Origin of the sequence: Akkermansia muciniphila (assembly GCF_018709685.1) — a bacterium.
GTDB classification, from domain to species: domain Bacteria; phylum Verrucomicrobiota; class Verrucomicrobiia; order Verrucomicrobiales; family Akkermansiaceae; genus Akkermansia; species Akkermansia muciniphila_E.
The window spans coordinates 229,291-286,961 of sequence record NZ_JABDHQ010000001.1; the positions used below are offsets into that span (position 1 = coordinate 229,291).

General features: G+C 55.7%; 46 protein-coding genes and 1 tRNA gene (2 of these 47 only partly in view). 14 read left to right on the forward strand and 33 right to left on the reverse strand.

The genetic code is table 11. From position 1 onward, the window contains the following. From leuC to HHJ06_RS01020, 18 genes are all read right to left on the reverse strand, one after another. Window positions 1-1,071: the 5' portion of a 3-isopropylmalate dehydratase large subunit gene (leuC, locus tag HHJ06_RS00935; RefSeq protein WP_215427030.1), read on the reverse strand. Its footprint begins 342 nt before the window's first position; only the first 1,071 of its 1,413 coding nucleotides appear in the window; the start codon lies at window positions 1,069-1,071; its stop codon lies off the left edge, out of view. A gap of 173 nt (window positions 1,072-1,244) precedes the next feature. Beyond that, window positions 1,245-1,901: a lipoyl(octanoyl) transferase LipB gene (gene lipB / locus HHJ06_RS00940; RefSeq protein ID WP_215426934.1), complete on the reverse strand. Its 657-nt coding sequence runs from the start codon at window positions 1,899-1,901 to the stop codon at window positions 1,245-1,247. A 32-nt stretch (window positions 1,902-1,933) separates the two neighbouring features. Beyond that, window positions 1,934-2,902 (reverse strand): N-acetylmuramoyl-L-alanine amidase family protein, encoded by a 969-nt coding sequence (locus HHJ06_RS00945; protein ID WP_215426935.1) that lies wholly within the window; start codon window positions 2,900-2,902, stop codon window positions 1,934-1,936. A gap of 205 nt (window positions 2,903-3,107) precedes the next feature. Then, the gene (gene recA / locus HHJ06_RS00950; protein ID WP_215426936.1) at window positions 3,108-4,148 is read right to left on the reverse strand and encodes a recombinase RecA; all 1,041 of its coding nucleotides are present in this window, start codon (window positions 4,146-4,148) and stop codon (window positions 3,108-3,110) included. Between the two features lie 224 nt (window positions 4,149-4,372). Beyond that, entirely contained in the window at window positions 4,373-5,323 is a 951-nt protein-coding gene (locus HHJ06_RS00955; RefSeq protein ID WP_215426937.1) for a cell division protein FtsQ/DivIB, read from the reverse strand. Between the two features lie 47 nt (window positions 5,324-5,370). Next, a complete protein-coding gene (locus tag HHJ06_RS00960; protein WP_215426938.1) occupies window positions 5,371-6,306 on the reverse strand; it encodes a D-alanine--D-alanine ligase in 936 nt (311 codons plus the stop codon). 23 nt (window positions 6,307-6,329) lie between these two features. Next, entirely contained in the window at window positions 6,330-8,627 is a 2,298-nt protein-coding gene (gene murC / locus HHJ06_RS00965; RefSeq protein WP_215426939.1) for a UDP-N-acetylmuramate--L-alanine ligase, read from the reverse strand. Beyond that, on the reverse strand, window positions 8,620-9,744 hold the full coding sequence (gene murG / locus HHJ06_RS00970; RefSeq protein WP_215426940.1) for an undecaprenyldiphospho-muramoylpentapeptide beta-N-acetylglucosaminyltransferase: 1,125 nt from the start codon (window positions 9,742-9,744) through the stop codon (window positions 8,620-8,622). Before murG ends, murC begins: the two co-directional genes overlap by 8 nt. After that, complete coding sequence (locus tag HHJ06_RS00975) at window positions 9,741-10,883, reverse strand: FtsW/RodA/SpoVE family cell cycle protein (RefSeq protein ID WP_215426941.1); 1,143 nt, start codon at window positions 10,881-10,883, stop codon at window positions 9,741-9,743. The genes murG and HHJ06_RS00975 overlap by 4 nt, the downstream gene beginning before the upstream one ends. A gap of 28 nt (window positions 10,884-10,911) precedes the next feature. Beyond that, window positions 10,912-11,718: a LysM peptidoglycan-binding domain-containing protein gene (locus HHJ06_RS00980; protein WP_215426942.1), complete on the reverse strand. Its 807-nt coding sequence runs from the start codon at window positions 11,716-11,718 to the stop codon at window positions 10,912-10,914. Window positions 11,719-11,741: 23 nt separating this feature from the next. After that, entirely contained in the window at window positions 11,742-13,052 is a 1,311-nt protein-coding gene (murD, locus tag HHJ06_RS00985; RefSeq protein ID WP_215426943.1) for a UDP-N-acetylmuramoyl-L-alanine--D-glutamate ligase, read from the reverse strand. Window positions 13,053-13,064: 12 nt separating this feature from the next. Beyond that, complete coding sequence (gene mraY, locus HHJ06_RS00990; protein ID WP_215426944.1) at window positions 13,065-14,168, reverse strand: phospho-N-acetylmuramoyl-pentapeptide-transferase; 1,104 nt, start codon at window positions 14,166-14,168, stop codon at window positions 13,065-13,067. Window positions 14,169-14,173: 5 nt separating this feature from the next. Continuing rightward, window positions 14,174-15,547, reverse strand: a complete 1,374-nt coding sequence (locus HHJ06_RS00995) for a UDP-N-acetylmuramoyl-tripeptide--D-alanyl-D-alanine ligase (protein WP_215426945.1) — start codon at window positions 15,545-15,547, stop codon at window positions 14,174-14,176. A 19-nt stretch (window positions 15,548-15,566) separates the two neighbouring features. Further along, window positions 15,567-17,072 (reverse strand): UDP-N-acetylmuramoyl-L-alanyl-D-glutamate--2,6-diaminopimelate ligase, encoded by a 1,506-nt coding sequence (locus tag HHJ06_RS01000; protein ID WP_215426946.1) that lies wholly within the window; start codon window positions 17,070-17,072, stop codon window positions 15,567-15,569. An 8-nt stretch (window positions 17,073-17,080) separates the two neighbouring features. Next, window positions 17,081-19,180: a peptidoglycan D,D-transpeptidase FtsI family protein gene (locus tag HHJ06_RS01005; protein WP_215426947.1), complete on the reverse strand. Its 2,100-nt coding sequence runs from the start codon at window positions 19,178-19,180 to the stop codon at window positions 17,081-17,083. Window positions 19,181-19,195: 15 nt separating this feature from the next. Continuing rightward, window positions 19,196-19,540, reverse strand: a complete 345-nt coding sequence (locus HHJ06_RS01010) for a hypothetical protein (RefSeq protein ID WP_102712671.1) — start codon at window positions 19,538-19,540, stop codon at window positions 19,196-19,198. A 22-nt stretch (window positions 19,541-19,562) separates the two neighbouring features. Beyond that, complete coding sequence (gene rsmH / locus HHJ06_RS01015; protein ID WP_251841350.1) at window positions 19,563-21,128, reverse strand: 16S rRNA (cytosine(1402)-N(4))-methyltransferase RsmH; 1,566 nt, start codon at window positions 21,126-21,128, stop codon at window positions 19,563-19,565. 9 nt (window positions 21,129-21,137) lie between these two features. Continuing rightward, entirely contained in the window at window positions 21,138-21,593 is a 456-nt protein-coding gene (locus tag HHJ06_RS01020) for a division/cell wall cluster transcriptional repressor MraZ (RefSeq protein ID WP_215426948.1), read from the reverse strand. Window positions 21,594-21,750: 157 nt separating this feature from the next. On the opposite strand from HHJ06_RS01020, the gene HHJ06_RS01025 reads away from it, so the two are divergent. Both HHJ06_RS01025 and HHJ06_RS01030 read left to right on the forward strand, forming a co-directional pair. Next, complete coding sequence (locus HHJ06_RS01025; RefSeq protein WP_215426949.1) at window positions 21,751-22,530, forward strand: MBL fold metallo-hydrolase; 780 nt, start codon at window positions 21,751-21,753, stop codon at window positions 22,528-22,530. 52 nt (window positions 22,531-22,582) lie between these two features. Then, window positions 22,583-23,212, forward strand: coding sequence for a trimeric intracellular cation channel family protein (locus HHJ06_RS01030; RefSeq protein ID WP_215426950.1), 630 nt, complete (start codon window positions 22,583-22,585; stop codon window positions 23,210-23,212). Here the strand turns inward: HHJ06_RS01030 and HHJ06_RS01035 are convergent. The 9 genes from HHJ06_RS01035 to HHJ06_RS01075 form a co-directional block, all read right to left on the reverse strand. Further along, window positions 23,155-23,949: a CBS domain-containing protein gene (locus HHJ06_RS01035; RefSeq protein WP_215426951.1), complete on the reverse strand. Its 795-nt coding sequence runs from the start codon at window positions 23,947-23,949 to the stop codon at window positions 23,155-23,157. The genes HHJ06_RS01030 and HHJ06_RS01035 overlap by 58 nt on opposite strands. A gap of 49 nt (window positions 23,950-23,998) precedes the next feature. Beyond that, entirely contained in the window at window positions 23,999-25,348 is a 1,350-nt protein-coding gene (gene mnmE, locus HHJ06_RS01040) for a tRNA uridine-5-carboxymethylaminomethyl(34) synthesis GTPase MnmE (protein WP_215426952.1), read from the reverse strand. After that, window positions 25,345-26,418: a tRNA 2-thiouridine(34) synthase MnmA gene (gene mnmA, locus HHJ06_RS01045; protein WP_215426953.1), complete on the reverse strand. Its 1,074-nt coding sequence runs from the start codon at window positions 26,416-26,418 to the stop codon at window positions 25,345-25,347. Before mnmA ends, mnmE begins: the two co-directional genes overlap by 4 nt. Before the next feature lie 220 nt (window positions 26,419-26,638). After that, a complete protein-coding gene (locus HHJ06_RS01050) occupies window positions 26,639-27,355 on the reverse strand; it encodes a hypothetical protein (RefSeq protein ID WP_215426954.1) in 717 nt (238 codons plus the stop codon). Between the two features lie 128 nt (window positions 27,356-27,483). Further along, window positions 27,484-28,473 carry a hypothetical protein gene (locus HHJ06_RS01055; RefSeq protein WP_215426955.1) on the reverse strand — a complete coding sequence of 330 codons (990 nt, stop codon included), beginning with the start codon at window positions 28,471-28,473 and terminating at the stop codon, window positions 27,484-27,486. A gap of 172 nt (window positions 28,474-28,645) precedes the next feature. After that, window positions 28,646-29,554 carry a tRNA (adenosine(37)-N6)-dimethylallyltransferase MiaA gene (gene miaA, locus HHJ06_RS01060; RefSeq protein WP_215426956.1) on the reverse strand — a complete coding sequence of 303 codons (909 nt, stop codon included), beginning with the start codon at window positions 29,552-29,554 and terminating at the stop codon, window positions 28,646-28,648. Between the two features lie 30 nt (window positions 29,555-29,584). Continuing rightward, window positions 29,585-30,406, reverse strand: coding sequence for a hypothetical protein (locus tag HHJ06_RS01065; RefSeq protein ID WP_215426957.1), 822 nt, complete (start codon window positions 30,404-30,406; stop codon window positions 29,585-29,587). A 58-nt stretch (window positions 30,407-30,464) separates the two neighbouring features. Next, window positions 30,465-31,634 (reverse strand): glycosyltransferase family 4 protein, encoded by a 1,170-nt coding sequence (locus HHJ06_RS01070; protein ID WP_215426958.1) that lies wholly within the window; start codon window positions 31,632-31,634, stop codon window positions 30,465-30,467. 29 nt (window positions 31,635-31,663) lie between these two features. Beyond that, window positions 31,664-32,785, reverse strand: a complete 1,122-nt coding sequence (locus HHJ06_RS01075; protein ID WP_215426959.1) for a glycosyltransferase family 4 protein — start codon at window positions 32,783-32,785, stop codon at window positions 31,664-31,666. A 332-nt stretch (window positions 32,786-33,117) separates the two neighbouring features. Here HHJ06_RS01075 and HHJ06_RS01080 point away from each other — a divergent pair, with 332 nt between their 5' ends. The 3 genes from HHJ06_RS01080 to HHJ06_RS01090 all read left to right on the forward strand — a co-directional run bounded on the left by HHJ06_RS01080 (window position 33,118) and on the right by HHJ06_RS01090 (window position 37,279). Continuing rightward, complete coding sequence (locus HHJ06_RS01080; protein WP_215426960.1) at window positions 33,118-34,677, forward strand: lipopolysaccharide biosynthesis protein; 1,560 nt, start codon at window positions 33,118-33,120, stop codon at window positions 34,675-34,677. 93 nt (window positions 34,678-34,770) lie between these two features. Next, a complete protein-coding gene (locus HHJ06_RS01085; protein ID WP_215426961.1) occupies window positions 34,771-35,823 on the forward strand; it encodes a glycosyltransferase family 2 protein in 1,053 nt (350 codons plus the stop codon). A gap of 250 nt (window positions 35,824-36,073) precedes the next feature. After that, entirely contained in the window at window positions 36,074-37,279 is a 1,206-nt protein-coding gene (locus HHJ06_RS01090; RefSeq protein ID WP_215426962.1) for a hypothetical protein, read from the forward strand. A gap of 255 nt (window positions 37,280-37,534) precedes the next feature. On the opposite strand, the gene HHJ06_RS01095 is transcribed toward HHJ06_RS01090, so the two are convergent. The 3 genes from HHJ06_RS01095 to ruvB all read right to left on the reverse strand — a co-directional run bounded on the left by HHJ06_RS01095 (window position 37,535) and on the right by ruvB (window position 40,859). Beyond that, window positions 37,535-38,665 (reverse strand): sulfite reductase subunit alpha, encoded by a 1,131-nt coding sequence (locus tag HHJ06_RS01095; protein ID WP_215426963.1) that lies wholly within the window; start codon window positions 38,663-38,665, stop codon window positions 37,535-37,537. Between the two features lie 33 nt (window positions 38,666-38,698). Beyond that, window positions 38,699-39,718 carry a beta-ketoacyl-ACP synthase III gene (locus tag HHJ06_RS01100; RefSeq protein WP_286010575.1) on the reverse strand — a complete coding sequence of 340 codons (1,020 nt, stop codon included), beginning with the start codon at window positions 39,716-39,718 and terminating at the stop codon, window positions 38,699-38,701. Between the two features lie 121 nt (window positions 39,719-39,839). Further along, window positions 39,840-40,859 carry a Holliday junction branch migration DNA helicase RuvB gene (gene ruvB / locus HHJ06_RS01105; RefSeq protein ID WP_215426964.1) on the reverse strand — a complete coding sequence of 340 codons (1,020 nt, stop codon included), beginning with the start codon at window positions 40,857-40,859 and terminating at the stop codon, window positions 39,840-39,842. A 140-nt stretch (window positions 40,860-40,999) separates the two neighbouring features. Here ruvB and HHJ06_RS01110 point away from each other — a divergent pair, with 140 nt between their 5' ends. The 4 genes from HHJ06_RS01110 to HHJ06_RS01125 all read left to right on the forward strand — a co-directional run bounded on the left by HHJ06_RS01110 (window position 41,000) and on the right by HHJ06_RS01125 (window position 46,595). After that, window positions 41,000-42,481 (forward strand): beta-N-acetylhexosaminidase, encoded by a 1,482-nt coding sequence (locus tag HHJ06_RS01110; protein ID WP_215426965.1) that lies wholly within the window; start codon window positions 41,000-41,002, stop codon window positions 42,479-42,481. Between the two features lie 359 nt (window positions 42,482-42,840). Next, window positions 42,841-42,930: transfer RNA gene (locus HHJ06_RS01115), tRNA-Ser, on the forward strand. Window positions 42,931-43,095: 165 nt separating this feature from the next. Further along, window positions 43,096-45,171 (forward strand): N-6 DNA methylase, encoded by a 2,076-nt coding sequence (locus tag HHJ06_RS01120; RefSeq protein WP_215426966.1) that lies wholly within the window; start codon window positions 43,096-43,098, stop codon window positions 45,169-45,171. Between the two features lie 35 nt (window positions 45,172-45,206). After that, entirely contained in the window at window positions 45,207-46,595 is a 1,389-nt protein-coding gene (locus HHJ06_RS01125; protein ID WP_215426967.1) for a restriction endonuclease subunit S, read from the forward strand. Window positions 46,596-46,951: 356 nt separating this feature from the next. Here HHJ06_RS01125 and HHJ06_RS01130 read toward each other — a convergent pair whose 3' ends face one another. Next, window positions 46,952-48,469, reverse strand: a complete 1,518-nt coding sequence (locus HHJ06_RS01130) for a M60 family metallopeptidase (RefSeq protein ID WP_215426968.1) — start codon at window positions 48,467-48,469, stop codon at window positions 46,952-46,954. Between the two features lie 13 nt (window positions 48,470-48,482). Between HHJ06_RS01130 and HHJ06_RS01135 the strand changes: the two genes are divergently transcribed. From HHJ06_RS01135 to HHJ06_RS01145, 3 genes are all read left to right on the forward strand, one after another. Further along, complete coding sequence (locus HHJ06_RS01135) at window positions 48,483-48,839, forward strand: hypothetical protein (RefSeq protein WP_215426969.1); 357 nt, start codon at window positions 48,483-48,485, stop codon at window positions 48,837-48,839. Window positions 48,840-48,989: 150 nt separating this feature from the next. Then, window positions 48,990-50,276 carry a DUF2254 domain-containing protein gene (locus HHJ06_RS01140; RefSeq protein WP_215426970.1) on the forward strand — a complete coding sequence of 429 codons (1,287 nt, stop codon included), beginning with the start codon at window positions 48,990-48,992 and terminating at the stop codon, window positions 50,274-50,276. Window positions 50,277-50,558: 282 nt separating this feature from the next. Beyond that, window positions 50,559-51,875 carry a sialate O-acetylesterase gene (locus HHJ06_RS01145; RefSeq protein ID WP_215426971.1) on the forward strand — a complete coding sequence of 439 codons (1,317 nt, stop codon included), beginning with the start codon at window positions 50,559-50,561 and terminating at the stop codon, window positions 51,873-51,875. A gap of 290 nt (window positions 51,876-52,165) precedes the next feature. Here the strand turns inward: HHJ06_RS01145 and HHJ06_RS01150 are convergent, their stop codons facing one another. Together HHJ06_RS01150 and HHJ06_RS01155 are read right to left on the reverse strand one after the other, a co-directional pair. Then, on the reverse strand, window positions 52,166-52,921 hold the full coding sequence (locus HHJ06_RS01150) for a hypothetical protein (RefSeq protein WP_215426972.1): 756 nt from the start codon (window positions 52,919-52,921) through the stop codon (window positions 52,166-52,168). 825 nt (window positions 52,922-53,746) lie between these two features. Continuing rightward, on the reverse strand, window positions 53,747-54,934 hold the full coding sequence (locus tag HHJ06_RS01155; RefSeq protein WP_215426973.1) for an AGE family epimerase/isomerase: 1,188 nt from the start codon (window positions 54,932-54,934) through the stop codon (window positions 53,747-53,749). An 810-nt stretch (window positions 54,935-55,744) separates the two neighbouring features. Here HHJ06_RS01155 and HHJ06_RS01160 point away from each other — a divergent pair. Further along, window positions 55,745-56,854 (forward strand): sialidase family protein, encoded by a 1,110-nt coding sequence (locus HHJ06_RS01160; RefSeq protein WP_215426974.1) that lies wholly within the window; start codon window positions 55,745-55,747, stop codon window positions 56,852-56,854. Between the two features lie 506 nt (window positions 56,855-57,360). Beyond that, window positions 57,361-57,671 carry the 5' end (the start) of a hypothetical protein gene (locus HHJ06_RS01165; RefSeq protein WP_215426975.1) on the forward strand. It continues 1,279 nt past the right edge of the window, so only the first 311 of its 1,590 coding nucleotides appear in the window; its start codon is at window positions 57,361-57,363; its stop codon lies beyond the right edge, outside the window.

Below are 57,671 nucleotides of genomic sequence, written 5' to 3' on the forward strand. Positions count from 1 at the left end.
TTCCCGGAAGTCGGAGATGCGGCCATTGGTGCAGGAGCCTACAAAGCACACCTGCACCGGCAGTCCTTTAAGGGGCATTCCAGCGGGGAATTTCATGTATTCCAGCGCTTCATGAATCATCTTGCGTTCGTCGTCATCTTTGGCGGAGGCGGGGCTGGGCGTGCTGCCGCTGATGCCCGTGTTCTGGTCCGGGGAAATGCCCCACGTTACCGTCGGTTCAATGGCGGCGCCGTCAATCTCCACAATCTCGTCGTATTCCGCGTCCGCATCGGAGGCGAAGCCCAGCCAGCGTTCCACGGCCTTGTCCCAGTCCGCGCCGGCGGGGGCGAACAGGCGCCCCTTGATGTATTCCACCGTAGTCTGGTCAGGATTCACGTAACCGCAGCGGGCCGCGCCTTCAATGGACATGTTGCAGAGGGTCATGCGTTCGTCCATGCTCATGGCGTCAATCACGCTGCCGCCGTATTCATAGGCGAAGCCCAGGCCGCCCTTGGCGCCCAGAAGGCCGATGATGTGCAGGGCCACGTCCTTGGCGCGCACGCCGGGGGCCAGTTTTCCGTTTACATTGATGCGGCGCACCTTGAGCGGGCTGAGCGCCATGGTCTGCGTAGCCAGCACGTCGCGCACCTGCGTGGTGCCGATGCCCATGGCAATGGAGCCGAAGGCGCCGTGAGTGGCCGTGTGGGAGTCACCGCACACGATGGTCATGCCCGGCTGGGTGATGCCGAGTTCCGGGCCCACCATATGAACGATGCCCTGGAGTCCGGTAGGGAGGTCAAAAAAGCGGATGCCGTTTTCCGCGCAGTTCCGGCGCAGTTCCTTGATCATGGCGTCAGCTGTGGCGTCCGCGAACGGTTCCTCCTGGTTGTCCGTGGGAATGATGTGGTCCACGGTGGCAAAGGTGCGTTCCGGATGGCGCACGGCAAGGCCCAGGTCCCGGACCATTCCGAAGGCCTGCGGAGAGGTGACTTCATGCAGCAGGTGAGTAGCGATGAACATTTGCGTTCTTCCGTCCGGCAGGGTGCCGACGGAATGAGCGTCCCAGATTTTTTGGAAAAGCGTTTTCCCCATAGCTGGCATAAGCATCCGTCCGTTCGGGAACCGCGTCAAGATGCAAGGGCGTATTGCTGACACGGTCTGTGTCTTACAAAGAGTGTTTTTTTGAACATTTCCTCCGCCTTCATGGTCTGAATTGGCCCTTCCCATTCTTTGCCTCATTTCCGTCTTCAAGGAAAGGCGGGCTTTCAGCGTTCTTCTGCATTGGAATTCCTGTGGAATTTTTCCTTCCACAGTTCTGCGAAAACATCCCCGAACCGGGTCAGCAGCGCGTCCCCCGGAGCAGGGTCCGGCATTTCGTTTTCCAGGCAGGTCATCTGCACGCCCTGAATGCCGCAGGGGGTGATGGCCTGGAAGGGAGGCAGGGATTCACGGGTTACGTTGAAGGCGAAGCCGTGCATGGCAATCCATTTTTTCACCCCCACGCCGATGGAGGCTATTTTGCGGTCCTCCACCCACACGCCCACCAGTCCTTCCCGGATGCGTGCCTGCACGCCGAACCGGGCGCAGGTTTCAATCAGGGCGTTTTCCAGGGCCGTAACGTAGTTGTGCAGGTCCCTTCCGCAGCGGTTCAGGTCCGTAATGGGGTACCCTACCAGCTGGCCGGGGCCGTGGTAGGTGGCCTGCCCTCCGCGGTTGATTTCATAAATGGGGTACGGGAGCACGGAACCGGGGTGCAGGCTGGCGTGGTCCCGCGTGCGGCCGATGGTGTAAACCCCGGCGTGTTCCAGCAGGAGCAGGTCGTCTTCACGCTCCGGGTCTTCCTGGTGGGCGCGGACCAGTTGTTCCTGGAGCTGTAGGGTTTCCTGATAGTCTGCCAGGCCGGGGATGCGGATGATGTTCATACGGCGGGTGGCGACGCCCGGTAAGGCCGGGGTTAACGCGTTCTGCGCGCCTGCTGGCCCAGGGCGGTGCGGTACTGGCGCACGGCGGCGGCCAGGGAGGAGGCCATGAAGTTCTGGTAGCGTTCCGTGGCGATGAGCAGGGCTTCCTGCGGGTTGGACATGAAACCGCCTTCCACCAGGATGGCCGGATGCTTGATGGTGCACAGCACGGAATACCGCGCGCGCTTGATGCCGCGGTCAACCATGGAGATGCCTTCCTTGATGGCGAGCGGCCCTTTCAGCATGTGCCCTTGCACGGCGGTAGCCAGGGCGATGTTCATGCTGTCCTGGGCGTTGCCCTGCAACGCGTCCTGCCGGATATTGCGGGACATGGAGGAGGAAGTCCCCGCGGGGGCCAGCGTGAAGGTTTCCACCCCGCGGGCGGAGGGGCCGCCGTCATTGAAGTGGATGCTGATGAAAATGGCGTTGTTGTGCCTGTTGGCGATGCGGACGCGGTCCTGAAGGGTGATGAAGTTGTCCGTGTCACGGGTCATCACCACCTGGTAGCCCATGCCCTTGAGGCGGTCGCGCAGTTTTTTGGCCACGGAAAGGTTGATGTCCGCCTCCCGGCTGATGCGGTTGCGCGTGCCGCTGTCGTGCCCGCCGTGGCCGGGGTCAATGACCACCGTGTTGAAGCTGCGGCGGTTGGCGATGTAAATGGGGCGCAGGACCGGATCAATGATTTTATGCAGGTCCATGTTGGAGACCATCAGCCCCTTGGAGGGATGGTCCGCCACGGGGTAGGAAAGCACGAACTTCATGTTGTTCATGAACATGTCCTGGCTGTGAGCCTGCATGCGGATCTGGATCTTTTCCGGCACTTCGTAAACTTTCTGCCGCCCTTCCGTACGCTCACGGGTCAGCTTGTAATGGGTGCGCACCTCGGACATCGGTATATACTGTATCCCGTTGATGGTTTCCGGGTTCCATCCGAAGGCCGTGGACAGCGTCAGCAGAAACATGCCCAAAACGCCAAGCATGGCTGCAAATGATGTGCGAGAGGTCGGATACATAGGACGATATCGCGTCCAGACTAACGGATTTTTCATGACGCACAAGAGAAAAATTCCCGTGAAAGATTCTTTTGTATCCGCGTCCGTAAAGGGGAAAGGCGGCTTCCGGAAACGGAAGCCGCCTTTGATAGGGGGGTGAAGGGAAGAAGCCGGATTATTTGGCCGCCTTCTCGTCCATCTTGGCCTTGACCAGTTCTTCGATTTCCTTGTACAGGTCGGGGTTGGACTTGAGGGCTTCCTTAGCGGCGTCCCGGCCCTGGGCAATCTGGCTGCCGTTGTAGCTGATCCAGGAGCCGCGCTTCTGGATAATGTCATATTCCATCGCCAGGTCCAGCAGGCTTCCCACGGAGGAGATGCCTTCATTGTACATGATGTCGAACTCGCATTCCGTAAAGGGCGGCGCCACCTTGTTCTTGACCACCTTGATCTTGGTGCGGTTCCCGGCCACGGTTCCGTCGCTGGCCTTGATCTGGCCGATGCGGCGGATGTCCACGCGCACGGAAGCGTAGAATTTCAGGGCGCGTCCGCCGGGAGTGGTTTCCGGGTTGCCGAACATGACGCCGATTTTTTCACGGATCTGGTTGGTGAAGACGCACACGGTGCGCGCCTTGGAGATGAAGCTGGTAAGCTTGCGGAGGGCTGCGGACATCAGGCGCGCCTGGGCGCCCACCGTGGAGTCCCCGATTTCGCCGTCCAGCTCCTGCTTGGTGACCAGGGCGGCTACGGAATCCAGCACGATGACGTCAATGGAGTTGGAGCGCACCAGGGCTTCGCAGATTTGCAGGGCTTCTTCACCGGAGCTCGGCTGGGAGACCAGCAGGTCGTCCAGGTTCACGCCCAGGCGTGCGGCGTACTGGGGGTCCAGCGCGTGTTCCACGTCAATGAACGCGGCCAGGCCGCCGGCCTTCTGGGCCTGGGCGATGGCCGTCAGGGTCAGCGTGGTCTTGCCGGAGGACTCCGGTCCGTAGATTTCCACGATGCGGCCGCGGGCGAAGCCGCCCACGCCCAGCGCGCGGTCAATGAGAAGGTTGCCGGTGGGGATGACGTCCACTTCCATTTTTGCGTTGTCGCCAAGACGCATGATGGCATTTTCACCGAAGTCTTTCTGGATCTGGGAGAGGGCCAGGTCAAGGTTGCGCTTGCGGGCCGCTGCCAGTTTTTCAGCTTCGGGGGATAAAGATGTTTCGTTACTCATAATATCGCGGAAAGTATAGCTGACGCGGCCCTGATGGCAAGTGTTCAGTAGGTCTTCACGGCCTCATTTCCCGTTGAGGAAGAACAGAATTCTGACATGGGGGAAATCCTGTGAAAACCGGGTATTCCCTCCGTTGGGGATTGAGGAAAAATGGAGAATTCTCCGTGGGCGGGAAGGGGGAGAACGGGTGAGGCCGCGCCATCGGGAAGGAGCGCGCGGGGGCGTCACTCCTCAATCGGTTCCGCCAGGGGGATATCCTCGTAGGCATCGTCAAAGATGACGGGGATGTTATGTTCCGGAATCAGGTTGATGGCGCTGATTTTGCGGTGCGTCTGGCGCGCGTGCTGAAGCGCCTTGGAGAGTTTTTCCACCTGGTGCTCCAGGCCGTAATGGCTGAAAGTGGCCTGGCAGTCATTGGAGAAGCGCACGCAGAAAGACCAGTCATTGGGCGTGGTGATGGAGACGATGCTGGGCAGGAATTCCGTCACGCTGCCGGACAGCAGCTCAATAAGCTGCATGGGCGCTTCCAGCTCACGGATGCTGATGCCGTAAGTGAGCTGGCCGGAGCTGGGCGGCCTGAGGGTCACGGAAGGCATGTGCCTGCCCTGGATGTAGGGCAGGTGGACCTGCTCCATGCAGGGGAAGATGACGCCCTCCTTGTCCGCCAGAACGCCGTACCTGGCGTCACCGGGGCGGATGCCGAGCTCCGGGCAGTCAATCCATGCTACGGGGATGCGCGCGTCAATGTCCACCAGCAGGGTGGGATCAGAGGATATCTGGCGTTTGACGGACGCCCGGCGGATGGCCGGGCATTTCAGCAGGCGTTGTTCCAGCTCTGCGGCGTCCATGGCAAAGATGTTGTCTGCGGGCCCCACGCCCATGAGGGAGAAGGCCTGCTCCGCGTTGAAGATGCCGTTGCTTTTCAGCGTAACGGTATCAATGGAGAGCCAGTCGTATTTAAGGATGTAGTCCTTCCACAGGAAGACAATGGCCCCGATGAGGCCAAAGATGAGCGTGTAAACGGTGAGGATGTGGAACAGCCTGCGCCGGAAGAGCCAGAAACGGTAGTTCCTGCCCTTGCGCTCAATGGTTTCTTTTCTCGCCTCCCGTTCCAGCAGGAGCAGTTCCGGCCTCTTGGCGGAACGGGGGACTGGCGTTGTGGCTTTGTGCGACATCGGGGGGTGTGGGAGGGGCAGCTCCCCGCCCTCTGTCAGATATTACGCTATTTCCGGGGGGTGGCTAGCGATAATTCCGCTATTTTTTCGCAAAGGGAGCCGTAGGGCCATCCTGCAGCCGCGGCGGCCTTGGGCAGCAGGCTGGAGGGGGTCATGCCGGGAATGGTGTTGATTTCCAGCACAAAAGGCTCGCCGTCCTGTTCACGCAGCAGCACGTCCACGCGGCCGTACACTTCCACGCCGGCGGCGCGGTAGGCCTTCAGGGCGGCATCCTGCACCTTTTGGGCGGTATCCTCCGGCAGGTCCGCGGGGCAGATGTAGTCCGTGCCGCCGCCCATGTTCATCCACGGGTACTTGTTGCTCAGGTCGTAGAACCCGGAGCGGGGGCAGATATGGATGACGGGGAGGGCCTCCCCGTCCAGAACGCCCACCGTAAGTTCACGGCCCTGAATGAATTCCTCCACCAGCACGGTGGAACCGTGGGTAACGGCTTCCTCCATGGCGGGGAGAATGTCTTCCTGCCTGTGGACAATGTGGACGCCCACGCTGGAACCCTCGCAGGGGGGCTTGATGACGAAGGGGAGGGGGAGGGAAGGCATCACGATGCCGCCGGAACAGTCCAGAATTTCCGCGCGCGGGGTGGGCACTCCGGCGTCCAGGAACACTTTCTTGGATTTGGCCTTGTCAAAGCACAGGGCGCTGGAACGGGAGCCGGCACCCGTGTACGGAATGCCGCGTTCCTCCAGAATGGTTTGAAGGGCTCCGTCCTCGCCGAAGGTGCCGTGGATGATGTTGTAGGCCAGTTCCGTGCCTTCCGGCAGGAGGAAGTCCGGGCCGTGCACGTCCACCTGCGTTACGTTGGTGAATCCGGCCTGGCACAGGGCGTCGTAAACGGATTTGCCGGAGACGAGGGATACTTCCCGTTCAGCTCCGGGACCGCCCAGAAGAAGGGCGATCCTGAGGTCGCGCTTGAGAGTGCTCATGTTGGAATAAAATAATGAATAGGTTAAAATTGAGGTTCCCGGTCACCGATGACCTGGGCTTCCGATTTCAGGTCAATGCCGCGGTTTTCCATGGCTTCTTTCCGGATCATGTCAATCAGGATGGTGATGTCCCGCGCCCTGGCGTGGCCGCGGTTGATGATGAAGTTGGCATGCACGTCGGACACGCAGGCATCCCCCACGCAGGCGTTTTTGAGGCCCAGCTCGTCAATGAGCCTGCCCGCCGGGATTTCCGGCGGGTTCTTGAAGATACATCCTGAGCTGGCTCCTACGGGCTGGGTGAGCTTGCGCTTGGCGCGGGCTTCTTCCAGGCGCTGCTCCATTTCCCGGGTAGAAGCGGGTTGCGTCTCAAACACGGCCTGAAGAACAAAGTTGTGGGCCAGGTCCGGAATGGAACGGTACTGGGCGTTCAGTTCCTCCTTCGTATGGCTGCGGATTTCCCCGTCTTCATCCAGGCAGACGACGGAGACCAGGTTTTGAATCATGTCCATGCCCATGGCTCCGGCGTTCATGCGGAGGCTTCCCCCCACGTTGCCGGGAATGCCGTCCATCCATTCCAGGCCGCCAAGGCCGTTCTGGACGGAGGCGGAGACCAGCTTTTTCAGGCGCACGCCCGCACCGGCGGAGATATGGCTGCCCTGGATGTCCAGCTCGTCGAATTCGCCGCCGGAGGGGTGGATGACGGCGCCGCGCAGGCCGCCGTCCCTGACGATGATGTTGGAGCCGCGGCCAATGACGTGCACGGGGATGTTCCGGTCCCGGCAGTAGTTGACCGCCGTCCGCATCCCGGAAAAGGTGGAGGGCTCCAGCCAGTACTGGGCGCAGCCGCCCACGCCCATGGTGGTGTGGCGTGACATGGGCTCGTACAGCCTGCCTTTCAAATCTTCCCCCGCGGTGCGTTCCAGGTCTTCCAGCAGGGCCAGGTCATGGGCAATGCGCATGCCGCATTCATGGACGTTCCCGGCTCCCAGCGTCAGGAACAGGTCTCCGGGGTTCAGCGCGTTGCCGATGGCGTGGTGCGCCGTGGCGAGGTTGGGGAGGTAGTGGGTTTCCACCGGGCCGTGCTTGTGCATGGCGTCAATGATGGTCTGCCCGCTCACTCCCTTGATGGGCAGTTCGCTGGCGGGATAAACGTCCGCCACAAAGACGAGGTCCGCCGCCTGGAGCACCTTGCCGAAGTCGTCCGCCAGCATCTGCGTGCGCGTGTAGCGGTGCGGCTGGAAGTACACTACCAGGCGGTTCGGCTGGAGGGAACGGGCGGTTTGGAGGGTGGCGGCTATCTCCGTGGGATGGTGGCCGTAATCGTCCACAATCCGGATGGAGGGGGAAAGGTATTTGGTTTCAAAGCGGCGCTTGGCTCCGGCAAAGGAGGCCAGCCCGCGCGTCACCGCCGGGAAATCCACGCCCAGTTCCGTTGCCAGCGCGATGGCCGCCAGGGAGTTCAGCACGTTGTGGCGGCCGGGAATGCCCAGCTCCACGCGGCCCAGTTCCTCCCCCCCCTTCAGCACGGTGAACAGGGTGCGGCCGCGGCGTTCCAGAACGTCCGTGGCGGTATAGTCCGCATCGGACCAGCCGTAGGAAACGGAATTGGGGTATGCGGCGCATACGTCCGCAGCGCCAGGATGGGCGCGGCAGTAGATGATGCTGCCCCGCGTCTGGGAGCACAGCTGGTTGAACACGGCCTTGATTTCATCCAGGTCCTTGTAATGGTCCAGGTGTTCCGGCTCAATGTTGAGGACGATGCTGTGCTCCGGGATGTAGTTCACCAGCGTGCCGTCGCTTTCGTCCCCTTCCGCCACCAGGTACTCGCTGTCCTCGTTCCAGTGGGCGTTGGTGCCCAGCACGGGGATTTCCGCTCCCACGTAGTGGCACGGGCGCATGCGGCCTTCCCGCATCAGGTGCGCGCAGAGGGCTGAAGTGGTGGTTTTCCCGTGCGTGCCGGAGACCACCACGCCCTTCTTCCCGTTCAGGATGGCCGCCAGGCATTCCGCGCGGCGCATGCAGGGGATGTCCAGCTTGCGCGCGGCGGCCAGGGCCGGATTGTCCTCCCGGATGGCGCTGGAATAAATGACGATTTCCGCGTCCGAGACGGCGTCCGCGGAGTGGGGGCATGAGAAGGACAGGCCCAGGCTCTGGAGCCGTTCCGTTTCCGTGCTCGTAACCCGGTCGCAGCCGCTTACCCGGTGGCCCATCTCCATCAGCATGAGCGCCAGGCCGGACATGCCGGAACCCGCTACGCCGATGAGGTGCAGGCGTGCCGGGTGTTCCCTGTCCATCAGGCGTTTGCGTAAAATATCAATCATGGATGGCTGCATGGTCCGTGTTTTCAATGACGTTGGCGATGCGGGATACTGCATCAGGCGTATCCAGACGTAAAGCACATTCATTCATGGAGGCCAGCAGGGAGGAATCCTTGAAGACTTCATTCAGAAAAGCCGTAATATCGTCCGGCGTGAGGGTGTTTTCACGCATCATGCGCGCCGCGCCGTGGGCGGCGAAGACGCGCGCGTTATGCGCCTGGTGGTCGTCCGCGGCAAAGGGGTAGGGAACCAGCAGGGCCGCCTTCCCCATGTGGGCCAGCTCCGTCAGGCTGGACGCCCCGGAGCGGGAAATGACCACGTCCGCCGCGGCGTACGCGGTAGCCATGGCGGAACAGAATTCAATGACGTGCACATGGGGCATGTCCGCCGTGAGCTGGCTCACGCGCGCAAAATCCGCGGAGCCGGTGATGATGAGGAAGTCGCACAGGTCCGCGCATTGCCGGGCCGCTTCAATGACCAGGGAATTGAGGTTCCTGGCCCCCTGGGAGCCGCCCATCACCAGGGCCACGCGGCGGTCCTTGGGCAGGTTGAGCTCCGCCCTGGATTCATCCTTGTCCCTGCGCTCCTCCATCTCCTGGCGCACCGGGGTGCCGGTGACGATGCACTTGGCGGGGTTGAAGTAGTGCCTGGCTTCCTCAATGCCCAGCAGCACGTTCGTGCAGCACTTGGCGGTCATGCGGTTGGCCTTGCCGGGCAGGGCGTTGGAGTCATGCACGTAAGTGCGGATGCCCTTGCGGTGGGCGGCGTACACGGGCGGGAAGGAGGTGAACCCTCCCATGCCGATGACGACGTCCGCGTTCACCTCGTCCAGCAGGCTGCGGCTGAAACGGATGGCCTTGTACAGCTTGATCCCGAACCCCAGCAGGGACATGGACGGGATTTTAGGCATGGCAATGGCCTCAATGGTGCGGAAGTTGAGATCGCCGTAATTCCGGCTGGCCTGGGCGTCCACCTTCTTCTGGGAGATGAGCAGGGTAACGTTGTGGCCGCGCTTTTTAAGTTCCTGGGCCACGGCGATGCCGGGAAAAAGGTGCCCCCCCGTGCCGCCGCAGGCAATCACGATGTTCAGGGGGGGGCGTGTGGAAGAGGGTTCAGTCATAATCTTACATCAATGGAGCGTTCGTCTTTGCGGGTAATTTCACAGTTGGGCTGTGCCCCGGTGGAAAATCTCTGGATGCTGGTGAGCATGCCCAGGGCGGCCAGCGTGAAGACCAGGTTGGTCCCCCCGAAGCTGATGAAGGGCAGGGGCAGGCCGGAGTTGGGAACGGCGTTGGTCACCACCGCAATGTTCAGGATGGCGGGGCAGAAGATGATGGCGACAATCCCCACGGCCAGGAACCGCCCGTAGGCGTCCCGGCACTGCATGGCCACGCCGATGCCGGCGTACGTCATCAGGAAGTAGCAGAGCAGGACGAACATGGTTCCGTAAAAGCCGAATTCCTCGCCCAGCGGAGCGAAGATAAAGTCCGTATGGGCAAAGGGCAGCGTGCCGTGCTTCTCCGCGCTGTTGCCCAGGCCCACCCCGTCCAGTCCCCCGCGGGACAGGGCGATGGAGGCGCGGTACTGCTGGAGCCCCGCGCCCAGGCGGTGGGCGTCCAGGTCCTTCCAGGCCAGGAAGCGTTCCAGGCGGTTGGCGTTGCTCTGCACCAGAACGTAGAGGGCTCCCCCCGCCAGGGCCAGGGCGCCGCCCAGGTAAATTTTACGCGTGCCCGCCACGAACATCACGCAGAACGCGGCCAGGGCCAGCGCTACGGAGGTGCCCATGTCCTTTTCAAAAAGAATCAGCGCCAGCGGAACGCCGAAGATGATGCCGGGCATGGCGAACCCCCACCAGAAGGAGGTGGTGCGGTCCCGGTACAGGGCCAGCCAGTGGGCCAGCGCCATCATCATGCAGAGCTTGGCGCATTCACTGGGCTGGAACTGCATGCCGATGGTGATCCAGCGGCGTTCCCCGTTGATTTCCTTGCCGATGCCCGGCACGTAGCACAGCACCAGCAGGAAGGAGGCGAACCCCAGGATCCACCAGATGTACTTCCTCCATATCCGGTAATCTATCCGGGAGAGGACCAGGGCCCCCAGCAGGCCCGCGCAGGCAAAGGCCGTCTGCTTGAACAGGGGTTCGTAAGGGTGCGTGGTTTCCTCCGCCCACGCCGCCGTGCTGGATACCATCACCAGGCCCACGACCAGAAGGCAGATGACGAAAAACCAGACCAGAATCATGCAGACTTTGGAAGACATGGCGGGAGGGGCTGGGAAGGGAGAAGAACTACTTCTTGGGAATCATGATTTTTTGACCAATCTTGAGGCGAGCTACGTCCTTGTCACTCATCTTGTTGAATTTCTGGATATTGCGCCAGTTCATCTTGTACTTGCGGCCGATGACGGAGAGGGTTTCTCCCTTTTTCACGATGTGCGGCACGCCGTCCAGTTCCGCTTCAGCCGCGGCGGTTTTTTCCTGCACGGGCTTGTCGCCGGGGCGTGCGGGAATGACCAGCGTGCTTCCGCTGACAAGGCGCTGCACCTTGGGGTTGACGGCCTTCAGGTCATTGACGGCCACCCGGTTGTCACGGGCAACGCGTTCCCACGTATCCCCCGTGCGCACAATGTGGCGCGCAGGACCTGCCACCGGAGCGGCGTCCGGAATATGTTCCTGGGCGGCGGGGGCGGGAGCCGGATGCCTGTTCGGCCGGGCGTCCACCACCTGTTCCGGCTGCGTGATGGTGACCGGGGCGGCGGGAGCGGCCTGCGGAACACGGGGCAGAACCGCGGGAGCCGCCGCAGGCGCGGGCGTCTGGGCAACGGTGGGCGGCGTAGGCAGTGTGGCTGCCATTTCCACGGTTTCCGTGGTGTTCCTGAACCAGGTGCTGCGGACATAGACGCCGCCGATCACGAGAAGGTGGAGAAGAAGGAGGACGACGAGCCAGCGCACGACGGTGCTGCTGGGGGCGTCATCTTCAAATTCGGAGACGCGGGCGCGGTACCTGCTGAGCTTGGCGCGGAGCACGGTGCCCATTTTGCGTTTCGGACGGGTGCGTCCGGTCGGATTGTGATCGGGGGTCTTGGTCGTTTTCATGATGGTGGGTTTCTGGTGGGTTGTCAGGGAAGGGGGGTAAGGGCGTTCACCGCGTCCCGGAAGGCCTGGCCGCGCTGGACGTAGCCGGTGAACATGTCAAAGGAGGAAGTGCCGGGGGAGAACAGGACGGTGTCTCCCGGCCGCGCCAGCGCGCGGGCGCGGGCCACGCAGTCCGCCACGTCCGCGGCTTTTTCCGTGGGAACCACGGGGGAAAAGGCGTCCTGAAGCTGGTCCGCGATCTGGCCGAAGACGACGCACGCGCGCGCCTTCTCCTTCAGCGCAGGCCGCAGGGGCACGTAATCCAGCCCCTTGTCCTTGCCTCCGGCAATGAGGACCACGGGGGAGTTCTGGGATTTCAGCGCCGCCTCCAGCGCGTGCAGGTTCGTGGCCTTGGAATCGTTCAGCCACAGCACGCCGTCCAGTGTGCGGACGGTCTCGCAGCGGTGGCCGGGGGGCGTGAACTCCTTCAATACCTCCGCGGCGGTTTCCGCGGGAATGCCCAGGTGGCGGCAGGCCAGCACGGCGGCCATGACGTTTTCCGCGTTGTGGCGCTGGTTCAGGGTGGTGTCCGCCAGATTCAGCAGCGCGGCGCCTTTCTCCATAACCTGGGATTCACGGTAATAAAGGTCCGCCGCCGGGGCTTCCGAACTGAAGGTGCGGACGGGGGCGTTCAGGCTCGGGAGCCGTTCCCCGGCGCGCACCACGGCCAGGTCGCTTGCCGTCTGGTTGTCGAAGATGTGCAGCTTGGCCTGGTAGTAATCCTCCACGGACTTGTAGCGGTCCATGTGGTCCGGCGCGAAGTTGAGCCATACGGCCACGTCCGGGTGAAAGTCGCGGATGGTTTCCAGCTGGAAGGAGCTGACCTCCAGCGCCAGCACGTCCGGCACGGAATCCCGGAGCAGGATTTCCGACATCGGAACGCCGTAATTGCCGCAGGCCACGGCTTCCTTTCCGGCGCGCAGCAGGATTTTTTCTACCAGGGACGTGGTGGTGGTTTTTCCGTTGGTTCCGGTGATGGCGATGATGCGGCCATGGTAAAAGCGGAACGCGAGTTCCATTTCACCGATGGTCTCCACGCCTTCCCGCCCGAATGATTTGACGAAGGGGCTGTCCGTCTCAATGCCGGGGGAGATAACCACCAGGTCCGCACGGAAGGCGCGCCCGTCTTCCTCCGTGGCGGCGGCGTGCAGCGGAATGTCTTCCGGCCAGTTGCCGATGGAGGCGGAAGTGTCAAACACGCGTACGCGTGCGCCGTGCTTCATAGCGAGGCGCGCGGCGGCGCGTCCGCTTCTTCCCGCTCCCAGAACGGCTATGTTGAGGTTGTTGAGCTGCATGTCCGTGGCTTGTCAGGCGGTGGTAATCAGGAACAGGCCCAGGAACGCCAGCAGGAGGCTGATCATCCAGAAGCGGGTGATTACCTGCGTTTCCTTCCATCCCTTAAGTTCAAAGTGGTGGTGAATGGGGGCCATGGCGAAGATGCGCTTGCCGTGGCGCAGCTTGTAGCTGCCCACCTGGAGGACGACGGACGTAGCTTCCATGACGAAGACGCCCCCGATGACGATGAAGAGAAGTTCCTGCGCCGTGCAGACGGCGGCCATGCCGAACGCCCCGCCCAGGGCCAGGGAGCCGGTATCCCCCATGAAGACCTTGGCCGGGTAGCAGTTGTGCCACAGGAAGCCCAGGCAGGCCCCCACCAGGGCCATCATGAAGACGCTGATTTCACCTGCGCCGGGGTGGAAGGGAATGTCCAAGGAATCCGCCATCAGCCAGTTCCCGCAGACGGCGGCAAGAATGGCGTAGGAAATGCCCGTGGTGACGGAGCAGCCGGAAGCGAGCCCGTCCAGCCCGTCCGTCAGGTTCACCGCATTGGAGGCGGACATGATGACCACGGTGCCGAAGGGGATGTAAACGTACCACGGCAGGTTCACCTGGCCGTAAAACGGGATGAAGAGGGAGGAAACGTAGTCATTCAGTTCCACGCGGGGAGTGCCTTCCGGGTACAGGTACAGGAACGTGACGCCTATCAGCCCGGCCAGGAACTGGATGAGGAGTTTTTTGCGCGCGGAAATGCCGTCCGAGGTTTTCTTGGCTACCTTCAGGTAATCGTCCCGGAAGCCGAGCAGCCCCAGAGCCAGCGTGACGAACAGGCAGGCGATGATGAAGGGATTGCTCATTCTGGCGCATACCAGGGTGGCCGCCACCATGGAACCTGTAATCAGCACGCCGCCCATGGTGGGCGTCCCCGCCTTGGCGCCGTGGAGCTCCGCCAGCTTGTGCACTTCCTCCGCCGTCCTGATGGGCTGGCCGATTTTCAGGGAAATCAGCGCGCGGATGACCCGCGGGGCGAACATCATGGTCAGGACAAAGGAGATGAGGCAGGCCAGCAGGGCTCTCCCTGCCGGTTCTGCAAACGCCCCTGCGGGGCTGAGCTGTTCAATGAGGGAATGCATAAAATTTACTGGGGCGGGAAGGTGAGGTTCATGACTTGCTCCATCCGGGCAAGGCGGCTGCCCTTGAAGAGAACGATGTCTCCCGGAGCCGTGTGGCTGCGGAGCCATTCGGCGGCTTCTTCTGCGGTGTCCAGGTTCACGGCCCGGGTGGAGGAGCCGGGGGAAATGGCGTCCGTAATGCGCGCGGCGTCCGGCCCCACGCTGACCACGCAGTCAAAGCGGAGCTGTTCCGCCGTGCGGCCCACCAGGGCGTGGCCTTCCGCGGAGAACGTGCCCAGTTCCCCCATTCTGCCCAGCACGGCAAAGCGCCTGCCGGTGCAGGAAAGTTCCGCTGCGGTGCGCAGGGCGGCCTGCATGGAATCCGGGTTGGCGTTATAGGTATCGTCCACCACCAGGATATCATTGACCCGGGTGCAGTGGAGCCTGCCGCCCGTAAGCTGCGCCCGGTTGAGGCCGGAGACGATTTGCTCCTTCGCAAGACCTGCCACCCAGCCGGCGGCGGCGGCCAGCAGCGCATTGCCCACCATGTGGCGGCCGTGCACGGGCAGTTCCACCTCCTCCCGGCAGAAGCCCGGGATAGCGAGGGTGAAGCACGTCCCGTTTTCCGTGGAAACGGGGTTTTCCGCGCGGACGGTTCCGGCGTCAATGCCGCAGTCAATGCAGGCGGCGCGGGTGGACTGGCGGATCATGTCCGCGTAATCGCAGTCCGCCGGAAAAATCATGAAGCCGTCTTCCGGCAGGCAGCGCGCCACCGTGCATTTTTCCCGGGCGATGTTTTCCCGGGAACCCATGTATTCAATGTGGGAGGTGCCGATGCTGGTGATGATGCCGATCTTCGGGCGCGTCATGTCGCACAGCGGGGCCAGTTCTCCCGGATGGTTCATGCCCATTTCCCACACGGCGGCTTCATCCGCCGGGGAGGCCTGGAGGATGCTGAGGGGAACGCCGATGTGGTTGTTCAGGTTGCCTTTCGTGGCAATGGTCCGGAGACCCTGGGAAAGGACGGAGGCCGCCAGGTCCTTCGTGGACGTTTTTCCGTTGGAGCCCGTCAGCCCCACGGCAGTGAGGGTCAGGCCCGCGCGCCACCAGGAGGCGAGTTTCTGAAGGGCTTTCAGCGTATCCTCCACCAGGATGACGGCGCAGGAGGGGTCCATGCCCGGTTCCACGCGGCTGACGACGACTGCCGCCGCGGTGCGGGAGGCTTCCGGCGCAAACAGGTTGCCGTCAAAATGCTCCCCCCCCAGAGCGAAGAAAACGGCATGGGGCGGCAGGGCGCGGCTGTCCGTGCACACGCCTCCGGAGGCGACCCTGTCCAGGGGGCCGCTGACCGGTGTTCCGCCGATGGCATTGCAGATGCCTTGTGCCGTGAGGGAGGTCATGAAAATGATGGTGCGTGTATTATGCCTGCGGGAATTCTTCCCGCTCCTTGATGAACATGTTGCGGCGCACTTCCTTGGCGTCGCTGAAATCAATGCGCCCGGTGGAAAGCTCCTGGTAATTTTCATGGCCCTTGCCCGCAATGAGGACGATGTCCCCCAGCCGGGCCTGTTCAATGGCCGTGGCGATGGCCCGGGCTCGGTCCGGGATGATGGCGTACCTGCCTTCCGGCATGCCCGCCGTGATCTGGCTGATGATGGAGAGGGGTTCCTCGCTCCGGGGATTGTCGGAGGTGACGATGCAGGCGTCAGACAGGCGCGCGGCCACGGCGCCCATCAGCGGGCGCTTGCCTTTGTCCCGGTCCCCGCCGCAGCCGAACACGGTGATTAGGCGGCGGGAGCAGATTTCCTTGAGCGTCTTGCAGACGTTTTCCAGGGCGTCCGGCGTGTGGGCGTAGTCAATGAAGATCTGGGCGCCTCCGGGGTGGGTGAACAATTGCAGTCTGCCGGGAACCTGCGGAATGTTCTGGAGATTCGCAATGGCGTCCCGCACCGGGATGCCGGCGCAGATGACGGCCGCTAGCGCGGCCAGGCTGTTGTACATGTTGAATTTGCCAATCAGGGGCACGCGCACCAGGTAGCTTTTTCCCTTGTATTCCAGTTCATACTCGCTGCCCTTGGCCGTGGCGTGGTGCACCAGCATGCGGAAATCCGCGCCCAGGGCGGAACCGTAGGTCTTCACGGCCATGCGGCCGGAGAACATCTCCGCCAGGCGGCGGCCGTAGGCGTCGTCAATGTTGATGACGGCCACGGGCTTGCGGCGGGCCTTGGTTTCCTGCGCCATCTGCTCGAACAGCTTCGCCTTGGCCTGGAAATAGTTTTCCATGGTGTGGTGGTAGTCCAGATGGTCCTGGGTCAGGTTGGTGAAAATGCCCACGTTGAAATTGATGCCCGCCACGCGTTCCTGGTCCAGCGCATGGGAGGATACCTCCATGGAGACGCCGCGGCAGCCGTTTTCCTCCATTTCCTTCAGCAGGTGCTCCAGTTCCAGCGGGCCGGGCGTGGTGTGGGTGGAGGGGGTGATTTCCTCCCCGTTGTCATAGGCGATGGTGCCGATCAGCCCGGCGCGCATCCAGGACTGCTTGAGCAGGGAATGGGTGATGTAGGCCGTGGTGGTCTTTCCGTTCGTCCCCGTCACGCCGATCATGGTCATGTGGCGGGAGGGATGGCCGTTCCAGGCCGCGCCCATCAGGCTGGCGGCCAGGCGGGAATCATTTACCTCCACCCAGGAGACGCCGCCGTCCCGCGCTTCCTTCGTGCAGGGCATTTCCGCGACGATGGCGCAGGCCCCGCGGCGGATGGCTTCCGGGATGAACTCATGGCCGTCCGCCTGGGTTCCCTTTACGGCAATGTAGCAGGAGCCGGGCAGAACGCGGCGGCTGTCGCATTCCAGATGGGAGATTTTCACCTGGGGGGAGCCGGTGAGCGTATGGGCGGGAAGGTCTTTGAGTAACGTAAGTAGCTTCATGATGTGGTTTATCTGCGCGGCGGTTTGGACGTGGAGGAAGAGGCTTGCGCCCGGGAGGCTTTCTTGTCCGCATCTGCGGAAGGAGTGTTTTTGGGAATGTTCATGGCCGCCGCCAGCCGGGTGGCCAGTTTCTGGAAAACCGGGGCGCATACGGTGCCGCCGCCGGGGTGGCAGTGCTTGGAGGTGGGATCGTCAATGACGATGAGGCAGACGAAGGCCGGGTCTTCCACCGGAAGCATCCCCACGAAGGAGACGGTATAGCGGTTTTCAAAATAGCCGCCCGTGGGCTTCACCTTGTGGGCGGTTCCGGTCTTGCCCCCCACGTTGTAGCCTTCAATCCGCGCCCTTTTGGCGGTGCCGTCCAGGTCCGTGACGTGGAACAGGGCGTTCCGGAGGTTCCGCGCCGTTTTAACGCTCATGACCCGGCAGGCTTCCACGGGAGGGGAGGGCTGGAAGTTCTTGTCATCCACATAAATGCCGTCCACCAGGCGCGGGCGCATGCGCACCCCGTCATTGGCAATGGCGGCGTAAGCCATGGCGACCTGGAGGGGGGAGACCATCAGGGAATAGCCGAAGCTGATGCGGGAGAAGTTGACGAAGTTGTTGCCGTCCTGGCACTGGCTGCTGGTTTCCCCCGGCAGGTCGATACCCGTCTTGGAGGAAAAGCCATACAGGTCAAAGTACTTTTTATAGGTGGGCCAGCCGGACCTGAGCGCAATGCGGAAGGCCCCCGGATTGCTGGACTTTTTCAGCACTCCGGCTACGGTCAGGCCGCTGTAGAAGCGGGGGGCGTCCGTGACGGGGCGGGAGCCTGGGACCATGTACGGCGTGCAGTTGATCATGGTGTCAAACGTGGCCTTCCCGGTATCCACGGCGGAAGTGACGGAAACGATCTTGAAGGTGGAGCCGGGTTCGTACAGGGACTGCACGGCGAAGTGGTAGGCTCCCTCCTGAAGCCCCTCGCGCGTATTTAAATTATAGTGGGGGCGGCTGGCCATCGCCAGGATGCTGCCGGTCTTGGGCTCCACCACGATGATGCAGCCGCGGGGCTTGTGGGTCTGGTCCGTGTAAAAGGAAATGGCGGCGTCCAGTTCCTCCTCCACGATGGTCTGGTACTCCATGTTCACCGTCAGGCGCACATTCAAGCCGTCCACGGCGTCCTTGAACCGGGAATCCGCGGAGGGGATGATGCGCCCGCGGCTGTCCTTCCGGTACTCCCTGATGCCGTTGTGGCCCAGAAGCTGGTCGTCCAGCTGCTTTTCCAGGCCGGAAAGCGCCACGGGCCGGGGGCCGCTGTCCTTCGTCTGGGCAATGTAGCCCAGGATGTGCACCATGCATTCCGGCACGGAATAAACGCGTTTGGAAGAAGTCTCAAACCGGAACCCCTGGACGCGGGCGTTCTGGATGGCCTGCCGCAGCAGCTCCGCTTTTTCCTCGGACAGGTTCTTGGCGATGACGATGCGCTTCTTGGGAATCTCCCCGTCCTTTTCCACCGTGTTGATGATGTCCTGCACGCTTACGTCCGGCAGGAAAGGGGCGATCACGCGGGCGGCGTATTCCAGATGGGCCTGCACGTACTCCTTCACCATCTCCGGCTCATAAAGCTCTTCCAGCTTCTTTTTGGCCATGTCCACCCCTTCCGGGCCGTCCTCGGGTTCTTCCAGCAGGATTTTCGCCAGGTTGTGTTCCTTGCTGCCGTCCTTTCTGCTGGCCGCCTGGCCCAGAATCTTGCTGCGGAAGCCGGAAACGAGCTTCTCCTTTTCCTTTTCCGTCACGGCTTTTTCCCAGAAGGCGGAATGGACGGCCTTGGAATAGGCAAGCGCCCAGCTGATGGTCTTGGGATCGTTCAGGTGGTAGCCGTCCGCGATCAGCTCGGAGCTCTGCATGTTGTTGGTCAGGATTTCCTCATTGGCGTCCATGATGCGGCCGCGCTGGGGCAGGAGAACCTCCCGTTCAATGATGCCGCCGCTGGGCACGCCGCCCGTTTTCCGGGGGGAAACCAGCTGAAGGTTGACCAGCGTCAGCATCAGCCAGATGACCGCAGCGCCCGCCACGCCGCACAGGACGAGGCTTCTTCTGGCAAATCTGGACTTCGTGATCGTGGTCATGAACGGCTCAACGCATTAATTGCCTGCCGCGGCAATGCGGGAGGCGTTTTCAGAGGAAATGTATTCGATGGCGGAGGGCTCAATAGGCTGCAGGCTGGACTTGTCCTGGGCCAGACGGTCGCGGATGGCCCAGCGGCTGGTCAGGGAGGAAGTCTTGGAGCGGTAGTATTCCTTCGTGAGTTCGCAGGAGGCGATCTCCTCGTTCATTTGCTTGATGTCGCGGGCGACCTGGATCTGGTCGTTCTTCAGCACGGCATAAGTGATGCCCGCTCCGCAGGTCAGGGCGGCGAAGGCAATGAGCCACATGATCATGCTTACGCTGATCTGGTGGCCGGTGAAACGCTGTTTGAATTTTTTCATGGTGGTGGCGAAGGAGAGGGTGTCAGATGATTTTTTCCACGCCGCGCAATTTGGCGCTGCGGGAACGGTGGTTGGTTGAAAGTTCTTCTTCTCCCGCGGTGACGGGTTTGCGGGAAAGCAGGCGGAAGCAGTAATCCGGATTGGGGCGCGGCGCCGGCCATTCCGGGCGGTCGATCTCCGGACGGCTCCGGAGGTCGAAGAACTGCTTGACCCTGCGGTCTTCCAGGCTGTGGAAGGTGATGACGGCCATGCGCCCCCCCTTGCCGAGCAGGCGCACGGAGGAATCCAGCAGGGCGTCCAGGGCGTCCAGCTCACCGTTGACGGCGATTCTCAGGGCCTGGAATGTGCGGGTGCCGGGGTGCTGCCTGCCCTTGCGGGGGAGAACGGATTCCACCACGCGGGCAAGCTGGGTAGTGGTGGTGATGGGAGCCTGGGAGCGGGCCTTCACGATGGCGCGGGCGATGGCGCGGGAGGCGCGTTCCTCGCCGAACTGCCAGAGAATGTCCGCGATCTCTTCCTCCGGAGCCTCGTTTACCAGGTTCCGGGCGGAGAAGGCGGCGCGGGTATCCATGCGCATGTCCAGCGGGCCGTCTTCCCGGAAGGAAAAGCCGCGGGAGGCGGTGTCAAGCTGGTGGGAGGAAACGCCCAGGTCCGCCAGAAGGCCGTCCACCCGGGAAACGCCCTGCCCGGCGAGGATGGCTTCCACATCCTGGAAATTGCCCGCGAGCACCTTGAAGCGGTCACCGAAGCGGGCCAGCTTGAGCATGGCGGCGCGGCGGGCGTCAGGATCACGGTCAATGCCCCAGACGGTAGCGCCCTGCTCCAGAAGAAGTTCCGTGTGGCCGCCGCCGCCCAGCGTGCAGTCCACGATGAGTTTGCCGGGGCCTGCCTCCAGCATGTCCACCGTTTCATGCAGCAGGACGGTGATGTGGCTGAAGCCGCTGCCGGAGGCGGCTTCGTCCGTTTCCGCGTCAGCGGCGGCGGAAACGGCGTCATCCCCCAGCTCGGCAATCAGGGCGTCCACTTTGGCTCCGGCTTCCTGAGCCTTCAGGGCTTCCGTGTGGTACACGTTTTCCCAGGCCATGGAGGGGGCGAGCGCCTTCCAGGAGCAGACCAGTTCATCCACTCCCTTTTCCTCCGTCAGCTCCGCAACCACATGCACATGGTTGCGGCAGATGCTCCACGCCAGCACGCGGCAGGAGGTGGCGTCCGCCAGGCCGTCCGCCATGGCCTGAATCTCCTCCGGGCGGATGTGCGTACCCGCGCCCGCGCGTAAGGAAAGCTCAACGTGGCCGTCAAAAGCCCGGTTCAGGCTGGAGGACAATGCGCCCAGTTTGCCATAGGCGCCCTTCTGGCCCGCCAGGGACATTTCCCCGGTGATGCGCGTTTTTTCCTGCTGCCAGGCGATCATATCCTGCGCCGGAAGGGCGTCATGCCCCCAGAAAACAATGGAATACGCCGTGACTTCCGCATCCAGCCCGGTTCTGGCCCCGACGCCCAGGCTGGAAACAAGCCAGCCCGGGCGCAGCGCAAGCGTTGCGTAGGGACGGGCCTGATGCGTGGGCGGAATGGTGGAGTCAGGGGGCATGAAGGGAGATTAGAGAATGCCGTAGGATTGGTTGATGTCGGAGATGCTGGCGTTTTCACGCCGGGAAACCTCTTCATAGAGGGACGGTTCCCATAATTCGAAGTATCCTCTCCGCGCGGCCAGCCTGACGGAGGAACTTAATTGTGCGTGCTCGCACATTTGTTTGGGTATCAGCAATTTACCCTGGGCGTTAATGACGGCCTCCACGCAATTGGCGTATAATCTGCCGATGAACAGGTCAATCTGCGCTTCCGTGTATCCGGGAGTAGATTCAATCTTATCAATGATTTGCTGGAATTTTTCCCGCGTGTAGGCTTTAACGGTCGGCAGTTCAAGGCGCCGTCCGGACAACAGGAGCAGGGCGCAACCTTCGGTAGGCCTCCATTCAGTCGGAATTGCAATCCGGTTTTTGGGGTCCAGCTTGTGGGTGTATGCACCAAAAAGGTTGTCAGATACACTGCTCATCACATGCAAGTACACTACGTAGTGACTTCAATACACTTTAATGCACTTGAAATGTCAACACCGTACTGGAAAAAAGTATTTTTTCTTGTGTTCATGTCGTGAAAAAAAGCATTGATCCGGTCTTGCGCCGCTCCGGGGCCGGTATTATATTCCGCGCATGATGCAGTTTTGCGTGTTGGGCAGCGGCAGCGGAGGAAATGCCACCATCGTGAAAGCGGGGGAAACCATGCTGCTGGTGGATGCCGGGTTCAGCGCCGCCAGGCTGCGGGATAAAATGAAATCCGCCGGCGTGGAGCCGGATGATCTGGACGCCATCCTGCTCACCCACGAGCACACCGACCACATGAAAGGCGTGCACCAGTTCACCAAGAAATACACCGTGCGCGTTTATGCCACGCGCCACACGGCCATGTGCGTTCAGGAAAAGGCGCCGGAAGCCCCCTGGGCCTACTTTGAAAAAGGGCAGTCCTTTAAAATAGGGGACATTGTGGTCACCCCCTTTGCCACCTACCATGACGCCGTGGACCCCGTGGGATTCAAGTTTGAAACGGAACAGTCCAGCCTGGGCTTCATTTCCGATACGGGGCACGCTCCCGGAAGCGTGGCGGAGCACCTCTCCATGGTGGACAGCCTGGTGGTGGAATCAAACTATGATCCGGACATGCTGGCCGCCACCCCCAAGCGGCCTTGGCCGCTGAAGCAGCGCATAGCCTCCGAGCACGGCCACCTGTCCAACGAACAGGCCTGCGACCTGCTGAGGCGCATCGCCCATGACGCCCTGAAAAACGTGGTGCTGGCCCACCTGAGTGCAGAAAGCAATTCTCCGGCATTGGCAGAAAGCCTGATGCGTGCTACCCTGCATGACATGGGGCTGGCCTCCACCTCCCTGTTCTGCGCCAGCCAGGACTCCTGCCTGCCGTGGATACGGGTCTGCTGAAGCTCTCCTCTTCCTCCTTTCCCCCGCCATGTTCCTCTCCATCTGTGAAATCATGAGCACGATCATTGGAGCCCTGGCGGGGTCCATTGCTTCCTCACGGGTGAAGATGGACCTGTTCGGCGTGATTGTCTGCGGCACCCTGGCAGCCCTGGGTGGGGGAACCGTGCGCGACGTCCTGCTGGACATTCCGGTGTACTGGACGCTCCCTTCCGGGGAAATCTTCGTCCTGGCCGCCGTCGTCACCAGCCTGGGAACCTTCTACGTAGCCCAGAAATATCCGCCCCCCATGGGCACCATCCGCGTGGCGGACGCCATCGTGCTGGCCCTCTTCGGCATGATCGGCACGGAAAAATCTTATCTCCACGGTTATACCTCCACCGTTTCCGTGATGATGGGCATCTGCACCGGCGTGGCGGGCGGCCTGCTGCGCGATGTGCTCACCGGAAATGTTCCCTATGTGTTCCGTCCCGGTGAACTGTACGCCACCGCGGCCCTGCTGGGCGGCGTGGCGTACGCGGTGCTTTACTACTTCGGGATCGACTCCTCCACCTGCTTCGTGACGGGGTTCGTAGTCACGCTCTCCGTGCGCCTGGCGGCCATCCGGTGGAACTGGAACCTGCCTTCTTACATCCCCCTGTTTTCCCCGGAAGCGGAATCTGAAGATGAAGGAAGTGAACGGTAGAAGATTATGGATGTGAGATAGTTATATATTTTTTCTAGTTGATTGCATTTATCATGCGTGTTTCCACTGGGTTTAAAATGCATGATACCATTTCTTATATTTCTAATTTCATCAAATTCTCTAAGAAATATTTCTTTATCAACATATTTGAGTTCTAATTTTTTCCAAATATTGTCTTCTTTTATTAATGAAATGTAATTTCCAAAGGTGAGATCATTAATAGAATTTAATTGAGTATTCCTATTTAAAATTTCTTTAATTTCACAGAGTGGAATTATTTTAATTAATTTACGAATAATTTTTTCTATTTGCTCTAGAAGAAAAAAAGGTTGTGCCATTTCAAGAAATTGAAGAGAAATATCTGTTGTAGTTATAATTCCAGATATTTTATTAGATGTATCTGTATCCATGACACAGACAAAATCGTGTTCGTAAATAGATCTAATTGCGTTTAATAGTGGAGTATCCAATGATACCTTGATTACATGCTTATTTACATAGTGTTTAACTATATCCAATTGCACTCCTTGTGAAAATGCTGTACCTATAGTTGTCCATGAAATATAACCGATTAACTCTTCTTCTTCAGAAAGCACAGGTAGTTGAGAATAATTGTTTATTCTCATAATAGTAATAGCTTTATCTAATTTGTCATGTTCATAAATAAATTCAGGTTTCGATATGTTGTCTTTAATTTGTTTTAACCTGATGATAGGATCTTCTGTTTCACAGCTCATTTTTTGAATATAAGGATTTGAATTTTTCAAACTGCTATCTTTTTTAATACTATTTGCCCAGGCAGAAGGAGGAGAAAATAGCGCCCAGGACGTCCTCCGTATCCACGGCTCCGGTGATTTCCCCCAGGTGCGTCAGGGCTTCCCTGAGTTCCAATGCCGTAAATTCCGGGCTCTCCTGCCGGGAGATGGACTCTGAAGCCAGCCGGATGTGCTCCAGGCACAGGCCCAGTTCATGCTGGTGCCGGGCGTTGATGGCCACCTGGGAGCTGCCCGTTTCACCGGGCAGGGCGGAGGCAAAGGCGCGAACGATGGCTTCTTCCAATTCCTCTCTGCCCTCTCCGGCGGCGCAGGAGAACCTGATGCCGGGAATGGTTTTCCAGTCCGGATGGATTCCCAGGTCGCACTTGTTCAGGACCAGCAGCCGCGGCGCGGTGCGCCCGGCGGTCAGGAAGGGTTCTGTGCGGGGCGCGGAGGCGTCCGCCACTTCCAGAACCAGGTCCGCGGTTTCCAGCGCCCGGTTGGTGCGGGTGATGCCTGCCTGTTCAATCACGTCAGATGATTCCCGGACGCCTGCCGTGTCAATCAGCCGCAGGGCCAGCCCGGCGAGCTGGATGGATTCCTCCACCGTGTCCCGCGTGGTTCCGGCAATGTTGCTGACAATGGCGCGCTCATACCCCAGCAGGGTATTCAGCAGACTGGATTTTCCGACATTGGGCGGTCCGGCGATCGCCGTGCGGATTCCTTCCCGCAGAAGGCGGCCGCCCTCGGCGGTCCGGAGGAGGGCGGAAAGTTTTTCTTCCATGCTCCGGAGACGCGCCAGCAAACCGGAGGCAGTGTCCGGGGAAATGTCTTCATCCGGAAAATCAATATAGGCTTCAATATGGGCCAGAACATGAACCAGGCACTCCTTCAGTTCGTCCACCTGGGAGCCAATGCCCCCGTCCAGCTGGCTTTGCGCGGCTTTCAGGGCCAGGTCGCTCCCGGCGGAAATCACGTCCATCACGGCCTCAGCCTGGGTCAGGTCCATGCGCCCGTTCAGGAAGGCCCTCTTTGTGAACTCGCCCGGTTCCGCCGGGGAAGCTCCGCACCGGTACAGGCGTTTCAGCAGGCGGTCCGTCACCAGCATGCCGCCATGGCAGGAAACTTCCACGGTATCTTCCCCCGTATAACTGGCCGGAGCCGGAAACCAGGTGATGAGCGCCTGGTCAATGGCGGCTCCGTCTGCGTCCAGGATGCGGGCCAGCGTCGCGCGCCGCGGCTGGAGGCGGTCCGTGAAGGCCGCGGGGGTGCATTGTTTCAGGATGGCCATGCAGCCGGGACCGCTCATGCGGATGACGGCGATGGCTCCCTGTCCTGCGGCGGTAGCCTGTGCGGCTATGGTGCGTTTCGGGTCAATCATGGTTCTATGGATTCAAAAAAACCGCCGCCCAGCAGCTTGCCGCCGTCGTAAAAGGCGCAGACCTGCCCCACGGCCAGCGCCCGGAGGGGCGTGTCAAAGCTCAGGCACACCTTTCCTTCTTCCAGATATTCGCAGGAGGCCCATTCCGCCTTGGCGCGGTAGCGGGGCTGCGCCATCACGCGGGAAGGCAGGGGAACCAACGTATTGGAAATGCTGCCAACCACCGCATGGGCGGCGTACAGTCCCTGCGTGGATGCGTCTTCATACCCCAGGATCAGGCGGTTGCGCTTGACGTCCTTCCCCACCACCACATAAGCGATTCCCTCCCGGGGGGAGGCTACGCCGTGGCCTTTCCGCTGGCCCATGGTGAACAGGTGCAGGCCGTTGTGGGAGCCGAGCACTTTTCCCTCCGTATCCACGATTTTGCCGGGCTTGTCCGGCAGGTAGTGGCGCAGGAAGTCGCTCATTTTCACCTGGCCGATGAAGCAGATGCCCTGGCTGTCCTTCTTGCGCGCTGTTGGAAGGCCGTATTTCTCCGCCAGCACGCGGACTTCCGGCTTCAGCAGGTCCCCCAGGGGGAACACGGCGCGGGCTGTCTGGTCCGGGCGCATCAGGGACAGGAAGTAGGACTGGTCCTTGTTCGGGTCCCGCCCGCGCAGGATGAAGGAGCCTTGCGGCGTATCCAGTCTGCGGGCGTAGTGGCCCGTGGCAACGCCGTCAAACCCCTGTTCTAGGGCGTAATCCAGAAAGACGCCGAACTTCATTTCCCGGTTGCACAGCACGTCCGGGTTGGGCGTGTATCCGGCGCGGTAGCCTTCAATCAGATAATTCACGATGCGGGCGCGGTATTCGTCCACCAGGTCAATGACCCGGAATTCAATGCCGATTTTTTTGGCGACGGCCAGCGCGTCCTGAATATCCTGTTCCCACGGGCATTCGCCGGGAATGCCCTCGTCATTCACCCAGTTTTTCATGTAAGCCCCCACCACGTCATGCCCCTGCTCCACGAGCAGGGCTGCTGCCACGGAGCTGTCCACCCCGCCGGATAAGCCTACAAGAATACGTGCCACGATGTTGAAAAAGATATGGGTGTAATAGGGAACCTGCGTTTGGGAAGTCTTTCCCGCCTGCCCCTGTAAATCAAAGATGCCGCCGCAAGCCAAGACAAAAAGCGGTGAAGACGATTATTCGGACGTAACCTGGAAAAACAAGGGGATGCCTTACAGTCTTTTTATGCAGGAAAGGGTTTGCACTAGTGACGCTTTTTGTTGTTCGGATTTAGATGCCGCTTTAATTTTTCTGTTTGGGCAATCCCTTGTAAAGGTAGGCCGCTTTCGGCACCCGGCCGACGGTCCTGTCCAGCAGGGCCGGAATGTCCTTATCCCTGTATCCGGCCAGACGCAGGTATTTTTTGACCTCCTGGGCCTTGGTCGGGAAGCAGGTCATCAATTCCCTGATAAATCCGCGTTCTTTGCTTTTGATGGCGAATTGAGCGTTGTTGCTTCTCGAACTCAGCGCGCTTGTCTTGTTGAACAGCTTGGTATCGTTTCCTTCGGGCATTCCGGAGGCGTAGTCGATGAGCATGTGAGCGAAGATTTCCGTAGCTTCAAAAGCATAATCCACTTGGCTGTGGAATTGTTTGATGATCAGAGCTTTTGCGGATAAATAAAATCGAAGGGCCTCTTCCTTGCCTGGAAGGCTGCTATTCTTGTCCGTTAGGGCAAGGAAAGGGATACTGTTTGTGAAAAACTCTTTTGCGTAGTGATCAACATCAGTATATTCTGAAACCCATTCGACGTTTTCGTAATCGTTGAGGTCGATGAACGGGGCCTTGGCAATCAGATAGCACAGGAAAAGCCCCTCCGTCAATTCCTGAGAAGTGACGTCCTTTTTCCGGTAGAGGTTGGCTTCTTTCAATATCTTATCCGCCCCCTGGTAGAATGGAATGATCTGGTCACTGTCCAGCAATTTCTTGAGCCGCAGGAGTTCCGGGTTCTGCCTGTTCATATTCCTGATGGCGGAAGGAAGGGGGAGCTGGTCCTGCTCCGGAGAGGCTGAACAGGGAAAAGACAGCAGGAAAAGGACTAATAACAGAAGGAAGGGACAAGATTTATTCATGATGCTAAAACAGGAGGTTATGGATTGGCGGTAGAGTCGGCATGCAGGGCGTCACCTGCTGTGCTGCGCGTGACGGTGCATCCGAATTTGGTGATGCTCACCTTGATGTTTTTCAAGCCCCTGGTGGGGGATTTCTCATTGGTTTCCCGTTCATCTTCGTATTCAAAACTGAAATCTTGGGCGTACGTGTCGTTTCCGATCTTGCAACAGTCCTTGCCGTCGGCGCGTACGTACCACCCGCAGGTCCATGAAAAGGAATACGACAGCTTCATATTCTGCAAGTGCTGCAAGCGAATATCCTTCTCCTTGTCCCATCTCCAGCCGATGTTGTCATGATGGTGGGCATTCAGAGCATTAGGTCTCATCAACAATTTTCCCGGGGTATGCACCGGTTTGAATCCTTCCGGGTCTTCCGCCCGCTCCATGATGGAAATGTTGCTGAAACTGACTGTCAAGGGAAGAAAAGTCACGACAAGCTTGGAGGAAGCTCCCGGTCTGTCTTTCTCCTTGTCCTGGGGATATTTTTCCACCCGTTTCCCGGAATGTTCCGCTTTAATGTCAGAGGGAACGAGAATGCTGAAAACGGAGGGTTCCCTTTCCGGCAATTCTTCGTCAAGGCTGGTTTTGACTCGAACTTTCAGCGTGGTATTCTGGGTGAGGTTACTGCTGATCTTCAGCGTGGCTTGGTTAATATCGTCATTTGATTTCTCAATACTGGCCGCATTCTCCGGCTCCAGGGGCCATTCAAGGGAGGCTGAGTCCACGTCCTTAACCCTCTTGCCGTTCAAGGTTAAGGTGACTACTTCTCCAATACCGACTTTGGTGCGTTTCCTGTCCTCGTCTTGGTCTCCTTGGTCGATGAGGCATTGAGGAGAGGCAACCTTCGTTTCCGATTCGATGTACAGGGAGCGGTCATCCGTGGTGGGAATATCTTCTGCATGGGCCAGTACAGCCAGGGCATGCAGAAAAATGCCGATAGAGGAAAGGCGGAAAGAGGGAAAGTTCATGCCAGGAAAGGAACTGCGAAGAACGATACTTATGATAACTTTTTGTCCATTTAAATGTCAATCTATCCAAAAATATGTTAGATATAGCCTGATAAAGAAGGAGCAAGCGGGTTGCCATGGGAATAACAGGATGACGCGGCTTTCCGGATGTTTACCGCCGTGTGAAGAAGAGCTAACCTTCCAGTTCCCGCATGATGCGCTCCGCCAGCTCCCGGGGGGAGCCGAAGGGGGAAGCCGGAAGTTCCCGGAGCCATTGTTCCCGTTTCAGCCAGGTACGCTGCCGTTTGGCGTACTGGCGGGTGGCCAGGGCCAGTTGCGCCTGGCAGGCTTCCTGGGTGATTTCTTCGCGCAGCATGCTACGTATGATTGCCAGACCCAGGGTGCGTTCCGCCGTGGCGGAGCAGGGGCCCAGCCGCTCTACTTCCTCCACGGCTCCTTCCTGCATCATGCGGGCGGTGCGGGCGGCTATTCTGCCGTCCAGCTCCGGGACGTCCCGGGTGATGGCCCAGCCGGGGCCGCGAGGCGGTTTCAGCCAGTTCCGCTTCCAGAAGGAAAGGGGTTTTCCTCCGGCAAGGACGATTTCCAGGTTGCGTTCCACGTAACGCCGGTTGGCGGGACTGGTGGCTGCCGCGCCTTCCGGGTCCAGTGCGGAGAGCCGGGTGTATAGCTCTTCCGTAGAGTAGTCCGCAAAGGCGGCGCGCAGGGAGGCGTCTCCCGGAGGAGCTTCCGACAGGCCATGGGAAAGGAATTTGAAGTACAGGCCGGAACCTCCCGTGACGATGGCCGTTTTTCCCCGCGCATGGATGTCTTCCACGCACCGCATGGCTCGGTGGTAGTGTTCCGTGGCGTCCCAGGGCATTTGGACGGGAATGACCGAAATCATGTGATGAGGGATGCGCGCCTGTTCTTCCGGGGAAGGAGCCGCCGTCAGGACGGGAATTTCACGGTACACCTGGTAGGCGTCCGAACTGACGATCTCCGCGCCCAGCATGTCCGCCAGTTCCACGGCCACGGCGGACTTTCCGGATCCGGTGGGACCGGCAAGGAACAGGGTGGAGAGGGTGGCTGGGGATGGCTGCATGAAGATTCTGCGGTGGACGGAAAGGAGGGGTTACTTTTTCAAACAGGTCCTGACGGCGCTTTCCAGTTTTCTGGCGGTGGCGGAAAGGCCGTTTAACAGGGCATCTGCACAGGCGCCTGACGGCGGCGCTCCCTGAAGCTGAAGCCAGGCGTCCAGATCCTTGTCAACTTCGGGCCTTTGTCCCCCTATGGAGTCCAATGCTTTTAGATGATGCTGAAAACACAGGATGGAGAAGATGGCCTGGTCGTGCCTGTGGTCCTTGAAGGAAGGGCTGTTCGGAATGTCCGTGTTTGCGTCGTAATCTCCGACCAGCGATAAATGGCGGCATTTTTCTTCCCATTCCTCCGCCAGTCTCACAGTCGCCGGGGTTTTTCTCCAGACGGAGAAGGAGGTCTGAATGGGAGGAGAATTCAACATATCCGGCGAGAGCGATTCCATTTGGTTCAGCGTGGCGGCCTTGGTCCAATTTTCTATTGTGCCCGTATAGGGGATGTATATTCCGGGCATGATGTCCTGGCGCAGTTCTTTCAGCCATTGTTGAACAGAGCCCAGGGAATGGTGGAACATCCGCACCCACGGCCGGCCGACGTCCGAATAGATGACCATGTCCCCGTCCTGCACCTGCCGGAGGGCATGGTGAATGATGAAGGGTTTCCATGACCAGAATGCAAATCCTCTCTGGGAAGGGTGAGCCCAGGGATGGGTGTTATAAAACCCGAGCTTTTTTAAGTGCTTAGGCTGGAATCCATGTACTTGATCCGCTTTTCCGGCCAGTTTGGCGGAAAGAAGCTGCAACATCTGGCGGTGCGTAAACCGGGCGGAACCGAAGTTAATGAAAACAACCTTTTTCATGGGAACGGGGAATGGAAGAGTATGACCGGGCGCAGAGCCGGTTTCATGCATGGATGAATCAATCCGGAAGAGAGGAGAGTTTGCCGTTCATCAGGGAGCCGTACAAGGAAAGGAATTTGCTGCAAGTCAGTTCAATTTTCAGAGCTTCTCTAACCTCATCCAGCCCGTAAAGCCCCATGGTCATGTTTTTCTCCAGGGATTCAGTCAGGGAAAGGACTGCCTGGGCAATGGCTTCGCTGTCTCTGACGGGAATAATGTACCCGGATTTGCCGTCAATAACATACTGGGTCTGCCCTCCTTCGCAAGTGGTAACTACGGGAAGCCCGATGACTCTTGCTTCCTTGACGCAATTGGGAGAGGCATCACCCAGGGTGGGATGTACCAGGCACCATGCTGACGACATCCGCCTTTGCAGTTCAGGACGCTGCAAGGTGCCAACCCAATGGATATTGGGCGTGCTTGCTGGTTCCAGTTTTTCCCTTAATTCCCCTGATCCGGCAATATAAAGTTCAACATGTTGCAGTGAGGGTTTCATAAATGCTTGAATCAGGTACCTGACGCCTTTTAATTCATTGAGGCTTCCTACAAACAAACATTCCGGAGTGGCGGAGGGTGATCTTTCGACGTGATGGAATGATTCCTCCACTCCATATTCAATGATCGAAATCTGGGCGGAAGGGGATATTTCAAGAATACGGTCATGTATCCATGGAGATTCACAAGTGATGTGGCGGTATTCCGGAGTGGTCCGTTTTTCCCAGAAGGCCTGAATCTTCGGGAACATTTTCATTTTGGAACGTTGGCAAGAAGCAATCAGGGAGCCCTGGTAGGACAACAGCTTGATGCGTGGTTGCGTTTTGCACGCGGTCGCGTATGCCAGTTCAATACCCCAGACGTGAATCAGGTCCGGATTCAGTTGATCCAGAAGATGGCGGATTTTTCTGGAGGCGGAAAAATGATTGGTAAGCAAACCTACTGCCAGGCTGGAGTCCGGCAAAATATGGATGGTCTGGTGATGGATGGATTTGACCGTATACTCGGAAACATATTTCTTGAGCGTGATCCAGTGGATGTCGTATTCCGCTTGGTTTGCCAGAGCCTGGAACAGGGAAAAAATCCATGGTGTAAGGGAACGATCTTTTTCCTGAAGCTCGCTGGGAATCAGACGCCCCAAAGGCATGTCCGAGACAATGGCGAGAACGGGCCGGGTATGGTCGGAAGGGATCATATGAAGAGGAGATTCAAATCACTTGTAATTCATGTGTCTGAATAGTTTTCAGATTTTTTGGCGGAACGGAACAGGGCCTCCCACTGGGTATAGACAGCATGGGGCGCATAGCGCTGCTGCCACTGCTGGAATCCGGCGGCGCCTAAACTTTTCCGGGTATCAGGAGCCAGCATGGAGGTTAGAGCCTTTTTAAGACAGCCGGGAGTTCTTCTCTTCAGCATGATGCCACCTTTCAAAACGGAAATGCAACCGATGTCCGGAGCTATCCAGGGAATGCCGCAGGACATGGCCTCCAGAATACACAAAGGCTGTTGTTCCTGGTAGGAGTAGAGGAACATGGCGTCGCTTTCCGAGATGGCGGCCTCCACTTCATGCCTTGGAAGATTGTAAAGAATGCGGAATCCGGGATGGTTCCCGATGGCCTTTTCCATTTGCTCTGCATACGAATTGCGTTGAGGGACGAGAAAAAGGAAAACGATATTCTGCAAATCCATGCGTCTTGCCTGGCGGATGAAAAGGAGCTGTTGTTTCGTCGTGCAGGCGCTGGCCGCACAGGTGAACACGGAGACCCCGGTTAATCCGTATTTTTCCCGGAAGAACGGAGCGCCGCGTTTCAACGCCGGAAAAGTGTTGGGAATGCAGCAGGCGTTGGGAAGCTTGAGCTTGCTGGCATAATAATAATCGAATCCTTTAAATAGGCTTCCATAGGGTTCAAGAAAAACAAGACGGTTCAAGGGCGCTTCTTTGCCCGTAAGGAGAACGGACTTCCTGGTATTGAGGAAGGAACCGATCCATTTTTTCATTCCGAAGAAGGGGGGGTAACGGAGTCGGAAGAAGGCGGAAAAATTGGTGCCTGTCCCATGTGAGCGCAGGATGAAGGGGATGTGGTGCGACTTGGCATATTCCATGAGTTCCTTCCTGCACCAATTTGACCAGGAATGATAAATGATGAAATCCGGCTGGATATCTCCCAAATGGGTGTTCAGGTATTCCTTTAAACGCGGCCTGTCTTCCGTTAAGGAATCCGGTATGGAGGCGACGGAACAGCATACCGGGCGGGATGGATCAGCCAGTGGATTCTGTTCCCGCGTAAGCACGTGAATGTCCCAGTCTAAAGTACCGAGCCCTTTCGCCATTTCAAAAGCTGCCATTCCTACCCCGCCTTCTCCCGGAGGAAATGTATAGGCGACAATTAAAATCCGGCCTTTGCTCACGAACTTCAATATAGATGGCAGGTGAAAATAAGGCAAGGAAGTTTTGCACCGCATTATTGAATAATAGGAATCAAATGGATTTTTTTTTGCTAAGGTAAAAAGTGTTGATGTAGTGGAATGATGTGCTAGGGTAATGCCGCTTTCATGGGTATATGATTGGCGGAATATTTTGTTTTATTTTACAGGCTGAATAAATAAAAGCGGGTTTGTGCAATTTCTGTATTTTATATTTTCTGATAGGGTTGGGTTGAATTCATGAAATGTATGAGATGAGGGAATCACGTGTAAAAAAGAGTTTGCAGAATGCCCGTGTGAATCTTGTGTTCTACATCTTGATTCTATGCATCTCCTTTTTTTCCCGGAAAATATTTTTAAACTGCCTGGGAGCCGATTTTGTCGGCTTGACGGGAACTTTATTAAATTTGCTGAATTTTCTCAATCTGGCGGAACTGGGAGTAAGCACGGCGATAGGCTATGTGCTTTATAAACCTCTTTTTGACCAGGATAAAATCAGGATTAACGAAATCATTTCCGTCCTAGGCTACATGTACCGCTGGATAGGCCTGGTTATTATTGGCGCCGGATTGGTGCTGGCATGTTTTCTGCCGTTGATTTTTCCTTCTACGGGGTTTTCCTATGGCGTCATCTACTTTGCTTATTTTTCATTTCTGGCATCTTCCCTGATTGGCTACTTTGCCAATTACAGGCAGACTCTCCTGGGTGCGGACCAGAGAAATTACGTGGTAGCCGTCTATTTCCAAACGGCTACCATCATCAAGATTTTATTTCAGATGCTGTCCGCCTGGTATACGGGCAGCTACTATCTATGGATCGCGATAGAACTGTTATTTGGGGGAATCTATTCATTCATCCTGAATTGGAAAATCAACCAAGTGTACCCGTGGCTGAAAGGCAGTGTTGCCTTGGGGCGCCAGTTGTTCAGGAAATATCCGGAAGTCATCAGATACACCAGGCAGCTGTTTGTTCACAGAATTGGGGCCTTTGCCCAGTTCCAGATAACGCCGCTTCTGGTTTATGCCTTCGTTTCCCTGCAGATGGTGGCTTACTTCGGCAACTATTCCATTATTACGGACAAGCTGTTTCTCCTGGTCAACAACCTGCTGGGCAGTACGGAAGCCAGTGTAGGGAATCTGATTGCGGAGGGAAATACGGCAAAAATCCGCAGGGTGTTTAATGAACTGTTTTCCCTGCGTATGCTGATCGCCGGAACGATATGCTTCGCCCTTTACCAGTTGCTGGAGCCCTTCATTTCCCTTTGGCTGGGGTCCGGCTATATCCTCTCCCGGGAAATCATGATTCTGGTGATCATTAATCTTTTCATTGCCATTACGCGGGGAGTGACGGATCAATTCTTGTATGGCTACGGTCTCTTCTGGGATATTTGGGCGCCGCTGGCAGAGAGTGTGATCAACATTACAGTGGCTGTCATTGGAGGCTATCTCTGGGGGCTGCCCGGCATTCTGCTGGGAGGCATTTCCAGCCTGATGCTGATCGTAGGCATCTGGAAGCCCTTTATGCTGTACACATGGGGGTTCAGGGAGAATGTGATGTTCTACTGGCTTCAATTCGGTTACCAGCTGGCGCTGATTCTGGCACCGGCCGTGCTGATGTCTTGGGTATGGAGATATATTCCCCTGCAGCCTTCCCTGTCTTTCCTGAATTGGTTTACATGCGCCTTCCTGATGGTTGTCTCCTATGGCGGCGTAACGGTGTTTTTAATGTATTGCGGTACGGCGGGCATGCGCTCCATGGTGCACCGGGCCTGGTCCATGGCGGGCAGCCGCCTGCGCCTGCTGTGGAAAAAATGACCCCGGCATGCCGCAGGGCCTGTTATGCTGGTCAACTCCGCGGGATTAGGCTAAGGTCTGCCTATTGTTCTATCCCTGATCTAATCTCCCGTCATGAATCATTCGGATCCTCCCTCCATCAGCATCGTTCTGACCGGGCATAATGAAGAATACTGCATTGGAGATGCCATCCGGAGTGTGTTCCGGCAGGACTATGAGGGACCGGTGGAAATCATACTGTCCGATGACGGTTCTTCCGACCGTACGTTTGCCGTCATGCAGGAAATGGCGGCCCGGTACCGTGGGCCGTACCGGGTGGTTTTAAACCGGAATGAAACCGCCCTTGGACGCGGGCAGCACATAAGGCAGGCGGTGGAACTGGCCACCCATGAATGGATTCTCCGCCAGGATGGGGATGACTGTTCTTTTCCCTGGCGATGCAGGTTTTTCGCCCGGGCGGTGATGGAGCACCCGGATGCCGTGGCTGTGGCCAGTCAAATGACCCATGTTTATGAAGAAGCCGGGGTTCCGTTTGAGTTCCCGGCGTTTCCGGCTACTCCGGAAGGGGCATTGTCCGTTCGGCTCCAAACAGGGCCTTTTTCTTCCCGCGCCCATTACGGAGGGAGCATGATGATCCGGAAGAGCGCCTGCCAGTGGGGAAATTCCCTGCCGATGACGGCCAGCTTTGAAGATGATTTAATGGCATTTTATGCGTGGCTCCAGGGGAATATTTATGAACTGCCCGCTACTTCCCTGTACTACTACAGATTTGCTTCCAAGAACATTTGTGCCATTAACAGCGCGGCGAGATTTGCCGGCATGAAGACGGCGCTGGCCTTTGAGGAAAGAGAACGGAAAGTGCATCAGCAGTTGCGAAAAAGCAAACGGACGGGCCTGGAATTGTGCGGGGATTTGTTGAAATCCGGAAACGCGGTTTTCCGCTCCCGGGAGGAATTGCTGGCGGAGATTGAGGAAAGAAAGAACATGGTTGAGGGCATTGACCACCTTCTGAACTGGTGGGATTATCCCTTCCGCCGGAGATGGAAGTTGAAAGGGAAAGGCTGGATGGGCATGGCCCATGCGTTGCCGCAAAGGCTCTATTTGTTCTGCATGGTTTCCTTCTTTAAGCTCAGGAAGGTTAAAAGATACCTTTCTGGTATCAGATGAATGCTCTGTCAGGGAAAGAAAAACACCAGTCGCCAAGTAATGGCGGGTATTGCCGTGACGGTTGGAATTGGGCTTCTGGCCCGGTGAAGAGGATGGCATTGTCCCTTGTGTGGGAATGGAATCTTGAATGAGTAAAGATGCTTCCGGCGTGGTTTCGTCTGGCCGGGGGTAAACTGGAGTGGGTAGACGGTTTGTGCGTGATGATTTTCTGGTCGATTGGTGTTTTTTTAAGCCTGATTAATTAAAATTTATGAGAATTGATACTGTTAAAGGGGGCGCGTATGCGCTGACATGTACGGAGGCCTGTACCGTTCAGGCACTCCGTGCCGATGCTGCTTTTATCACCATTCTGGAGGCTGATACAGCTGGACAGTATAGTTTTGTGGCTCCCGGGGAAGCCGTGGAAGTATCTGATGAAAATGCCATGGTGACGCAGATGCTGAAACCGGCCGTGTTAGGTGCGGCTAGCCGGAGCGGAATGCAGAGCGGGGGGGACGTGGTTTTAAGAAACCTGATGGCGGAGGCGGCCGCGTTTTCCGGGATCGTCAACGCCAACGGAGGTATCAATATTCCACTGGCTGCCGGGGCTGAAACGGATACGGCGTCTGTGAACCGGGCTTACGCCATGGGAGTGGTCCAGCTGGTGCTGATGCACCAGACGCGTACCTATTGGCTCGCGTCCTCGTGCACGGCTACCAATGGGGTGACGATCAATCATGTGGTTCCAGGGTGCTACTGCGAGATGCTTTTGGGCGCCAGTGGCTGTACCTCCCTTACCTTGCCAACTACCGGAGCAGTTGGCGGTGGCGATTACAGCAAGATCATGGGATATTCCATCCCGCTCCGGCATAACGGTGGGAGCGCCGGTGTCTGGATCAAAATGTCCATGCTCCTGGGAGCAGGAGGAGAGTGGACGGAATTACCGGATGCGGGGATGGATGGTTACCGCTTCAGGCCCGTGGCCGGCAGCGTCCCTTCTATTGCCCGATTAGTTGAAGTGACTCTCTATTACGATAAGGGGTGCAAAGCCCGCGTTCGCGAACTCATCGGCATTGGGACTCCACGGAGTTACGTTGTACGTACTACTGAATCCAGCCTGAATTACGACAACAACACGAATCCCTGTTCCGCGGCCTACCGTCTGGTGATCGCCCAGTCGGAGATATCTTATACCAACACGCTGGGAGCTGCGGTTTGGCTGGTCATGGGCGGAGCATCCGGAGATACGGTTGTTAAGCTGGCGGACATTAGGGGATGGGATACCTACCACATGTCAGTGTCTCCCAAACTATACCTGGATATGCAGGCGGGGGAATATGGGGGCAGGGCGCAGCTGGAATCCCCGACAATTCTCAACGGCATAGGCGACAATACCTATGTACGTTATGGTCTGGAACCCTACCAGCGTAGCTGGATTACCACGGAGACGGAAGTTCCGTACAAGGATCCGGAGTAGCCGTCCGCGTCATAGATGCGGCCCGGAAATAATTTTTAATGACCTTCTCTGGGAGGAACGGTTTCCAATTGGAGCACATGTTTTTTCCGCATAAAAGGGAAATGACGGCATCTTTCTATGCCGGAATGTTTATCCGGTGAAAGGCCTCTCCTAGTACCTGTAGCGGTGAAGGCCGTCCGGGTTCCCGGACAAAAAGCGCTTTTCCACGGATGGTGGAAAAGCGCGATAAAAAAGAGGAAAATCCGGAGGGCGCGATTAATACACGTCCCGCTGGTAGCGGCGGTGCTCTTTCATGTCAGCCACGTATTCCGCGGCTTCTTCCGGTGACTTGCGGCCCCAGGTCTGGATTACTTCATGGAGGGCCGCGTCAACATCCTTCGCCATGCGGGAAGCGTCTCCGCAGACGTAGAAACAGGCGCCGTTTTCCAACCATTTCCAGAGCTCTTCACCTTCCTGGACCATGAGGTGCTGCACATAGACCTTCTTCTCCTGGTCGCGGGACCAGGCTACGGACAGCTTCAATTTGCCGGCTGCCGTCAGTTTATTCAGCTCGTCTTCATAGCAGAAATCGGTAGCCTTGTACGGATTACCGAAGAACAGCCAGTTGCCACCCTTGTCTCCGGAGGCGATGCGTTCCTCCCAGAATGCCCGGAAGGGGGCGATGCCGGTACCGGGGCCAACCATAATGATGGGGGTGTTTCCATCTTCCGGCAGGCGGAAATTCTTGTTGGTATGTACAAACACCCTGGCCGTATGTCCCGGCTGGAGGCGGTCCGCCATGTAAGTGGAGCACACGCCGCCGCGCTGGCGGTCCCGGGCCGTGTAACGCACGGCGCCCACACACAGGTGCACTTCTTCCGGGTGCGCGTTCGGGCTGGAAGCGATGGAATAAAGGCGGGGCATGATCTTTTTCAGGATGCCGACAAAAGCTTCCGCAGATTCAAAGGACACGGGGTATTCCGTCTCCAGGTCCAGCACGTCGCGGCCCCACAGGAAATTATTAAGGGCCTCCTTGTCCCCGTTCAGCAGAGCTTCCAGTTCCTGGCTGCCGGAGGCGGCGGCCCATTTGGTCAGAAGGGCCTTGTTGACGTTGGTGATGTCATAGTTATTGACCAGGGCGTCCTTCAGGCTGGCAGTTTCTCCTTCCGGAGTGGTGACCAGGGCGTCCGGACTGAGGCCCAGCTTGTTGATCAGGGTGTCCACCAGGGCATGGTCATTGGCGGGAATCACGGCCAGGGCGTCTCCGGCGATGTACACCATTCCGGCGCCGTCCAGGCTGTATTCAATATGGATCGTCTCTTTCGGGCTGCCTTCTCCGGTCAGGTGCTTCACGGAAAGGACTGGTGCGGGGAACGGATTCTTCTTGCCGTACGGTTCGGTTGTCATGTGTAATGTAAGTTCTGGAATGGAATAACGGAATTACCACCGGATGGCTGCTGCGGCCCAGGTAAGCCCCGCGCCGAAGGTGACCAGGACGACGTTGTCCCCCTTGCCGAATCTGCCGGTGCGGCGTGCCTCGTCAAACGCGATGGCCACGGCGGCGGCGGACGTGTTGCCGTATTTTTCAATATTGATGAACACCTTGTCTTCCGGGATGGAGAGACGCTGGGCCACGGCATTGATGATGCGGAGATTGGCCTGGTGGGGGATGATCAGCTTGATCTCCTCCGCCGTGAGGCCGGCGCGTTCAATCACGCTGGCGGCGGAATCCTTCATGCGGGGAACCGCCTGGCGGAAGGTCTCCTTGCCGCGCATGGCGAGGGTAGCCAGGCGTTCATGCGCGTTTTCCGCCGTGGTGGGGCAGCGGGAACCGCCGCCGGGAATCTGAAGCAGGTCATGCAGGGAACCGTCCGTGCCGATGTCCGTGGCCAGAATGGAGCCTTCCCCTTCTTCCCCCGTGGAAGCCTGGAGCACGGCTGCGCCGGCGCCGTCCCCGAACAGGACGCAGGTGGTGCGGTCCTCCCAGTTGACGACGGTGGAAAGCTTTTCCGCGGCAATGATGAGGGCAGTTTTCATCTGGCCCGTACCGAGGAACTGGACAGCCGTCTTCATGGCGAACAGGAAGCCGGAGCACGCGGCGGAAATGTCAAAGGCGGCGGCATTCCTGGCGCCCAGGGCGTCCTGGATGTAGCAGGAGGTGGAAGGAGTGAACGTATCCGGCGTAATGGTGGAAACGATGATCAGGTCAATATCCTCCGGCTGGAGGCCGCAGGATTCCAGAGCGCGCTGGGCGGCCTTGGTCCCCATGTGGGAGGTATACTCGTCAGGGGCGGCGATGCGGCGCTCCACAATGCCCGTGCGTTCAATGATCCATTCATGGGAAGTGTCCACCATCTTCTCCAGGTCCGCATTGGTCAGACGGCGTTCCGGAACATAGGAGCCCGTACCGATGATCTTGACGGGCAGTCTTTTAAAGGCGATATCAGAATTTGCGGCCATAGCTTTGGGCGTATGATGAACAGAAAACGTCCTGACGTTTTATGTGGGAACAGTCTAAAAGAAAGGAGGCCCCATGACCAGCACAAAACGCGGGACTCCTGCCATGCCGTAAACGGATGGCTTACAACAGCCACCCCTGGCTGTTGGCCGGCGGAGTGGCCCCCATCTTGAGATAGGCGGAGGGCATCGCCACGCGCCCCCTGGGAGTGCGGCTGATGTACCCCTGCATGATCAGGAAAGGTTCATGCACGTCCTCCAGTGTGGAGGCGTCTTCCCCCACGGCCACGGCCAGGGAGGAGAGGCCCACGGGACCGCCGTTAAACTTGTAAATCATGGCCTCCAGCAGGCGCTTGTCCATCTCGTCCAGGCCGTCGTCGTCAATCTCGATCATGGTCAGGGCGTCATGCGCCAATTGTTCCGTAATCACGCCGTTGCCGCGCACCTGGGCGTAATCCCGCACCCAGCGCAGCAGGGAATTGGCCACGCGGGGCGTGCCGCGGGAGCGCAGGGCAATCTGAAATGCTCCTGACGCCTCCACGGGAACGTTCAGCAGCCCGGCGGAACGTTCGATAATGGAGCACAAATCCTCCTGCGTATAATAATCCAGCCGGTTCACCAAGCCGAAGCGGGAGCGCAGCGGGCTGGTCAGCATGCCGGCGCGGGTGGTGGCCCCCACCAGGGTGAACTTGGGAAGATTCAGCTGGATGGAGCGGGCGTTCGGGCCCTGGTCAATAATGATATCCAGCCGAAAATCCTCCATGGCCGGATACAGGTACTCCTCAATGGCCGGGTGCAGGCGGTGGATCTCGTCAATAAAAAGAATGTCTCCCTTTTCCAGATTGGTCAGCACGCCGGCCAGGTCTCCGGCCTTCTCAATCTGGGGTCCGGACGTCGTATGAATGCGGCAACCGACGGCATTCGCGATGATATTGGCAAGCGTCGTCTTCCCCAGGCCTGGGGGGCCGCTCAGCAGAATGTGGTCCAGCACGTCGTCGCGCTGTTTGGCGGCCTCCACCATCAGCATCAGGCGGTCCTTGATCTTCTCCTGCCCGCGGAACTCGCTGAAGGCGGGTGGTCTGAGGGACAAATCAAAAGCGGAGGGGGGTGTCTCCGTGGTGCGTGTGTAAAAGGACTCTCCCATGCGCAGGACTAGCAAACCCGTCTTTAAGCCATCCGTCAAGATGGAAGTGCAGGCGGGGAACGCCTTTTCCGGGACATGCCGGAACCCTATGGTCTTTTTTTGATTGCGGAGGGAAAGCGGTTCCGTCAGAATCGCGCGCAATGAAATGGCGTATCCTACCTCTTCTGCTGGCGATGGGCGGCAGTGTTCTTGCTGCCGGCGACGTGGAATCCCGTCCCTATCACATCATACCGGAACCGGCCGAAGTCAGCACCTCCTCCGGCATTTGTAAATCCTCCAAAATCCTCAAGCAGGCCGCCAACAAGGCTCTGGGGCCGGAGGGGTACAAACTTACTGTCAAGCCGCAGGGCGTGGAAATTCAGGCAGGCGACCGCGCGGGCCTCTTTTACGCTAAAAACACGCTGGAACAGCTCCAGGCCCAGTACAAGGACGGCGGCATTCCCTGCGGCGTCATTGAAGACAAGCCCCGGTTTGGATGGCGCAGCATGATGATGGACACTGCGCGCCACTTCGTGCCGGTGGAGGACGTCAAAAAATTCATTGATGTGATGTCCTTCTACAAATTCAACAAGCTCCATTTCCACCTCACGGATGACCAGGGCTGGCGCCTTCCCGTCCCCGGATACCCCAAGCTGGAAAGTGTGGCCTCCAAGCGTAAGGAAACCTTTGGCAACAAAACCCCCCATGGTGGCATGTACACCAAGGAACAGCTTAAGGACCTGGTAAAATACGCCGCCGCTCGGAACATTGAAATCATCCCGGAAATAGACGTGCCCGGCCACAACCAGGCCCTTTGCACCGCCTATCCGGAATTCCTCTGCTTCCCAAACCCCAAGCTGGAAGTGCGCACGAATGCGGGCATCTCCTACACGCTGGTCTGCCCCGGCAACCCGGACGTGTGGAAATTCTACAACGCCGTCTTCAATGAGCTCAAGGACATTTTCCCGTCCCAATACGTGCATCTGGGCGGAGATGAAGCGCCGGAAGACAACTGGATGAAATGTCCCAAATGCGCGGACTTCCGCGAGAAAGCCGGCATCCGGGAGGAAAACAAAAAGGCCGCCGCTCAAAAGGAAATGGTGGAATTCTTCACCCGGTGCGCCAAAATGCTGAAAAGCCGCGGGAAAACGGCCGTCTTCTGGTATGAGCCCATGGGCAAATATCCGGACGGAGTGATCGTCACCACGTGGAGAGGCGGCCACACGCCTAAAACGGTAGCCAACACCACGGGCGACAAGGTGGACGTCATCTGTGCTCCCAACGGCAAATGCTACTTTGACTATCCCCAGCTTTCCGGCGACTGGCCCTCTGGTCAGCCGGACACGGGCTGGATGCCCGTCAACACGCTGGAAAACGTGTACTCCCTGGAACCGGGCCACGGCCTCTCCGCCAAGGAAATGGAACGCGTGCGCGGCGTAGACTGCTGCCTGTGGGCGGAACGCCTGCCGAACATTGAACGCGTCTTCTACCAGGCTTACCCACGCGCTCTGGCTCTGGTGGAAACCGCGTGGTCCCCCAAGGAGGTGAAAAACCTGAACCGCTTCAAGGACAAACTGGAATTCCACAAAAAGTTCATGCAGGAAAAATGGGGTATCGACCTCGAACGCCCGGAAAAGAAATAATGACCTAATAGTAAGAGTCCCTTCCTGAAAGACGCAAACGCTGAAAAAAGAGGAAGAACGTCTTTTGCCTTTCTAAAAGAAGAGAGGCATCGGGCACGAAGGACTCAACCTTGTTCAATGACAGGCTTCTGTAGATAACAGAAGCCTGTTTTTTAATGGTATCATGAAGTTCTCTTGCCATCCCATTTCCAGAATTCCCTGGATACCTATGCGCTTCCCATCCTTTTCTGGCAACAGACGGAAACGCAGGAAGAGCTTGAGGAAAACAGGAAAATGCCTCCCAAGTGAAAAAAAGATTGCCAACTCCCTCTTCTACCGTTACATTACCCCCGCTTTCCTATCTAACACAATCTATCAACGGGCAGGTGTCAGAGTGGTCGAATGAGCACGCCTGGAAAGTGTGTGTACTGGCAACAGTACCGAGGGTTCGAATCCCTCCCTGTCCGCCATCAATTTTTCGCCGCAATATATTCTTAATGAGTATATTGCGGTCTTGTTTGGAGGGATGCGGAGAAGAAATTGGAGAAATAGCATGTAAACAATCGACTTTTCAATGTATAGGAAGTATTTTTGACTTCAAGTTTTCATCAATTCACCTCATTACTGCAAAAAATATGACTCTTTCTGACATTCTCAAGGACTCTGATTACAAACAATCTCAATTTTCCCCTGACCAAATACGTAATTTTGAAGATAAAATTATCGTTTCCCAAGACAAAAAAGGGAATGATATTCCCTATTACCCATGTTCTATTCGAGGTAAAGAAATCAGGCTTACTCCTGAAGAAGCAGTTAGACAGCTCTATTTGGAAGTTCTGATGTCTCAATATGGCTATACGGCAGACCGCATAGCATTAGAGTACATGGTTACATTCGGACGCGAAAAAAAACGCGCCGACATTGTTATTTTCGACAAAGAAAAGCTGACTGCTCCTTATATCATTATTGAGATGAAGAAGCCAAAGCTCAAAGACGGAAAGGAACAGTTAAAGTCATATTGCAATGCTACGGGGGCTCCCATCGGCGTTTGGACAAATGGAGATTCCATTTCCTACTATCATCGTAAGGATCCTAATTATTTTGAAGACATTCCGAATATCCCCAAATCAACGGAAAGGTTGTCGGATATTCTTTCCGACCCATGGACAATCAATGATTTAATCAACAAAGATAAGTTGGTTAAAGAACGAAAATCATTGAAAGATTTGATCCTTGAAATGGAGGATGAAGTACTCGCCAATGCCGGGGTTGATGTGTTTGAAGAATTGTTCAAACTCATTTTCACCAAGCTTTACGACGAAATGGAGAGTGGCCGCAACCCTAAACGCCATCTTCAATTCAGGAACTATGGGGATACGGAAACCGAATTGAAGACAAAGATCCAAACTCTTTTCAATGATGCCAAAAAGAAATGGGAAGGCGTTTTTTCGGACGACTCTAAAATTGAACTAACTACATCACACCTTTCCGTTTGCATATCGTCTCTTCAAGACGTTAAGTTGTTCAACAGCAATCTTGACGTCGTGGATGACGCGTTTGAGTACCTTATCAATAAAAGCAGCAAAGGAGAAAAAGGCCAGTATTTCACTCCCCGCTATGTCATCGACATGTGCGTTAAAATGCTTAATCCGCAGGAAGATGAAACAATGATAGATACTGCTGCCGGGAGCTGCGGATTTCCTGTCCACACAATCTTCCATGTCTGGGAACAGATTATGAAAGACGAGGGATTGGACAAGAGCCATCTCTTCACCTTGGAACAAAAACCGGCCCGATGCTGTGATTATGTAAACAACAAGGTTTTTGCTATTGATTTTGATGAAAAATCTGTCCGTGTTGCACGTACATTGAATCTGATTGCGGGAGATGGACAAACCAACGTGCTTCACTTGAATACCCTTGACTGGGAGCGGTGGGATGAAAAAACAAAAGAGGATGAAGAATGGTTAGATACCTACGGCCAGGGATGGACCAAGTTGAAAAAATTGCGCACCGATAAGAAGAGCAATCGTGAGTTCAAATTTGATATCTTGATGGCGAATCCTCCTTTTGCTGGAGATATCAAGGAAACACGCATCCTCTCCAAATATGATCTAGGAAAAAAACCAAATGGCAAATATCAAAGCAAAGTTGGCCGTGATATTTTGTTTATTGAACGCAACCTTGATTTTTTAAAACCCGGTGGACGCATGGTTATCGTGTTACCCCAAGGACGCTTTAACAACAGCAGTGACAAATACATTCGCGAATACATAGCTAAGCAATGTCGTATTTTGGCAGTCATAGGCTTGCATGGCAACGTTTTCAAACCCCATACAGGAACAAAAACCAGTGTCCTGCTTGTCCAAAAATGGGATGATGAACTTTGCCCTCGCCAGAAAGACTACAACATCTTCTTTGCCACCATGCAGGAACCCAGCAAAGACAATAGCGGTGATAAAATCTACGTCCGCAAACGAGATCAAGATGAAAAGCAGGTTCCTTCATCCTTGGATAGCGGTCCACTCAAACTGAATGAACCAATAGATGCCTATACTGCCACTCCAAAAGAATATGATGAATTTCTGCTGGATTCCCACAATCACCTGATTGTAAAACATGACCTCTTTAACCATGACGGATTGACACAAGACGGCATCGCAGAAGCCTTTATCGAATTTGCTAAAAAAGAAAAACTAAGTTTTTTTTAACAAGCTCTTTCAACGAAGCGAAATACAACGCATTGTTGAAAGGGCTAGAAATTACGGTTAAATCATTATCTGAGGTTCTTATTGATAATTATACAAACAGATGTGACAGTGAATTTTTCAAAAAAGAATATGTAGACATATTTAAAAATTTATTTTCTCACAACGTAGAAAAACTTGATGTTTTAACATCTTGGATTACTCAAGGACCAAATCCGTTTTTTGTTGGAAAAAGTAATATTCCTTGCCTAAATGGAAGAAATATAAATAATGGAAAATTAAACTATGAAAGCTCAGATTATATAAGCCCTGAAGAATATCAATTACTTAAAAGATTTCAGATAAAATACGGCGATATTTTGATTACACTGAAAGGGAAAGGTTCCACTGGTAAAATAGCATATGTGAAAGAAGTTAGAAATGCTATTTTTAGTCGAAACATAGGAATTATCCGTTCTAAAAAAATAATTAATCCGGCCTACTTATTTATATTTTTGTCATCAAAATATGGTCAAAAATTAATAGCTAGAGGAGAAACAGGGGGTACTGGCCAAACAACACTCACAACCACCTATTTAAAATCTTTATATATCCCTCGTTTATCATGCGAAGATAAAATTGCAAATATACAGAGCAATGCCGAAAATTTGATTCTTAAATCAGAGAAGATTTACTCTGAGGCAGAAGAAATGTTACTGAAAGAAATTGGCTTATATGCTTGGAAAATTAGCACTGAATCAATTACGTCACAAAAATTCTCTAAATCAGTAACTACAAGCCGCCTGGATGCTGAATTTTACCATCCTAAATATGAAAACTATTTGTCTGTAATTAAAAAATATAAAAATAGTTATGATACATTAGACAAAATATGCTATCTTAAGGATGAAAATTTTACTCCCGTTTATGGCGTTCTATATAAATATATCGAGTTGTCTAATATCGGCTCTCAAGGAGAAATAACAGGTTATACATCAGAAAATGGTGAAGATTTACCATCACGTGCACGTCGGATAATTGGTAAAGGCGATGTAATTGTATCTTCGATAGAAGGCTCTTTAGATAAATGTGCTCTTGTTACCAATGAACATGAGAGGGCTCTCTGCTCAACAGGTTTTTACGTTATTAATTCACCAGAGATAACCCCTGAAACTTTATTAGTGTTATTTAAAAGTCCGTTATATCAGAATATTTTAAAACGTTATTGTTCTGGAACAATTCTTACAGCAATCAATAAAATTGATTTTCGGAATCTCCCGATTCCTTTGATTGATAACAAAGTTCAAAAAGAAATATCTTTTCTAATTCAAAATAGTTTTCGTTTAAGAGAGGAATCTGATCGTTTATTGGAACTTGCTAAGAAAGCAGTTGAAATTGCTATCGAACGAGGTGAAGAAACAGCTATGGAATTACTTAATGATGCATAATTATCATCCCGAGTTATAAGAATGGTAAAACGAGTTGAAATTAATTTTTATGCTGTATATGTTAATGCATGGATTCCTTTCAACTCTTCGTATCGTAATTAATACGGGAAACATGATTAATATAGGCGATTTTTAAATATCATTTAAACCATCTTGAAATGAATCCTTACTTTTCCTTGTCCGGGGAGGGAGTAATTTATTTCGAATGCTGCTAGAATAATTTGTAAGGATTCCAGAGGAAAAAACTGGTTTTCCTTTTTCATACATTTCCTAGTGATGAAAAGGTTTTCATTATTACCATAAGGTAAGGTATATCTGATACTTATTAGGAATGGACAGGAATATCGAATATCCTATTAGCTTATTCTGGTGATATCAGTTTCAGGTTTTGGGTAGGCTTTATCGGCAATCCATTTTTTTGTTTCAGCCACCATTTCGGGAGTGACGATGAAATCGTAATTAGCATAGTCACCGATGTGGAATTGTCCGGTTTTGAAGAATCCCCATTTCTCGAAGAAGTCGGTTAGGTCGGTTTTTGTGACGTCGCAGCAGGCTTTGATGAATTCGAACTGGTATTTGATCGTTTCATTTCCGCCGTAGTTTCCCGCATTGTTGCGCAGGTACTCCATGACGTCAGGGTAGAAGTCGGGATGCCCGTTTTTGGTAAAGTAAAGATGGAGCTGCCACAGGGGGGCCAGCTTGTTGAAGACGTCCTTTGATTCCAGGTAGGCTATTTTTCCGTCGATGATTTCCTTGCGCGCTTTGTCGTAACTGCCCTGGCGCTTCAAGCGGCTTTCGTTGCCTGTTTTGGCGGCGGCTTGAACAGAGAAAATATTGTTGCTGACCTCCGTCATGCCGCCCCAGGTCATCGGGCGCATTTGCATGACGTGTCCGACTTCATGGGAGAACCCCCAGCAGGCGTCGCCCTTGAGGACGTTTTCCGGATCGGTCACCATCCGCATGGTGCCGTTGTCTCCCAGGTAGGCGACTCCGTCGCCGTCGCGGAACATGTAGTAGTTGAAGTTCACGCGGGCAAAGACACGGTTTTTCGGGATTTTGCCGTATTTATCAAGGCCCATCAATTGGTATTGAATGCCAATCAGCTTGTCATAGGCGTCGATCAGTTCGGTACCGCGGTCTCTGGTGAATTTTTTCAGGAATTCGATAGGATAGGCCACCTGGATGTATTTTCCCCGGGCGTCCATAATCGGAGAGACGGCCTGGTCAAGCAGGCGTACCCAGTCTTCGTTGGTGTCGCCCCGGGTGGTGTCGAAATACCCGTTGACCTTGCCCGTCACGAAATGGACGGGGATTTTCGGAGCCGTATCGGCATCATTGGTGAAGTAGCTGATGTAGGCGTTGGCGGGCGTTTCCACATCAATGATATTGATTCCTTCCTTGAGGGAAATCTGCTTTTTGTGCAGTCCCCAGCCGTTGGGGTCTTTCGTCGGCTGCACTCCTTCGGCCGGCTTGCGCATCAGGTTCGGGAGCAGGAGGCTGATTCCACGTCCATCCGTCTTGCCTACCAGCACGACGTGCTGCCCTTTTTCTAGGTAGACGCCCGTCATGTTGTCGTATTTGCTGAATCCGTCGCCGATTCTGAGATTTTTGCCCGTCTGGCGGGGTGAGGGGAGGGCCTGATATTCGGCATACAGGTAGTCCGGCTTGTAGCTGCCTGCCAGGATTTTGCCCGCGAGTTCCTTCATCGCGTCAGACTGGAAAGCGGAAGTGTCCTTAACATCCTGTTTCAGGGCCGTGCAGGAGGCATCCTTGAATAGCTGGAGGTCATTGCCGATACTTTCCGGCGTGTTGGCGGCAAATACTGTTGCGAGCGACAGCAGGGGAAGGGAGAGGAATGAAATGATCCGGTTCATAACAACGTGGGGAGTGAATGATTTTACGATGTTAGAAGTTACACTCTCCGTTTTCCTCTTCTTTCACTATTTCTCTTTTTACCGGCAAACGGAACCCCACGCGGCTTCAACGCAAGGCCCGGGCTGTTTGATGAAGGGGAGTGCTTCAGTATTGTATCTGTCAATCTTCTCTGCGCGTGATTTTGAAGGCTTCCATTGTTTTAATCACTGGCCTCCCCCTGCTTTGGTTTCCATGACAGGGGCATCCGCTGCTGCCATGCTCGAGATATTTGCCTCGGGTGAAGCGTTTTTTGCAGGTTCAGAACCCGTTAGCAGGGCTTTCCGGTTCATGGCGTTCCATGGCGCTGGTATTTTACCTTGGGGACATTAAAGTTGTAACATGGTACACCTTTCCTTCTTCTTTGAGAGTCTTATTCTTGAACGGAGAGGCCAGGATATTGTTTTAACAGGAGAGTAGCCTTCCGCTGTTCTTCAATTCCAGTCTCTGATGAAAGGGTCCTTCATTTTTCAAATCAAGTTATTGTTTTTGCGGGCTAACAAGCTGCTTTGGGTCAAGGCTACCTATTTTGCCCTGCTGGCTATTATTACGGCCATTGCATCAATTTATCTGGGTGAGTTTGTGCCGTTTGATATTTTCCAGAAGATCGGGGCCGATACGGTTGATACGATTTTAAACATCCTGGCTTCAAGCATGCTGGCGGTTACTACTTTTTCCTTAACTACCGTCGTTTCCGCCTATGCAGCGGCTACATCAAGCGTGACGCCACGGGCCACCAAGCTGCTGATGGAAGATTCCACGGCCCAGAATGCACTTTCCACGTTCATCGGGTCCTTCATTTTCAGTTTGATTGCGATTATTTTCCTGAATTCCGGCATGTACGACCAGAAGGGAAGAGTCGTGTTGTTCGTTGTCACGCTGGGGGTCATTGCCATTATTCTGGTCACGCTTATCCGGTGGATTGAGCATTTGTCCCGTCTTGGCCGGGTGGGCGAGACTTCAGAGCTTGTGGAGGGAGTAACGCGGAAAGCATTGCTGGAACGCGCCAGAGAGCCGTATCTGGGGGCCAATCCCCTGGCTGACCGGGAACTTGATATTCCGGAAAATGCCGTTCCCGTCAGGAGTGAACAGACAGGCAATATCCAATATATTGACATGGGGAAGATGGACCACCTTTCCAGGGACAGGGACCTTGATATTTACGTTATCTCTCTGCCGGGGGATTTCGTTTCCGTTTCCTCAATTCTGGTTTACGTTGACAAGCCTGTGTCGTCTGAAACCCGGCGTGAGCTACTTGGAGCTTTTGTGGTCGGCCATGAGCGCAATTTTGAACAGGACCCCAGATTCGGATTGTGCGTGCTTGCTGAAATTGCCGCCCGGGCCTTGTCCGCGGCCGTCAATGATTACGGCACAGGGATTGATATTATCAACCGGGGCGTGCGGCTCCTGACGAATTACGCCCAGGCGGAACGCCATGCCGAGGTGAAGTATGAGAGAGTCTGGGTGCCTCCTTTAACTGTCTCCAATCTGTTTTCAGATATTTTTGCCCCTATCCTTCGGGATGAAGGAGGCATTACGGTTATTGACATCAAGCTGTTGAAGGCTTTTGCCGAGCTGTATAACCTGGATAACGGGCAATTCAAGGAAGAAGCCCGGAAATACTCCCGCCAGTGCTATGAACATGCGCTCAGAACCGTAGCGCTCGACGAAGACAGGGAGACCCTGAAAAAGCTGGTCATTGATGAGGCGATGGCCGAGAGAAAGGAGCAGCCTTTCCATTCCGGTCAAACCGGGCGGACTGATTTTTGAGGACAGCATGAAGTTTCCCGGATGCCTGTACCGGAAAAGAAAGAATGTATTTTCCGTCAGCCTTCGTTGATAAGTCGGCAGGAAGAGGGAGCATCCCGACATTTTCATGACCGGGGGCAGGCACGGGCTGCGCCATGTTATTGGCGCTGATGATTAATGTTTTAGAATAAGATTGTTCAGGGATGAGGCAGTTTCATCTGTTCCTTGATAGTTTTCTTCAGCAAATGGAAATTTTAATGAGCGTCCAGCCGTACATGCTCATGATTCCGTGATATGATGAAGATGAATATATGTGTCCGTTCCGGCGTTCTTTTCTGCCTGTTGATGGCGGCGATCCCGTGCAGTTTTGCGCAGAAGCCCGTGTTGACGGCATGGAATTACGTCCCGTCTTATGGGCAGTCGCTTTCCGTAGGGTGGACGGCCAAGCCGGTCGTAACCACGGAGCAGAAGGACGGTAATTTGATGTTCAAGGGCGGCGTGCGGCCTTTTGAGGGCGGCAATGACCGGAGCGCCGTAGTTCCTCTGGTGGAGAGGGTTTCTCCGGACGGCGCCAGGGGGGAGACGCCCGTTTCCGGAGCGGCCGGTAATTTCATGCGCCTGCTGAAGAAGCGCGATGCCGGAAAGGCCGCCAGGGTCCGGTTCCTTTGCTCTGCCGACGGCGTGGGCGGTGTCAGCATAGGCGTTCTCTCCAAAGGGAAGGCTCCTTATCAACGCATTCTGGATGATTTAAAAGCGGGCCGCGAGCTGGCGGCCAAGGCCGGAAAGACCTTTTCCATGCCCTGTTTCCTGTGGACGCAGGGGGAAACCGACCAGCAGGACAGGAAAACCAGGGAGTGGTACAAGGAGAGGATGCGCGCCCTGATCCAGGATATTAACGCGGACGCCAAGGCCGTTATCGGGCAGAAGAATGACGTGCTGTGCTTCGGGTACCAGGTTTCTTCCCACCTCAATTATTTTGCCCAGAATCCCACGGATTACCCCGTGATTGCCATGGCCCAGCTGGATCTGGCCCTGGAGAAAGACAGCCGGTACATCATGACCACGCCCATGTATCATTTCACCTATAGCGACGGGGTGCATTTGACGGCTCCCATGTCCCGGCTTTACGGGGAGTATGCCGGATACGTCATGTATAAGGTGATGGTGGAAGGCGTGAAGTGGAAGCCCATCCATCCCGTCGCCCATGCAATCGGCAGGGAGGGGCAGGACTGGACGGTAGACGTGAAGTTTTTCGCGCCTATACCTCCTCTGGTGCTGGATACCAGGACGATTCTTGATCCGGGCAATTACGGCTTTTCCCTCGTGAACGGCCGGGAAGAGCCTTTGGAGATCAAGTCCGTCAGCTTGAACGGCAGCAATGTCGTCCGCATCGCAACATCGTCAGACCCTTCCGGCTGCCGTCTCCGGTACGGGATGACCTTGAAGGAGAAGCTTCCCTCCGGTCCGCGTACCGGAGCGCGCGGATGCCTTCGGGATTCCCAGGGGGAGAAGGTTAAGACCCGGATTCAGGACGTCGTGTACCGCATGGATAACTGGTGCCCGTTTTTCGATTATCCCCTGGAATCCCGGGGCAGGATGAACAAGATGGATTCCAGGTAGATTTCATGAGGCAACCGGAGCCGCTTCCGTTCCTTTCCTCCTGCATGGCTTATCCATTCCTTTTGAAGACATGGAGCTCCTGTTCTCGTTTTAGTGACCTATACCCCAAATTGGAGCCGGTTCAAATGAGAGAGTTCTAAGGCCTGGTTATCGTTTGTAGATTATTTGTCCAGCGTATATTTAGAAAATAAGAAGGATCGAGAATTTTCCCTATTGCTGTTGCAATTTGTCTCATTTATTTCACCCATTTTATTTATCTTCTGATGAGCCGGAATAATTTTCTGCACCATCTAGGCTGGCCGGACTTTTCTACGAACGAGACAGGAAATGAATGCAAGCAAGCCAAGCATGGAGGTCGAAGGCTCCGGAATAGCATCATGCACCATGCCGTTGAGCCGTATGTTGCTAATCGCCAAACTTTCCTCAACATCTTCGGTCGTGTTGGCAAAAGCAATTCTGAATGTGACTTCATTTATGTTGCTGTAGGCTTGACTCCAGGAAGTTAAGTCGAAAGATACACTTTGATCAAAAGTTTTGAATCCTGCATCTGTTCCAACATTAATGATGCCTCGCTGGCTTGTCAGACCAAGAGGTATCCAATCCTCTCCGCCTATGTTGGCGAAAATTTCAAATCCGAACCGTGAAGTTACTGTTGTCGGTTCCAGGACAGCCGCTCCCCAATCAAACGTAATGTTATATAAATCAAGGGATTTTCCTTCTTCTGCCTTGGTTGAAAATTGAATATATGATTTGTCGTAGTGGGGGGTGTCGCTCGGCGTTGTATGATCATTGAACAGGGCCCAATAGTTGCCATCGCCACCCGATACGGTTGGGAAGTTGATCATATCCAGATTTCTGCTGTAGGTGAATGAAGTGATGGCCCCCTCATAAGTAGTCATCTGGCTGCCTCCCGAAGAGTCAATGCCGGGTACTGTGGCAGCGTGGTTATAAGGGCTTGCCTGCCCGTCAAGGAAATGGGACAGAAGTTCGGCTTGAACCGAGCTACAAGTTGCAAATGCCACCAGAATGAGGAAAAAGTTTTTCATAGAAAATATTTTTTACTGTTTATATTAAAGTAAGTGCTGGTGAAAATGTTCGATATCATCTATATGTAATTTACATTAAGTGGTTTATTTTATTCTGCGCAACACTTTTTCCCATGGTGCCACAAAGCGACGAATATATTAAGTTTCTGTAGTTCAATAGACGCCCCAGTTTTTGGAATAGACATTAACGCGCTTTTTTCCGCTTGTTCAGGATTGTCATACGTTCTCCCGAAATTGCTGTGCGGCCCCGGTCGATATCCGATTTTGTAACTTGGCTGATATTGCATGATCGATCATGTTTTCCGCTGAAGCCGGCTTCGTTAGGCAGGCAGAATCGGGCGAGTGCGTCCAGTTGCCATATTCTCCAATGATTTCGATAAAGATCAGCATTTTACATCCTCTGTCCCATGAAGCTTCAAATGCCTGTTTCATCTGGGAAAGCATCCATTATGTCCATTTAAATTAGCTCCATTTCCGATTTTGGGAAATGCCCCACATCTGTAGTAAGGGTATGCGGGAAAGTTGCCGCCCCATGACAATAAAGAAGCAGACAGCATGCAGAGCCGGTTGTTTTACGGAGGTTTCAGAAGAAATTATCCGGTTTGGAATAAGAACTGAGATAGGGACCCTCTACCTTGCGGACAGGCACAAGATATCTTATTCCTTCCCGTTTGCTTTCCAATGGAAAGGGATGAAACCCTATGGTGGCTTCATCCCTTGGCGGCAAATAAACAGCCGTTTTTACCCAGTCTGCATTTCCGTTGGAACGGTTTCCTCGGAAAGAAGACTTATGCCAGTTACGGCATCTATTTCAGGAACGGTGTTTTAAGCCTGCATTTTTGCAATGCGTTCAATCAGTTCCATGCACATACGGCCGTTGTGGTAGGGGCCTTTCCAGGCGTTTACTCTGAATTCGTTGTCTCCGTCCTGGGGATCCAGGTCTCCTCTGGAGAGCCATTCCCGGAATTTCCCGCCGCTATGGTCGGAGACATAGTTCCTGATGTAGTCGACTACGTTCATTGTCAGCGCCAGATATTTGGGATCACCCGTCAATTGGAAGGCATTAAAGAAGCCGATGACCGCTTCACTCTGCACCCACCAGGACATCTGACGGTCTACGAGTCCGTACTCGTTGGCTTCCGCATACAGGCCCCCTGTGTCCGGGTTGATGCCGTCCGCGCATGCATCGGCAATCCGCACGGAAATCGGTTTGCATTTTTCCACCAGTTCCTTGCCTCCGTAAGCTTCGGCGGCTTCCGTCAGCAGCCAGGCGCCTTCAATGTCGTGGCCGAAGGAAAACAGGGTGTCCGTTGATTTCCAGTCATCAGTCATGTAGGGCTTGTAGTGGAAGTATTCCTGGTCCAGCAGCTTGTTGGTCATGATGTCAATGAGTTCGCCTACGGTTTTCCTCAGCTTGGGATCATCATCCACGAGCATCAGAGTCGTATAACTTTCAATCATGTGCAGATGGGTGTTGAGCGCCTTGGACCCCAGCGAAGGGTCCGGAATATTAAAGCTGTCATCCCGCCTTTTCCAATCCCGGGTAAAGGTTTCAAAGTATCCCCTGTGTTTGGAATCCAGGGCATGTTTTTCCAACGCTTCATACATGTCCCGGGCCAGCTTCAGGCCGTCTTTGCTGCCGCTCGCTCTTGCCAGTTCCGCTCCTCCGTAGATGATGAAGGCAATGCCGTAGGGGTATTTCGACTCATCCGCGGGGTTGCCCTGGGCGTCCACCACCCAGTAGGCTCCGCCGTATTCCTTGTCTACAAAGTGTTCCTTGATGTAATCCTTCGCATGGTTGGCCATTTCCAGATAGCGGGGATCCTTCAGAATGCGGTAGGCGCTTGCAAACGTCCACATGAGTCTGGCGTTGAGCACAATGGAGCGGTCGGCGTCCTTGACCGGTTCAAGCGTCCTCAGAACGGCTCCGTAAAAACCGCCTTTGGGGTCGTAGTCATAATTGATATAAAAATCCAGAATGTCTTTCAGTTCCTGCCTGGACCATTCATCCAAAGATTGCAATGTTTCCTTAGTTTCCATCGTTATATATTTCGTTACATTTCATGGGCATCCCGTTTGCCGACGCCCCCTGTTTCCCGGCTGCAAATGCATTGTCGACGGGGTTTTTCCATCCGGCCGGGAGAAGCCGCGCGCTTCTGCAAGCGACATCGTTTTTCGTTTTCCCTGAAAGGGTTCCCGCCAGGAATGGGAACATGCCATGGATGCATGTTCGTACCGGTTTTGACATCCTGACATATTTCCATGTTGAGAGTATGACCTCTGGGAGAACGGCTTCGCCAGGGAACGGGCGCTTCCCGCAGGTTCCTTTTTAACGGGTATTCGTCGCGTGCGGCGCGGCCACGGCACCCGGGCGAATTTTCTGCGGTGCCGGACACCCGTTATTTTTTATTGTTATGATGATCAGCATGTTTTGATGATATTTCATTATACACTCATGGTATTGGCCCGATTTTTTCCCATCTGAGAGTCCTGGCGTGAAATCTCTGCCAAGAGGCGGAAAAAGGAGGCGCATGATTACCGAGTCATGAATTGCCTGGAAGGCGTGTTTGGCTCCCTTCTTCCGGAAGGCGTGACGGCATCCGGGAGGCCTGCGGAAAACCGAATTGATTGCCTTCATTCCTCAAAAGTTTCCTCTGGTCTTCACTCGAATGCATGACATGGCTGTTGTGCGGAAAGAGAAAGTGGAATAGGATGAAGAGGATGATGAATTCCGTATTCAAGTGTTTGATGAGTGCCGTATGCGCCGTGGCGTTGCCGGCATTGGGGCAAGAAGAAAAGGCTGGCTTTCCCACGGACAACGCCGTGACCGTATTTAGCGCAGGGGAGGGGAATCCTTATGAATCCATCCGCATTCCCGCATTGCTCAGCCTCGGCAAGGGGCAGCTTCTGGCGTTTGCCGAAGGCCGGTACAAGAATACGGACCAGGGGGAAAATGACCTGATCATGAGCGTCAGCAAGAATGGCGGGAAGACCTGGTCACGTCCCCGGGCGATCGCCAAATCGCATGGGGCCACCTTTAATAATCCCTGCCCGGTTTATGATGCCAAAACCAAGACGGTGACTGTCGTGTTCCAGCGTTATCCCGCCGGAGTAAAGGAACGGCAGCCCAATATCCCCCAGGGATGGGATGATGAGAAGTGCATCCGCAATTTCATGATCCAGAGCAGGAACGGAGGCGCCACCTGGACGAAGCCGGAGGATATCACGAAGACGACCAAGCGCCCCACGGGTGTGGATATCATGGCTTCCGGCCCGAATGCCGGGGCGCAGTTGAGGAGCGGTCCCCACAAGGGGCGTCTGGTAATTCCGATGAATGAAGGACCGTTCGGCAAGTGGGTGATTTCCTGCATTTACAGTGATGACGGCGGCAAAAGCTGGAAGCAGAGCCAGCCAACCGCCAATATGAAGGGCCTGGTGAATGAAACGTCCATCGCGGAAACGGATAACGGGGGCGTGGTCATGGTCGCGCGCCACTGGGGCGGAGGCAATTGCCGCCGCATCGTGTGGTCGCAGGACGGCGGAGAGACATGGGGTGAAGTGGAAGATGCTCCGGAATTGTTTTGCGACAGCACGCAGAATTCCCTGATGACTTATTCTCTGACGGACCAGCCTGCCTTTGGCGGCAAGAGCCGCATTCTGTTTTCCGGACCCAGTGCCGGACGGCGCATCAAGGGGCAGGTGGCGATGAGCTATGACAACGGCAAGACCTGGCCTGTGAAAAAATTGTTGGGCGAAGGCGGTTTTGCCTATTCCAGCCTTGCCATGGTGGAGCCCGGCGTAGTAGGCGTACTTTATGAGGAGAACCAGCCGCATATCAAAAAGTTGAAGTTCGTTCCCGTGACGATTGAGTGGCTGACCGAGGGGAAGGACACGGGGCTGGCTGCCGGCAAGAAACCCCCGGTGTCCAAATAAGTTTTATTGAGGGAGGGCAATCCTCCCTCATTCTTCCCTTCTGCATGCTGACGGAGTCCCCGGATACGGTTCCGGGACAGTCGCGCTGTTGAATGGGGCCGTTGCTTCAACATCCCCCCATCGGCCCTACCAGCCGGACCGCTTTGCCGAGAAGGCCGCAAGGCATTAGGGAGGAGACTGCGTTCCTGTGCAGGAGGACATGCAGCAGAATGGAGCTTCCCGTGCTTTTTAGCCGGAAAGCAGGCCGGGACATCATGGAACTCCGCGTTTTTCCCCGGAGTGATGGGGCCGCAATGCCATGCTCCCGCAGGAATGACCGGCTGCCTACTTGAACTGTCTTTTCCGTAGCTGCACCCAGGCGGATGATCAAAGGATTCCATATTTCCTCGGAGGTAAAAGAATCTTTTTTCTTTGTTAGCAAATTCGTGAGCAGGAAAGTTAATTAATTTCAATGTACAAAAGTTGATTATATATGTTAGATTATATGTACCCAACGATATTTGCCCATGAACCATTTTATAAAGATCAGCTGCCTGGCGGCAGGTTTGCTGGCGTTTTCCGCTTATATATGCGCTGCCGCTTCCTCTTCTCCCAGTGAAACCTTGGGGGTCCTGTCCGTAAAAACGCTCAAGCCTTCTTCTCCCTTGGGGAAAACATTGGCGGAAGTTGAACAGCTTTACGGAAAGAAGCACTTACCAACTTCCTGGCCCAGCAGCGGGAGAATATGGAATTTCAAGGATCACAGCATCATTGTTTATTTCCAGGGGCCCGGAAAGGTGGCGAGCCGCCTTTCCGTAGTCGATGGAAGAAGAGCCAT

What these genes read in the sequence shown, in the direction of transcription:
- HHJ06_RS01150 (WP_215426972.1), bottom strand. Translation starts at nt 52,921, where the DNA reads ATGAAAAACTTTTTCCTCATTCTGGTGGCATTTGCAACTTGTAGCTCG.
- lipB (WP_215426934.1), bottom strand. Translation starts at nt 1,901, where the DNA reads ATGAACATCATCCGCATCCCCGGCCTGGCAGACTATCAGGAAACCCTA.
- HHJ06_RS00980 (WP_215426942.1), bottom strand. Translation starts at nt 11,718, where the DNA reads ATGAAAACGACCAAGACCCCCGATCACAATCCGACCGGACGCACCCGT.
- HHJ06_RS01025 (WP_215426949.1), top strand. Translation starts at nt 21,751, where the DNA reads ATGATGCAGTTTTGCGTGTTGGGCAGCGGCAGCGGAGGAAATGCCACC.
- recA (WP_215426936.1), bottom strand. Translation starts at nt 4,148, where the DNA reads ATGAGTAACGAAACATCTTTATCCCCCGAAGCTGAAAAACTGGCAGCG.
- HHJ06_RS01030 (WP_215426950.1), top strand. Translation starts at nt 22,583, where the DNA reads ATGAGCACGATCATTGGAGCCCTGGCGGGGTCCATTGCTTCCTCACGG.
- mraY (WP_215426944.1), bottom strand. Translation starts at nt 14,168, where the DNA reads ATGCATTCCCTCATTGAACAGCTCAGCCCCGCAGGGGCGTTTGCAGAA.
- HHJ06_RS00975 (WP_215426941.1), bottom strand. Translation starts at nt 10,883, where the DNA reads ATGTCTTCCAAAGTCTGCATGATTCTGGTCTGGTTTTTCGTCATCTGC.
- HHJ06_RS01130 (WP_215426968.1), bottom strand. Translation starts at nt 48,469, where the DNA reads ATGAACCGGATCATTTCATTCCTCTCCCTTCCCCTGCTGTCGCTCGCA.
- HHJ06_RS01070 (WP_215426958.1), bottom strand. Translation starts at nt 31,634, where the DNA reads ATGATCCCTTCCGACCATACCCGGCCCGTTCTCGCCATTGTCTCGGAC.
- HHJ06_RS00995 (WP_215426945.1), bottom strand. Translation starts at nt 15,547, where the DNA reads ATGACCTCCCTCACGGCACAAGGCATCTGCAATGCCATCGGCGGAACA.
- rsmH (WP_251841350.1), bottom strand. Translation starts at nt 21,128, where the DNA reads ATGCCCCCTGACTCCACCATTCCGCCCACGCATCAGGCCCGTCCCTAC.
- HHJ06_RS01085 (WP_215426961.1), top strand. Translation starts at nt 34,771, where the DNA reads ATGAATCATTCGGATCCTCCCTCCATCAGCATCGTTCTGACCGGGCAT.
- miaA (WP_215426956.1), bottom strand. Translation starts at nt 29,554, where the DNA reads ATGCAGCCATCCCCAGCCACCCTCTCCACCCTGTTCCTTGCCGGTCCC.
- ruvB (WP_215426964.1), bottom strand. Translation starts at nt 40,859, where the DNA reads ATGGGAGAGTCCTTTTACACACGCACCACGGAGACACCCCCCTCCGCT.
- HHJ06_RS01000 (WP_215426946.1), bottom strand. Translation starts at nt 17,072, where the DNA reads ATGAAGCTACTTACGTTACTCAAAGACCTTCCCGCCCATACGCTCACC.
- HHJ06_RS01020 (WP_215426948.1), bottom strand. Translation starts at nt 21,593, where the DNA reads ATGAGCAGTGTATCTGACAACCTTTTTGGTGCATACACCCACAAGCTG.
- HHJ06_RS01005 (WP_215426947.1), bottom strand. Translation starts at nt 19,180, where the DNA reads ATGACCACGATCACGAAGTCCAGATTTGCCAGAAGAAGCCTCGTCCTG.
- HHJ06_RS00945 (WP_215426935.1), bottom strand. Translation starts at nt 2,902, where the DNA reads ATGTTTCTGCTGACGCTGTCCACGGCCTTCGGATGGAACCCGGAAACC.
- HHJ06_RS01065 (WP_215426957.1), bottom strand. Translation starts at nt 30,406, where the DNA reads ATGAAAAAGGTTGTTTTCATTAACTTCGGTTCCGCCCGGTTTACGCAC.
- HHJ06_RS01095 (WP_215426963.1), bottom strand. Translation starts at nt 38,665, where the DNA reads ATGACAACCGAACCGTACGGCAAGAAGAATCCGTTCCCCGCACCAGTC.
- HHJ06_RS01110 (WP_215426965.1), top strand. Translation starts at nt 41,000, where the DNA reads ATGAAATGGCGTATCCTACCTCTTCTGCTGGCGATGGGCGGCAGTGTT.
- HHJ06_RS01145 (WP_215426971.1), top strand. Translation starts at nt 50,559, where the DNA reads ATGAATATATGTGTCCGTTCCGGCGTTCTTTTCTGCCTGTTGATGGCG.
- HHJ06_RS01120 (WP_215426966.1), top strand. Translation starts at nt 43,096, where the DNA reads ATGACTCTTTCTGACATTCTCAAGGACTCTGATTACAAACAATCTCAA.
- HHJ06_RS01050 (WP_215426954.1), bottom strand. Translation starts at nt 27,355, where the DNA reads ATGAACAGGCAGAACCCGGAACTCCTGCGGCTCAAGAAATTGCTGGAC.
- murD (WP_215426943.1), bottom strand. Translation starts at nt 13,052, where the DNA reads ATGCAGCTCAACAACCTCAACATAGCCGTTCTGGGAGCGGGAAGAAGC.
- HHJ06_RS01080 (WP_215426960.1), top strand. Translation starts at nt 33,118, where the DNA reads ATGAGGGAATCACGTGTAAAAAAGAGTTTGCAGAATGCCCGTGTGAAT.
- mnmE (WP_215426952.1), bottom strand. Translation starts at nt 25,348, where the DNA reads ATGATTGACCCGAAACGCACCATAGCCGCACAGGCTACCGCCGCAGGA.
- HHJ06_RS01010 (WP_102712671.1), bottom strand. Translation starts at nt 19,540, where the DNA reads ATGAAAAAATTCAAACAGCGTTTCACCGGCCACCAGATCAGCGTAAGC.
- HHJ06_RS00955 (WP_215426937.1), bottom strand. Translation starts at nt 5,323, where the DNA reads ATGTCGCACAAAGCCACAACGCCAGTCCCCCGTTCCGCCAAGAGGCCG.
- HHJ06_RS01090 (WP_215426962.1), top strand. Translation starts at nt 36,074, where the DNA reads ATGAGAATTGATACTGTTAAAGGGGGCGCGTATGCGCTGACATGTACG.
- HHJ06_RS01055 (WP_215426955.1), bottom strand. Translation starts at nt 28,473, where the DNA reads ATGAACTTTCCCTCTTTCCGCCTTTCCTCTATCGGCATTTTTCTGCAT.
- HHJ06_RS00960 (WP_215426938.1), bottom strand. Translation starts at nt 6,306, where the DNA reads ATGAGCACTCTCAAGCGCGACCTCAGGATCGCCCTTCTTCTGGGCGGT.
- HHJ06_RS01035 (WP_215426951.1), bottom strand. Translation starts at nt 23,949, where the DNA reads ATGAGCTGTGAAACAGAAGATCCTATCATCAGGTTAAAACAAATTAAA.
- HHJ06_RS01100 (WP_286010575.1), bottom strand. Translation starts at nt 39,718, where the DNA reads ATGGCCGCAAATTCTGATATCGCCTTTAAAAGACTGCCCGTCAAGATC.
- murC (WP_215426939.1), bottom strand. Translation starts at nt 8,627, where the DNA reads ATGATTGATATTTTACGCAAACGCCTGATGGACAGGGAACACCCGGCA.
- murG (WP_215426940.1), bottom strand. Translation starts at nt 9,744, where the DNA reads ATGACTGAACCCTCTTCCACACGCCCCCCCCTGAACATCGTGATTGCC.
- HHJ06_RS01075 (WP_215426959.1), bottom strand. Translation starts at nt 32,785, where the DNA reads ATGGCAGCTTTTGAAATGGCGAAAGGGCTCGGTACTTTAGACTGGGAC.